This is a genomic window from Mucilaginibacter sp. UYNi724 (assembly GCF_054057495.1).
Map to the genome: position 1 here is coordinate 1 of NZ_JBSRZI010000022.1, position 43505 is coordinate 43505.

Here is a 43505-nt window from a genome sequence, read left to right on the forward strand (position 1 = left end):
GCTTCACTTGGCGATTACTATCATACCGTTACACTGGGTATTAAGGCTTATTTAAAAGCGGAAAAAATACAAACGGTAATTGAAAATCCGGGAGCTGGAAAAGATGAAGATCAAACAGTTTGTGTTATTGTCTTCGGATCGGATCTTGGGCTGGTAGGCCATTTCAATGACCTGCTGTCCGGTTTCGTGCAACAATCTTTTAATGTTATTACCGGTAAAAAGGAAATTTGGGTAATCGGCGAACGTATCCAGGCGCTTTTAGCAGACGCAGGGCTTAATATTACGAAGTCTTACGCTGTTCCTGTTTCTATTGATGCGGTTACGCCGTTAATTCAAAGTCTTTTGATCGAAATTGAAGAAATTCGTGAAATCAGGAATATAAAGCAGTTTTATGTATTTCATAATCAGCCCAAAACCGGGTCGAGCTATGAGCCGGTTTTGCAAAGGTTATTGCCGCTTGACGAAAAATGGATGCAGGATCTGATGGCTGTACAATGGCCGACAAATACCATACCCGAAGTTATTGGCAATACGGTGACCACACTAAGCGCACTTATCAATGCCTATCTATTCGTTTCGGTATTTAGGGCAAGTACAGAGTCATTGGCGGCAGAAAATGCGAGTCGATTGGAAGCGATGCAGCGGGCGGAAAAAAGCATAAGTGATATGCTGGAAAACCTGGGTAAGAAATTCCAGAGTTTGCGCCAAAGCATGATCGACGAAGAGCTTTTCGATGTCGTTTCGGGCTTTGAAGCTTTAAAGAAAAAGTCAAACAGATAAATGGTAACAAAATAACATTACAAAACATGAAAAATCAATTTGAAAAGCTAAACAAGCAAGAACGACTACTTTTATTTAGTGCTCCGGCTTTGGTGTCGGTGTTGGCAGCAAGCGAAGGAAATAAAATTTCAAAGCCAGATAAAGCAGACGCGATTTATCTGGCACATTTAAAGACGTTCACCGCAGCGTTTCTACTTTTGCCATATTATGATGAAGTATACAAAAACTTTAAACTCAATTTCAACAATATAGTCGATAAATATTCGCCGCTCAATAATCTCAGCCGGGAAAAATTGAGGGAGGAGATAAATACCGCAAATATTGTAATTGACAAGCTTGATAAAACATTTGCACTTGCACTCCATAAAAGTCTGCAAGATTATGAACAACATGTAAAGCACGCTGATATGGGATTAGTTGATTTTATAATTCCGGTACCTGTACCAGGAATAACGGATTAAAAAGTCAAAAAATCAATTCGAAACCCGTCCGGTTAGTAGGAGTATGATCATCAATCATTAGTTCCGGGCAGGGTGTCTGGAATTTCCATTTTGGCTACACCGATCCGGTCATCCGCCATCCCATAGTAAACATCGATACGGTTGGGTTGACCAATGTCGTCGCGTCGGTCTATACCTGTCGGGAACACAACATTGCCGATAGTTCCGATGGTTTCCTCCGGTAATTCCGGAACTAATATTGGATTAGGTGAACGATAAAGTATTTTCTGCGGATTTTTTTCTGAAAGTATCATCACCCCGGCAGAATAGCATAATTTTGGTTTAGCAGCCGTTGATCCCTTCAATTCATGTACACCGTGATACATGACGAGCCAACCATGTTTGGTTAACAAAGGTGGCGCTCCAGCACCTATTTTCAAATTCTCCCAGGGTTGTTCCGGAAGAGCTAAGCGATGGTTGGACGTGAATTTGGCATATTGGATGGTAGTGTCTTCTCCTAAATTATAATAGGAGATCCAAATACTCTCCTTATGTGAATCTATTTCCCGGTTTTTATGTTTAACAGTTTCCTCGGGAGTTGTGCCTGGAAAAAGCGGGCGGTGCAACATACCGATAGAAGGGTGTCCGTGAGGGCTTGGAATAACTAAAGGGAAGACGCTGCCATCTTTATTATTAATGCCATTAAAGTCCACGTGCTTATATGAAAGGTACTTTACCAGCCCTAAGCGTTCCCAATTAAAAAGGTCTTTTGACCTGGCCACAGCAATGCGCGGCCCATCCGGCCCGAAGGCGGTATAGGTCATGATATAATGCGCTAAAGGTTCTACATAAGTTACCCTTGCATCTTCACAGCCACCTCCACCGTTGGGGCGTTTTTCGTATTTGACTTCAGGCTGTAACGCTATACCCAAACGTTCTACGCCAATAGGCTCCCCGGATTTATTAAATTTCACTCTCGCTATACCTATACGGGAATAATTGTTTTTTGCCACCAAACGCGGGAAAAGGTATAGGGCACCATCCGGTCCACGGGTTGCTGCCGGGTTAAGTACCCCTTCGGTCTCCAATTCATTGCCCGGTTCGGGCTCCATTATGGTGCCGATGCGTTGTAGCTGGAATGGGATCATGATTTTTTGCTTTTATCTTTGCCGGGAATGGCTATTTGCAACAAAGTAATTTGGCCGTCGGGTTGAATCTCGCATTCTCCTAATTCAGCAGGTAAGAGCATCACGTCACCTTTACCGATCTCGTGATTTTTTGCATTAAATACCACATTTCCGGTTCCCTCTATACCAACTAAAATAGTAGGCTCGTTATTGACGCCCACTTTAAACAGCGACTTGTATTTCATGCGCCATAATATGAAATGCTCGTTATCAAATAATTTTTCGGTATTTGACTGTTTAGCATCAACAACCGGCTTTGCCGGCCCAATATTAACCTGTTCAAAATCAATACAGGCAAGCGCCTCATCCACCTGAAGGTCACGTGGTTTACCAGTTTTAGGATCAGTTCGATCCCAATCGTAAAGCCGGAAAGTAACGTCACTATTTTCCTGTACCTCGAACACTACCGTTCCCCCAAGTGTGTGTACCGTACCAGAATGAATAAACACAGCATCTCCCGCTTTAGGTACAAAACTATGCAGCCTATCAGCTACACAATTGTTTTGAATAGCGGCACGTAAATTTTGCTGGTCAGTGCCTTCTTTTAGCCCGGCATATATGCGGCTATCGTTACCTGTTTCTAAAACCACCCAGGCTTCCGTTTTTCCAGTGTCACCTTTAGGTATATAGCTTTTTTGATCGTCTGAAGGATGAACCTGTACTGACAAAACTTCCTTACAATCTAAGAATTTTAACAAAAGAGGAAAATAATCAAAACGGTCAACAAGTATTCCCATTAGTTCTTTGGGAAATTCTTTCATCAATTGAGTGATGGTATAACCCTTTAAGTTTCCATTAGTAACCTTACTGGCATGGTCTTTTCTGTCGCTCAAAATCCATGCTTCGCCAATTGGTTCCTCCTTTGGCAGTGGTTTAGACAATAAATGCGCTAATTTTCTGCCACCCCATAATCTATATTGATAGATGGGCTCGAATTTTAAGGGGTACAATGCTTTATCCATGTTTTGTAGTAAGCTTACTTATTGAAATAAGTTTCGATTTATTGTAAGATAAGAGAATGATCGAACGGAACTAACCATAAATTAATGAAATGTTAGTATCCACAGTTATAGTAACAGCCGTGTCGGGATTAAGTAAAACTGCTATAATGTGCACGCCTGAACCGCAAGATTATTAATTTACAAACGAAACATTTGTTTAAATGGACTTTATATAAATAAAGTTAACCTTTTAATAACAGCGGATTGGGGACGAACCCTAATAAATAGACCAATAATTGTTTCTATCAATAGCTGATCTATAAAAAAGATACCGATAAAACAATCTTCCATTTTTTTGCTTCTACCAAAGAGAAATCATCCCGTTCTGCTGTCATCAAAGTTGATGGATTCAAGGACAGCACTCGTACTGAAGAATTCCATAGGAAGCCTAAAAAAGAAAAATGTTGCCTTAAAGCATCAAATCAAGCAATTAAAAATCTTCGATCAGGTATAGGTCAACCTGGCCAGTAACGCAGTTAATTAAGCAGCAGGCTCCTTCGAGATCATTATTGACACCTTACATAAGAATGGCAATACAAATATTGTAAGTGATTTTGGCAAAGGCATCGCGCCCAAAAGACCGCTTTATTCAAACAAATAAATTACAAAGTGATGAGTATAGACAAAGAAAATACTGATAAGAATAAAGACTTGAAAGTAAAACGGAAAAGAACGACCAACCCACCTATCAACGATGGCATGAATACTCCGGTTCCGGATAGTACAGTGATTCCCATTATTTCTAAAAGTGAAGAAGCATTATATAAACAAGCTGAAAATCCCTTGGGTGATCCGCATAAAATTTAATTATTTGTAATGCTGCCTTATTTTCTATGTTGCTTTTTGACGGCATTGAACGCGTCTCCAACTTCAGCGACGGCGGCCAGCAATTTACTTTTAGTGGTTTTCAATTCCAGTGTCCAAAAGTCAATAGCATAGTCGTCGGAAATATCGACACTTCGGTTGTCTTTGATACCAGAAGCACCACTTCCTTTAGCCTAGGCAATCGCAAGTGAAATTTTTAATGTATCAGTTATTGCCTGTAAGGCACACATAACCATCAACCTAAAGGTAAAAAGTTAAACTATTAAATTCACGGGTTTGATTGAATTTTAAAAAAGTTTCTGGAAAATTCTAATCTATACCACTGATTTAAATTTTTTAGATAAATTAGAGTCAGTAACACAAGATTAATTTTATTGATACTTTCTTTGAGGAAATTTTATTTACGTCGATTGCACTGCAAATTTTCTTGAAAAATCAGTATCCAGCTTTTCTACAAGTTCCCTACTAATTTTTCACAGATTCCTATCGTATACTTGGAATAAAAATGAAAAAGATCGCAATGTTATTCCTATTGTTAATAATGGTAGGTTTTGTAAAAGCGCAGGACTTAAAATCGAAAAATGTACCTGCCATCATTAAAACTGCTTTGTCAAAAAAGTATCCTGAAGCAGCCAAAGTCAGTTGGGAAAAAGAGAAGGGGAATTATGAAGCTAATTGGGGAGGTAAGTCCGGCGAGGATAATTCGGTGACATTCACCCCGGCAGGAACATTTGTAGAGATCGTAAAAGCTATTCCAATAACTGAATTACCTGAGGCAGTGGCTTCTTATGTTGCTGCACATTTTAAGGGTGCCAAAATTAAAGAAGCTGGGAAAGTGACCGATGCCGAAGGCAAAACCAGCTACGAAGCCGAGGTAAAAGGCGGCGACCTGATCTTTGATGAGAATGGCAGGTTTGTAAAAAAGGATTAAGCATTGAAAAAAAACTTTGTTTGGTATCTTTCAGGGGCAATTACTACTGGCTTCCTATTACTTACTGCATTGGTCTTTGTTGACCCATTACCCATGATCGACCGTGAATTTTCAGAGGAAGTGCAGGAACACCATAACCTCCTTCTTGACCATGCCATGAAGTTCATTAGCTGGTTTGGGGACATACCGGGTTTAGCCATACTCATTGGAGGTACAGCTTTGCTGTTCTTAATATATAGCTATAAAAAAGAAGCTTTATTCATCGTGCTAACTGGCCTTTCGGGGCTGGTTAGCACCTTGGTCAAGCTGCTGGTTAACCGTCCACGCCCTCTTCCTTCTTTGGTGAGGGTCATCGAAAAAACACAACAGCAAAGTTTCCCTAGTGGCCACGTATTGTTTTACACGGTATTTTTCGGCTTTCTTCTCCTGCTCATGCACAGGTTGGATGATTTAAACAAAAAATTACGCATCCTTATTTCCTTCGTTTCTATTTTTCTCCTTTTCACCGTTCCGGTTTCCCGCGTCTATTTGGGAGCTCATTGGTTCACAGACGTTTTGGCAGGATTGTTTCTGGGCCTGCTTAGCCTGGCCGGGCTCAGCTTTTTTTATTTAAGGGTCAAGGACTATAAAACACAAATCCGGGAATAATCTAAATAATAGTTTGGGGCGGATATATTAGATGTTTATTTAGATATATCCAGAGCCATTTCGCTTTTTTATGGTAGGATTATAATGTTTAAATTTGAGTTTATAAATCTGCCCGCCTATGCAGCACTTAAAAGAGTTTTTAACCCGCATCCAAATTTTCGACTTACGGATTATTGAAGACGAAATTTATATGGATTGGGGAACAGATGAAAAGAAGCATGTCAAAACCTACGACCTGACCCACCAAACACCGTATTACGATTCCTTTTCTTACAGGAGCGAATTAAGGGTATTGAAAGACATGGCCTTTATTGACCTGTTGACCTTAGACAAAGAACGTATCCAACTACAATTAACCGAACTGGATAAAGTCCGTAACCGCTTCAAAGAGTTTTGGAATTACTACCATGATCACTATTCCGAGATGGTACGGGTTTATAACCGTTCTTTTATTATTTCCGTCCGGCTGGAATATTTATTTATTGTCAACGGTCTGCAATCCACCAACGCGAATATTGAGGTAAGCGGTAAATTCGGTGAAGACTTGGGCGAATCGGTCAAGCTTCGGGAAAAGTTCTTAATGGAACTAATTAATGCAACTGCAACAGCCATTAAGCCCAAAAGATCAGAAGCTGAATTTAAAGAATGGCTGGATGCTGAAAGAAAAAAAAAGGAAGCAGAATCGGAAAAGTCTGAAACCACTGACGTAACAGTAATCACTCCTAAATCCGAAACACCATCCGTGCCGGAAACAGCCGTCGATCCTGGACTAAACGTAGAACAGTTAACTACTGCTAAAATAGTGGGTTACTATCCGACTTTTAAGGAGGGGGTAGCCGGCCAACTATTTAATTTATTAAAAACCTATTTTGCTCCGGAAGATCATGCCGTGCTGGAAGAATTATTGTTACACGACGAAGCCCCTGTAACGCCTTTGTTATTCAGGGGTTCCGCTACTCAACTGGCCGATGCCTTTAAACAACTCAAAGAAGCCAATCTGATTGTAGGCTGCCGTATGAGCGACCTCGAAAGATGGATAGCACCGAAATTTTTATACCTGTCCCCACAATCCGAACCCAGGGAATTACCCGAGGGTTACCTCAATGGGCTGATGTCCACTAAAGGCCGTCCCTGCAAATCCCCCATCCTTAAAATCGAACGAAAGGAAGACACGTTTTTTATTCTGCCCGCTCCCAGCAACAAAAAATAGCAAAAAAATGAGGGGGTAGGTGCAGGGTTACCGCTTACCTACTTGTAACCCTGCAAACCAAGCCCCTACCATTGCAGCATTAAACAAAATTAATGCGCAATGAAAGATACACTCACCTTTGACCAGTTACCCGAGGCGGTAACTAAGATGCAAGAAAAGCTGGAGACCATAGAACAGCTTTTACTTCAACGACAAGAACAGTCGCCGGAGCAGGACGAAATTATGCCTGTTATCCGGACTGCAAAATTTTTAGACCTTGCTGTTCCGACTGTTTACAGCAAAGTATGCCGTAAAGAACTCCCTGCTCATAAGCGCGGTAAGCGTCTGTATTTCTACCGCTCGGAACTCAACGAGTGGATCAAGTCAGGCCGGAAGAAGACCGCAGACGAAATCAGGGAAGAAGCCCTGCAGCATCTGACAACCAGCAGTAAAAAAGCTAAGCATTTTAAAGCCGATGGAGCGCATTAAGCCCGCTTGGTTCATCAATGGCAAGGCCATTGAATCAATCCCTTTAAAGGCGATCTTAAGCCTGTCAAAAAGCCAACGGCTTTTTGAACGCAGACCGATACACCCGCCTTGATGGTGGCGTATCGATAAGGCACCAATGGTGCCCATTGGAAAAAAAGAAGCGAGCAGATAGCAATACCGTGAACGGTATGCTGAAAGCCCGACACCCGCAGGCGGGTGTAAAACAAACCGGCGACAGGTCGCCGGAGATAACAGCGGCACCTCTGGTGCCACTATTTATACAGCCCGAGAATCGCTACAGCGATTCTCGGAGAACCGCGAAAGCGGCAGGCCGCTTTTGGCGGGGGCAGCACCTTTGGTGCTGCATCAACAGTTCCCGGCTGTATCGCGTAGCGATACAGCCGGGAGCGGAAAAGGCCCTTGGCCTGTAAGCGGAGCCAGCTATGTTTCGGCCCTGCCGAAACTCGCTGGCCCCCGCTCATGCTATCGCATTCGGGGGGATTTTTTTGAGGATTTTTTAACGAATTGAAGCTTATGAAAAGTGCAGTTGAAAAGACAATAGGTACCAAAGCTCAGGCTCCGGCGGGCCGGGCGAACCGGGGCGGCCGTCCAAGCGTACCGCATAAACGGCGCAGTAGTGTGAGCGTCATGTGTACGCTCATTGAGAAAAAAATCATCGAAGCCAACGCGAAGCGCGTAGGCATGAACGCATCCGTTTTCCTGCGGAACCTGGGATTGAATACGCGGATAGAGTTCAGGGTCAAGACCCTGCCTAAGCCGGTTTTGGAAATGCGTGGTACGCTCAATCATATCGCCGCCAACCTCAACCAGATCGCGAAGCGTCGCAATCGAGGCGATGACTTAAACGCAATGGAAAGAGCGTTGCTGGATCAGGATGTACGAAGCCTGCGGGGATTAGTAAAGAACATTAACACGTACGTATCATGATCGGTAAAGTCGGCACAGGTAAGAGTTTCCGGGGTGTGCTGCACTATCTTTTTGAGGGCAGGCGGCAGGAAAGCAAGGAATTGCAAATGCAGGAACTGGAGAAGAAGCAGGTCGAAGTCTTCGCTTATAACCAATGCTTCGGCACCCGTTTGGAACTGGTGCGGGAAATGATCGAAGTGGCAAAGCTAAACCCTGATCAATCAAAGCCGGTGTTTCACTTTTCGTTAAGCTTCGCCCATAGCGATGCAGGGAAGTTAGGCTTGCAGGATAAGATCGACATCGTGGAAAAGCTGGCCGAAAAATTTGATTTTAAAGATCACCAGTATGTGGTGGTAGCGCACAAAGATACCGATCATGAGCATTTGCATATCGTTGCCAACCGCATCGGATTTGACGGCAAAACAGCCAGTGACAGCAACAGCTATAAGCATGTCGCCGAGTTTGCCCGGAAAATGGAACTGGAATACAACATAGAAAAAGTGTTAAGTCCGAATAAGTTTTTAAAGCCGGAGCAAAGAGTTGCACGAGGCCAGCGGTTTGACAACCGCAAGGAAGCTTTAAAAAAGCACCTGCAAGTAGCGGTCAAACAAAGTAACAATGTGCAACAGGTCAAGCAATACATGGAGCAACGAGGCTACAAAGTAGAATTAGGCCGGGGTATCGCTTTTACCGACGCGCAGCACGTTCGCTTTAAGGGGAGCCAGGTCGGCTACGCCATGATGGATATTGAGAAGAAGATACAACAGGAACAGCTTTTACGTCAGCAGCAGGAACAAAACAGGCAGGCCCAGTTATTACAAAAGCAGCAGGAGGAATTAAAGAAACCACAACAGAAGGAAAAGGAAAAGCAGCAAGTACATCAACATACCTCAAGCATAGGCCGGTAACGATGTAAAATTAACAGTAAACAAATTTTATGAACGAATTAATCATGTCACCATGAAACCAAACGACGAAACTCCAATAGATGAGATAACTTTAACATCCGTGTTGAATGAGCACGCAACTGATTTAAAGGAGATCAAAAATTTTATCAAAGAACAACAGCAGCAGATCGATCAAAAAAATGCACTTATTGCAGAAAAGGATGATCATACTAAAAAACTGATCAGCAGCTTTGAACAGAAATACCAGAAGATTGAGGTCACCGTACCCGCACCAAGTATTTTACCCATTTCCAAAATTGCCAGTGAGGGAATGACGACCACGAGAATAGCCGTCATTCAGGTATTGAATGAGCTATTTTCTAAAAACAGGATTTTGGTATTGCCAGAGGACGCCGGGCATGGCTTTTTAAAGATCATGGCTAAGCGCAGCATGTACTTAATAGCTTTGGCTATCGTAGTCGGCCTCGTTAGTTGGTTCGGCTTCCGTAGCTGGTATAAGGACAGCTTAAATACCCGCTATCGTACAGCCTGGTACTGGAACTACTTAATAGCAGATAGCACTAAAAAGCAGAAATTACAGAACCAACTGGACAGTCTGAATATATCAGCGATCAACGGCTACCGTACAGACAGCATCGCCCGGTATTTGGAAATACAGACAACGGAATTACGGATTAAGCAACTGGAAAGGGAAGCGGACAGTCTAAAGAAAATGAGGGGCAAGCCATGAATTGATAACTTGAAAAATCGAAAGGAAGTGAAAAGCATACCAAGCAATTTATCGGCTACACGACTAATACAATTTACTATTTTTGAAAACTGATTATTTCTTGACTGTAATGCCATGAATTTAGAACGTTATCCATATAATAAAAGTAATGACTTTCAAGACTATGAATTTTATAGTGACGGGCCAAAAGGACGGATTAAAAAAATCGTCATGTTTACAAAAATCCCCAATTCCGAACCGCCAATTTATAATTTAGGATTTGGCGATCAAGACCTTAATTCAGGGGAAACAGATGATGTTGTAGTAAGTAATAACGAAGACAGGGATATAGTTTTGGCAACAGTGGCGAACACTATTGTCGAGTTTTGCAATCATTATGGCAATCATTATATTTATGCAAAGGGAAGCACCTTTGCACGTACGAGGCTATATCAGATTGGAATAGCGGGTTTGTGGGATGAAATTAGCAAGGATTTTGATGTATATGGCTTGAAAGATGATGCCTGGCATGTGTTTAAGCCCAACACGATCAATTACGAAGCGTTTTTGGTGAAACAGAAGTTAATTAATTATATTTGAATATTACGATATGAAAGGAGTAAGTATGCCTACTGTAGAAAAAAAAATAAAAACTATAAAAGGTTTTGGGCCCGGGATCGTTAGCGATAATGTTAAAAGCCACGCCAACGACCCATTCTTTATCAAAAAATTAGAGGAAGCCACGCAAACCCTTAAACGGGTGGGATTACCTGGTCAAAAAAAGAAATAACACCTAATACATAAAACGAAATGCCGGTTTTAAATCTGGCATTTTTGTTTAGTATATTTAATAAAGCTATTTCTTGTCTTTTAAAAGCTCAATTTTTTCTTTTTCACTGGCCAATAAACGTTCATAAAGTTTTTTATTTTCTTCAACTAACTCCATAATCTTATCAATTGGATTGAATGTTGGATAAAAGAAAACAGATGCCGACTGATCGTGATTATTAACAGTACTTGCGATTATATTGATTACAGCGTCTTCGCTGAAATTTTTTATAGCTTCCGCAGGAACGCCAAGTACCTTGGCAACTTTTTCTAAAACCTCATCCTCTATAGTTTCGCTTTGCTCCATACGTGAAACAGTCTGTTGGCTTACGCCTAATTCAACAGCAAGCGCTTCCTGTTTGATGCCCCGCATTTCGCGAATACGACCGATTTTCCTACCTATATGATTGTTTGATGGTTTAGCAGATGTTTCCATGACCAAATATACAAAGATTTTATATTGGTAAAGATAACACGCTTATGAGTAAAAAACGCACCGTTTAAGTTCGGTACACAGCTAAGACCGGTGAATTTTGATTAAATCTTTAATCAAAATTCAAAAATATGAACGTCATTAATTTTTCAGGTGGAAGACTGGTATTAAATATTTCCGGTATGGATACCGACGGTTTGACCGTCTCCAACATAAGTGTGGGTTCAGATAACCTAACTGAATCGTTATATAAACGACTACTGCAAGCAGAACGTGAGAGAGTACAAATGCTTAAAGAAGTCATAGATCAAAAATTTCCGTTAGAGGAAATTGTCTCCGACTACTATATGTCGGAAGAACAATCTAAAGAAATGTCTGCTTTATTTGAATTACTCGCTCAAAAATTTCATCTAACGCATGTTTTTTGTTTTGCCCATAAAGGGATAATATCTAACAACTTCAGCAAGTTCGGCGAGTTTCCCTCTTATATTGACCTACATTTCTTTTTTCTATTTATTACCAAAGGCAGCGAAAGAGTAGAACATGAAATACAAGATTACATCAACACACATTATAAGAGCTTTAAGGTGACGGCTATATCGCATGGCATCGAAAGTGTTCGTAGCGCCGTGACGCAAGGCAGTAGATTTTTTATCGCAGCATGTTTAGGCGGCCTGGAAATGTACCATGATAAGATCAACCACCTTGATGTGGTGTTTCCAACGCTAACCCCGGCTGATACTCTTCAGAAAGCAGAAAAGCGTTTTCATGATCATATAAAAATGTCCACCGGCTTTTTATATAGTGCGACTAATTGTATTCGTATTGAGGAATACCCTGAAAACGGTGTTTTCATGCTTCATCAGGCTGTCGAACAAGCTTGTATCGCACTTATTAAAGTTCACATGGGGTACCGGATCGATTTGCATAACCTGACCCGGCTTTTAAACCTCTGTAAATGTTTCTCTGATGAACCCGCAGAGCTGTTTTTAGCGAATGATAATGAATCCGTTAAATTATTCAAGATACTTCGCGAAAGCTATGGAGACACCCGGTATGCGGAAGATTTTAGAGTTGATAAAGATATTGCTATCAAAATATTGGAACGGGTTGATGCCTTCGTGAATTTAGCTGAAAACCTTTGTCTTGATTGGATTAATGCCTTGCGCACAAAGGTCGGCGAAGATGTAATTGAAAATTTCTACACCGTAAATGAAGAAAAGGACTGACTATGACTGGCAAAAAAATAAAAAAAGAGGCTGCCATTATTCCAGCCGACTTATTCTTTTACCCAATACCCTTAACACAGCCCGGTCAGCTATTGACCCGCGATGAGTTATATAGGCATTTTGAGCAGCCCAAAGGGCGCAAAGTTTACATGGGTAACCAAGATGAGTTTCTAAGTTTTGAGAGAGGTATAGCTACGGTAAAACTGAAGTTAAACGATGGTTCAATATACTACTTGTACCTACATGTTGAAAAAAAGGAATTGCATATTGCCTGTACATGCGGGATGCCGGAAGAAAAACTCTGTTTTCACGCGTTTATCGGCCTGTTTAATCTAACCTGGCTAAGCCAGACATTTGATTGTCAGAAATTGTATTGGCCGAATTTTTACAACGAGGAAACAAGCCGAAAATTTCTTAACATACATGTATCGGGCCAAAATATTAACGTAGAGGCTAAACCGGCGTATGGTAGTTTTTATCGGAGCCTGATCGGGTTCGGCAAATCAAGCTTCCCTAAATTACAAGAGCAAATCGATAATACACTCTCAATAAAAGCCGGAGAGAGTTTCGTATATGCTTATGCTTTATGTTTTGCACCTGACATTTACCGTGATCGCCACTACCCATTACTTATTCCATTTCATGGCAAGACCGACAGGAGCGGTTTGAAATTAGTTGCCTTTTCAAATTTTTGTCTTCCCGATAAAGAACCAAACCCAAGCGGCGATCACCCATCCCAACAACAATTAAATTCGATAAGTAAAACCATGTATGAGACTATGCGGCCCCTTACTTATAAAAATGAATCTCGGGACTGGCAGGTTTGGAACGAGGCGAAAGCAACCATATTTAAACTATGGCAAAAAGCGTTGCCGTTGCTTGTTGATTTCCCTTACAACCAAACCTATCTTTTATACTGGCTTAGATATTTAAGAGAAAAACCAACTAAATATTTCATGCAAGCATCAAGATACAGTTTAGAACAACCTTCGCTGTCATTCATGTTAACCTTTCACAAAGACCGCTTTAGTCTTTCGGTAGACGTGATTGTTGGTAGCCAAGTGATTTCGGTAGAACATAAACCGCATTTTTTTATTCATGATGGACAGACAGGCAATTGTTATATGATGAACAGCCTTCAGGATGATCGTTTGCTTAATTGGATGCTTGATAACAAAAATAAGATCACAGTATTAAAGGAGGATTTTGCAGAATTTAACGAGGACCTTTTGAAGGGGCTTGCTGAATTCTATCCTGTATTTTTTGCAGATAAACCTGGGAATAGGACAGGCTATGATTATGATGTTCTAAAATCAGGGTTAGCCTGGTGAAAAAAAGAAGTAGCTGCGGCAAGCGGTTTTTTTCAGTGTTAAAGTAATTAATGGCAACTGCCTATTATCTCATGTGCTCTGTACAGACAATCCCCCGGCTGCGGCCAGCGGCTACAGGACACCCGCGATAGAGCGGGTGACCTGATACCGCCCGCCTCACCTTGCACGGCAACACGGAAATTCGCTGCGCTCATAACCGACTGTGCCCTTTCCCCTTGCTCGTGAATAAATACCCAATTACACCACGGTCGCGAAGATAGCCCACGCCGGGATAAACCGTCAAGGCTATACAGAGCGGGCGGGAGTTGTTCGCTTTCAGCGGCCCCGCCCAGCCTTGACACTTTACCCGGCTACGCGCTGTTGGTTGCTTAAGCGGTGAAAATGGGATGGTGTGCGTCATTGGCTTGCAATGCGGGAATGTCCGCCTGTACAGCCGTTCAGGTTGGTCTGGTTTGCCGGTAAATCCGTTATTTTTATATTTGCAGTTGTTGGCCTTTTAAATGGATAGCCATACCTCAATACATGCAAGATATGACTAAAGCAGAAGTGATCGAAGCGATAGCCGCTAAAACAGGAATAGACAAGGAGCAAACGAAAGCCATTGTAGGGGGCTTTTTTAAGGTAATTAATACATCTCTGGAAAACCACGAGGATGTGTTTGTCCGTGGCTTTGGCACTTTCCTTAGTGAAGAAGAGAGCGGCTAAGATCGGCAGGAATATCACGAAGAACACGGCTGTACAAATACCGGAAAGCTACATTCCGGCATTCAGGCCAGGGGATGAATTTAACAACAAGGTCAAAACCGCCCTAAGAAGCCGCACGTTAATAGAAACATAAAGCATTGCTTGCCATCAAGAGGCTTCCTGAATGGCCTCTTGATCTGCTGTCGTTTTAATTGTTGTAAACTCCATAAGCTTTTCCGCCATGCTCTTTTTGGCATCCTTTTCAAAGCCTTTCCAGTAATTTTGTGTCGTGTTCATTGTGGTGTGTCCCAAAGCTTCCTGTGCAAATTCCAGCCCCATCGTACGGGTGGCCTGTGTAGTGAACGAGTGACGTGCTACCATCGTGCCTAATTTAAATGATAGGCCTAACTGATCAACCAGCTTTTGCATGTGCTGGTTAACGAAGCGGATAAAATTTTGGTTGACCTTGTGCCGCTCTTTGGCTGACATGCTTGTTTGGAATATAGGAAACACATAGTCATTGGGCTTGCCTTTTTCATTAGCGTACTTTTTAATAAACGCTTTGATATGGCTGGTTAAAGGGACAACGATAGGCGTTGGGTCTTCCTTAGTGGTGTTTTTTGTCTTATGCCTTAAAAATGAAAAGTACGTATCATGGATATCTTTAAACTTTAATTCAGCAATATCCCTGAAATTCATGCCGTTGCACTGGTAGCTGAAAAACCAAAAGTCCCGGGCCTTTTCCATAAAGCTATCGTTAGTGACATCCGCAGTGTAAAGAGCGTTAAGATCATGAGTTTCTAATGCCTTTTTTACATTTTTGCCGTTAGGGATTTTATATGCTTTAAAAGGATAAAGTTCGGGTGAGATATCCCCGGCGGTAATCGCCTTATTAAAGATCGCCCTTAAATTCCGCATATAAATACCAACGGTAGTTTTGGAATTGTTTTTGGAAACCATCCATTGCTCATATTTATTTAAAACGTCTGCTGAAAGGGCGGTAAAAGGAATATGTGTAACCGGATTTTTTTTACCCTCACTTAAGTAAGCCGTAATAGATTTAATGCTGCAATCATAACTCGACGCTGTTCCGATCTGCTCGTTTTTGTCCAACACTTTCACATAGGCCGCGAAATGCTCGATTACATTATTGGCACTGGCTTTTGTACGGAACATCTTACGCTCAAACTTTTCAAAAGTAAAGCTGTCGCCTAAATCTTTAGCCAGGTCAGCGGCTTTTTGTATAATGGCATCCAGTTCAATTTTGAGGTCTTTGTTTTCCCCTCTTGGCTTGGTAGCCAAATAAGACTGTTCAAAAGCTTCTTTGCTTAACTTGTAATCTGTGCCATACCATCGCTCCATTTTGGCGGTAAAGTAAACATGTAGTTTTAATGGAAATGTGCCATTTTTTAGTGCCCGCCTTGTGTCGAGATATAGTGAAACTTCAGCTTTCATAATAAATACGATTAAAATGAATAAATTTGCAGAATAAAACAATCAATTAAATCTGGCATACTAAAATAAGTAGTTGATTATTAATTAATTGCTTAATACAAATATAATGATAATCACTCGATTATTTGCAGAAAATTTGCAGAAAAATGGGCAAAAAATTACAAAAAAGCACTAAATTACAAGATTGGATTATTTCATAAAATATTGATAATCAATATATAACAAAGAACTGCAAAGCATCAATAATTGCCTATAATTGACTGTTAATCAGAGGGTCCCTGGTTCGAGTCCAGGCTCAGGAGCTTGATTATCAATAACTTAACCCCACTCCGGCGAGTGGGGTTTTTTGTTTCTCACACATTTCTCACACAATTTTGAAGGTTTTTAAATCAAGCGTGATTTTTTGTGCAAGAATTAAATAAGGATTTCGGGTAATGAAATCGTTAAGAATAGTGTATTTTAGACCTGATTTGATTCCCGATAGCAATTAGTAGGCTGAATTTTGGTAACCTAATAAAATGACATCCTGATCCGAACTAAAATATCTTCCGCCATTTGAATATCCGGTCTGTCGGGTAAGGAAGATTTCTCATACGTCGCTTTTATCTGTTCCATTTTTTCTTCAACCATCTGCATAAGCTCTTCGAACTCAAATTCACCATTGCGGATCTTTAGCAGGAAATCACGATCATCACGTTTAACGATCACTTGTCGGTATAATGCAATTTCTTCAGCCATGTTCAAGAGCCGAAACGTGTGCATCATGTTTTTAGCATCATAACTTTTCCCATGCGACAGTGTGCTTTGATAACGCTGTTCATTCCGCTTTGCTTCCCATTCCTGGTACTCTTTATATTCCCGGCAATAAATTGAGTAGCTATCCTTATTAAAATTCATTACAGCAATGTTCTCTATTCCTTTTGGGACAGAACTTAACTGCACATCATCAGCTTCAGCACCTGAAGCGATCCCTTTGAATTGTCCCCCGGTCAACTGGCTTTGATGGTATAGTAAATACACATTTCTGAAATGGTCCAGATTAACCAAGCCATATTCTTCCTGGCTGAAACCAAATTCTTTCAGCCATTCCTTCAATGGGATGCTATCATTATTATGGATCACAAAACAGAAATCCAATACCGATTTACGTTCAGCGTCTAATGGTTTATTGATCTTTTTATTTAGGCCTCTGGCTTTTTTGATTTGGGTTTGCGCATAACCTGCAAAAGTATCCAGACAAAGTTTCGATAGGAAGTCTTCCGGTTTGATCAGAACCATTAACGGGTGACGAAATAATACATGCTCGTTAGGCGTGCTTAAAAGCTCCAATATATTAGGGTTATTCTTCGTCAATAATTCCAGGAAACGGCCAATCTCAAAGTAAACTTCATCGTTGGTTGCATTAGCAATCTGATCTTGGCGATCAAAACCATATAGCTGCTTTTGAGGCATGATGAATATCCCTTTCTTATCAACGTCAGAACCGGCAACATTCAGGTTATAAGCTGTGCTGCCGCTGATACAATCCAACAAGATCAATTCCCTTTTTCGTTTCAGTTGCTCGTAGGTCATGGTTGCAAGTACTTTCTAAAGATGTTATTCAATTCATCCGGGTGTTTCTTTTCCGACAGTAGCATAGGTATACGTTCTTTGCAATAGTCAAGTGTAGAGCTTAGCCATAGGTTAAGTACCGGAACAGGTGCTATTAAAGCTTTTTCAACGGCATCCTTTTTCCTTTCCAGCAGTTCATCTATGACGTTTTGAACTTCATTGTCTGTTATCATAATCCGCAGTGGTTCAAATTCCATTGGCGGTACTGTTTGCTTTTCTATTATCCACAGACAAGCCAATGCCGGGCGAAGTGCATAGAAGTAGCGTTTCATTTTAACTTGTTCGGTTTGCAAATCGTCCCTGAGCGTATTGTAGGCCATTGATAAATAATGATTAGCGCCCGAGCGTAACGAAAAGTATTCTAGCATTAGCTTACGCAGATCATCAGCAAAAGTTGAATATTCCTGGTACACTATTGGCGATTGCAGCCACTCGTAAAGTGTGCTATTCGACTTCAGGAACAGCTTTAATGCTTTTTTGATATCCCACCCACCTATATCCAACACCTCGTTAACAGGCAGCCCAACGTTATCCGGCAATTCTGTTATACCCAGGTAATCATTTATCGGTCTGGCGTATATAAAGCGCACATCAAAATCACTATCCGGCGAGGCAAAACCCCACGCCCGGCTACCTGATTCGCAGGCGTACAATATTTTTATATTTTCACTCTGCTCCAGTTCGAGCAGTTTTTGAAGGATAGTTTCTGTCATGATTTTAATAATATAAGGTTACAAAATATAAATGAAAGAGCAACAACCGGCGGGTGGCTTATGGGAGTCGAACCCTACCGCTTACGCGGTTTCACCAGGCGAAGTATCACCCGCCTACGGCATCTTTCATTATGTTTTTAAAAAGGGCAAAAAGCAACTGATGCATTTTTACTGAGCTACTATGCGAAATAAATCGCCGGGTGGATTTGAACCACCGGCCTTCCCTTCCGGGACACTCTAACCGAAGTATCACCAGTTTACGGCACCTTTTAGGTTTAGGTATTTTAAAAAAAGAAGAGCGACAATCTGGCAAGCGTGTTGCTAACGTGACAGGTTGAAGTAACGCTTACCTACGGCATCTTCTTTATTTTTAAGGGCGATGGGCAATATGCGCTCGCACTGCTCTACCAACTGAGCTACAATGGGATTTACTTCCAAAGGCCGGAGTCGAACCGACGACACGAAGTAGCGCATATTTACGGCACCTTAATATTTTATAAAGGAGTAACGGGCGATCAGGGATGAGGAAATTGCTCGGGATTCGAACCCACCCTGTGGTATGTACCAAAATGCCATTTCCTCCTAACCAGTGACGCGAAGTAACCCTTTTCTACGACATCCTTTATTTTATTTTTAGTCTCTTTAAAAAGAAGGGTAAAAAGCAATAAGCCAATCTGCACTGTGCTCTATCCAGTTGAGCTACCCTTGCGGGGACGGATTCGAACCGCCAACCCCAGCGTCCAATCGAAGTAAGACTTATTTACGACACCTTCTTTTATATTTTATAAGGAGCAACAGGCGAACGCGGGACGGGGGCTCGCTTGTGAGGACTCGAACCTCCAGCATAGCTTGCACCACACTGCCCACCCCCTTCATGAGCGAAGTAACCCGTTTCTACGGCATCCTTATTTTTTAATTTCTTTTTAAAAGTATGGGGTGTTAGCTTCCCCATACTTAGTTTATAGTTCTATGTTATTGATCGCATCCAATGCCGAGCCTCCGTTTTCTAAGGCAGCTAACACTTCAAAAACTTTATCGCTCCAGCCGGCTACCAGGTAAACATCATTTCGCAATACCTCCAATGGCGCTTGCCCGTAACCTTTCAGGTCGAACAGGTAGAGTTTTGCGTTTGGCGCTACCTCTGCCTTGTAGCGTACCCACAGAGTTTGGATATGGTCGGCAGTATTATTGCTGTTCCATAACTGGGCATCGGTGAATAAAAACACCTTGTCCATTTGTACTTTACGGGATAATATATCCTTGATAACCAGGTAGCCATTGGTGCTGTAACCCACCTCGCCCTCGCGGCGATAAAACTCCTGTACGTTACCCAATATGTTATTACGTGGTACAGTTATGGTTTTCCATTTATCGCCAAACATACCTACCTCTACGTTTTTACAACGACTCTGCAACAGCATAGCCAGCATTAAACCCACATCGTACAGCAAGATCTTGCTCTTTGCCGATACAGGCACCTGCATCGATCCCGAAACGTCGCAGGCTAACAGCACGCGGGTTTCCGCATCAAAACCTTTGATGTTGGCAGCACTTGCCTGAACTGCTTTTTCCAAAGCATCCAGCAATTCGCCGGTGTAGCCTTTGTTGCTGCCTTTCATCAAGGCAGTTAGTTTTTCTAACACGCCCTGCGCAGGCACCTTGTTTACCACTGCGTTTATCAACTCGCGGTAAGCTGCCAAATAACGAAACGGAAACTGTTTTGCCTTCGCAACTTCGTTGGCATCACCTAACCGTGCACATAGTTTTTCAAAGTGTGCATAGCTTACGCCTGCTTCCTGTATGTTACGCAGGTTACGCAGCAGTGCCATGTAGCCCAGCTTGCCGCTGTCTATCAGCTCTTCCCATTTAGTGCGGAACGCTACGGCTTTAGCCTCGTTACTATCGAAACCTATCTGGCCTAAGGCCGATAATTCGGTCTCCCAAGTATAAGGTGTTTGCAACTCGCCGTTCACTATTTTGTTGAACAGCACTTGCTGCAATTCGTCCTTCGCTTTAGGGTGAACCAAAAACAAGGCATCACGCAGTTTGATAGCGCCATCGCGGTTGTATTTACCAAACTGGTACTCGTCAAAGCGGTTGAACGCGGTCGATAAACCCTTTTGCAATTGCTTGCTCAGGCGGTTTAGCTTTTTGGTGCCTTTGCGCTCGTTCAGCAATTCGTAGCAGGCCAATAGCTCTGTTATCTCATCGGCACGGCCAATTACTCCATCGGTAACCCGGGCGACCAAATTGTCGCCCGAGTGCAGCTTAGCCAACTCGGTTACCAGCACCAGCGGTACCGAACGCATATACATTTTGGTGCGGGCATAAACAGCCAGCTTACCCACAAACACAGGGTCGCACGCAGCGATCAGTTTTTGCAGGCGCACTAAACGCGCCTGGTCTTTCTCGTAAAAAGAGTCGTTTAAGCTCCAGGTAACCACGGCGGTGTACAGTTCCATTTCTGGCGACAGCGTAAACGCTTTGGCACCCGCGTGGTTAACGGTCTGGTTTTTTGTTTTGCTTAACAGGTTGAATTTCATTGTGAACCTCCTTTATTTCTTAATGTTGATACAAAGAAACACGGGTACTGCGCAGTGTATTTGCGCAGTAGAATTATTTTTTATTTTTTTTGATAGAGGTTTCAGGTGTTCATGTTCACGGCGGTGAACGCTCGTGAATATTTATAAATAATTGATTATTAACAATTTAAAGAAAAACGTATTTTAGTTTTTATTTAAATGCCTGGAATACAGTTTAATAGGTTAAATAGAGGTTTTCAACTTCAGCCAACCGCTACAAAACGTCTTTTTTCGACCCTGAAACGCCGGTTTTTACAGATGGTAATTTTGTCTCGTTTGAGTGTGGATTTAAAAACTTGAGCTATTAAAAGAATTGAATTAGCTGGAGGGGATTTTGGATATTAGGGTGCACAGGCGACACGCGCGCGCCAGCCAGGCGATGTTGAATAGCAAATCCGGCATGCGCGCTAGCAAGAGGAGACTATAAGTCAATATGTGTTTGATATTAATGTATATATTTACCAGTAAAATCAATTTAACAGTCTAAATGACTAATATTAGTTATCACGGAACCAATAAGAAGAATGCATTAATAATTGTAGGGCCACCTTCTATAGTGAGTGTAAATATTGGTAAAGGTGAATTAGGGAAAGGATTTTATACAGGGTCATCTATTGCTTTAGCTGCAATTTGGGCGCAAGTTAGATATGGTACCGAAGCGGTGGTAATTGAATTTGATATCCCAAAGCCCCGATTCGTTCAGCTAAAAGGTAAAATAATCAAAACACAATCGGAAGTTGTAAGTACTTGGGCAAATTTAAAACTTAACGGTGAAACCAATACCTATTTATCGGGATACGATTATATTGTTGCGCCTTTTGCCATAATTGAAGACATCGGATATCAGTTCAAATTTGAAAGCCAAAAAGCAGAAGACGAATTAAATGCCTGTTATAAATCGGTATACCAATGCGTATCTTAACAAAATCGCCTTTTGAGAAGAAAGGATTAATAGCTATAGTTGAAGCAAGCGACAATGTCGCCCAAACGGTCGTCTTTTGTATTCCAATTGACGTGCATGACTCTGACCGAATAAGAGATTTGAATGATTTTAAAACATATTTCTCCGAAGGCGTTTATACAAAGATTAAAGACCGTGATCATACAACCGTAATAAATTTGAAATATGTAGCTCCTCGGTTCGAACATGCTCAAGATCCATCTCGCTCTAAATTTGTAGCAAACGTCAAGGGACACAATATTGATTTTTATTTATCAACTTCAAATTGCTTATCAACTAACACGCGTCGTTTTAATATCGAGTATTTTTATAGCGGTAAGTATCTTAGTGAAGATTTTTTCCATAAAAGATTTATTATTGTTGAGCCAGATTGGCAACAGTTAGATAGGTTATTTTTAGAACAGAGTATTTTATTTGTGGACTGGAAGTAGCATTATCAAATTACAGAATTAAAACAATATAAGATACAGTAAAGTGCAAGATATCTATCAATGCATGCTTAACTGCTAAAGCCTTAATATATTAGCAGCCTAAGCTCAATGTGAACGGTGTAGTTGCAAGCAGCACTTATGACAACAGGTACTAAAAAGCTTTATCTAATTTCCTATGTACAAGTGAAATGGTACTCATTATATCAAGTGCATCAAACTCATCAATGTTAAATTGGATTTTAGGCAAATGAGCAGTAGGATTACGTATTAGTCCAAATAAGCCTTTAATTAAATTCGCCAATCCCAGGTGTTCGCTTTTGTGCGTTTCATTTTGCAAAGCATTGATTTTAATAAGAGGGTTGGTTGAAGAGAAAGCAACTTCTATCAATTTTGCACCGTCGGCGTAAACGCCAGTCATGGTGCGTATCCGATCCGCAAGACCTTTAACAGCCTCAAATACTGAATGGAAATAATTCTCGTCAGATATTTCCTCTGTACAGTACTTGGTGATATTTTGATGCACATTTCTTAATTCCAATTTGTAATTGTAACGGCTTGCCCTTTGTTGCGCCTCAGTCAGTGTAGTTGCTTTATCAATTTTTGTAAATTTAGCTTGCTCAGTTATTGCTAAACCTATAAAGGATAATGATTTATTTAATGCGTTTAATCGCGAGTGAAATAAGTCATCCTTACCAAGATACCTCGAGGGTTGCATGGCCGTAGTTAAAAAATTTAGTATCTTATTAGAACATTGATTCTCATTTTGATAATTGGCAAAAGCATTATATAAACGTTTGCTTTTTTTGTTTAATGGGTCGATATCTGTGATTCTACAATCACCTAAAATTTCTAATATTTCAGTTCCAGTTAGACCTTCATTGGTATTAGCTATTACACTACAAATGCTTTCAAGATGATAAGATTGAATGTTGGGATATTTTATTCCTGTTGCCATATTATTTAACTTTCCTTTTTGTTATCGCTTTAAGTTTTTCTTCAGCTAAGTCTGCTAAATAAGGTGCACTATAAACGTATTCTAAAATTGCATTACATAACGTACTTAAGATTGGGATTTCTTTTTCAGTTAATTCGCCAATACCCGCGTGTGCACCAATATTACCAAAGTCTTTAAGACCTGTAGCAACTTTTACAAGCTTTTCGGGGATTTCGTTTTTTATATGTAAATCTTTAAGCATAGCGGCTAAAGTTCCGCCTGTTGCTTTCCTATCAATACACACCATTTCTAAGACTCGCCTCATCAATGTCGCATACGCATTTACATCTATAGATTTAACTTTATCAGCTGCCATAAATGCTTTAAGTATCGGATCTGGTAAACCAATTGGATAACTATTTTTTTGCGGATATAAAAATTCGTATCTTATATCTTCTCTTTCCATTCCTTCATCCCAATCATATTTTACAATATTTACCTTATTGCAAGCAGGAGATGGGCATTGCAATACATTATAACTTGTACCGTAATATCCCGAAAAACCATATTGAGGATCATTCATTTCATGGGTATCATTTACGTTTCCGATAATTTCCATTTTCGAAACATTACCACAATGCCTGCAAGTAATTATTTGCGATAAGTCTTTCTTTTTTTTCGTTTCCATTACAGTTTAAATTTAATAAAGAATTCAACATTAATATTTTACCTATTCTTTTCATTAGTTTACTTTTGACATCCAACTGAAAATGAAATTTCATTATAGCTGAGTGTTTCCATCGTTCCAATTAGATTAGTGTTCCGCTAATCTAATTGGAACACTCTGAATATTTGGCTAATCCTCCGGCCTCTCCCTCGCATCCGCCATCCTCACTATCCTCGGCTCAAACTGGGCCAATACCTCCACCAAATCATGCTGCGCAGCCATTACCGTATGGATATCTTTGTAGGCCATTGGCGCTTCATCCACATCACTGCCCATCAGGGTGATTCGTTTATCAACCAGGTTAGCGGCAATGGCTATCGGGTCCAGCGTTTTAAAGGCCGCGCTACGGCTCATAGCCCTGCCCGCACCGTGACTGGCCGAGTTGATGCTGGCGGCATCGCCTTTACCGCGGACCAAAAAACCGGGCGTACTCATTGAGCCAGGGATGATGCCTAATACGCCTTCACCGGCCGGGGTCGCGCCTTTACGGTGTACCATTACTTCGGCACCATCGGCAAGGTGCTCTTTCCAGGCAAAGTTGTGGTGGTTCTCTATCATAGCAAGAGGTTTAATGCCTAAGGCACGGGCTATTTTATTATGGATCTCGTGGTGGTTAGCGCTGGCATATTCGCCTGCAAGGTTCATAGCTATCCAGTATTCCTGCCCTTCGTCTTTATCCAGGTCTAACCATGCCAAGTGTTTGGCTTCAGTCGGGAGCTTGGTTTTGGTCATGGCTATACGGCTGTAGTGGTCGGCAATGGTACCGCCAAACCCACGTGAGCCGGAGTGCGAAAGTAAAGCCAAATATTTACCCGCCGGGATCTCGTTTAAAGCGCCGTCAGCAATAGTCAATTCACCCCATTCTACAAAGTGGTTACCGGTTCCGCTGGTTCCTAATTGCGCATAGGCTTTGTCCTTTAAACTACGGATGATCTTGGTTTCGCCCCAGGTTTTACTATCAAACAAAGAACTATCAAAATATGACCTAGTAGTACAACCTATACCGAAGTAGGTGTTATCAACCAATATATTCTTCAGCTTGTCGGTTTCGGTATCAATAGCTTCGGCAGGCAAAGCGAAAATGCTTAAACACATTCTGCAGGCAATATCAACCCCAACAGCAAACGGTATAATGGTATTGGCCGTGGTGGCTAATACACCGCCAATAGGCAATCCGTAACCTTGATGTGCATCTGGCATTAAAGCGCCGGCAACCGCAATAGGTAATTGTATCGCGGTACGCATTTGCGTTAAGGCACCCACCTCAATATGCTCCAAACCCCATACCGGGAACTCGACTATTTCTTCTTTTAATTTAAAGTTGCTGCGTTCTTGCTTTATAAATTTGCCTTCTTTACGCATAGCAATAACGTCTTCGGCCAGGTTTTTAAATTTGCCGCCTTTTTTTAAGGCGTAAGGCATAGGGTCGTCGATTAATTCTTCAAGGTTGGCAAGGATATTGGCTTTGTCCATTACACCATGTTTTAGCAAACCATTAGCTACGCGGCTAAAGTTTACCAATACTTCCACATCGTTAATACCTAATGCTTTCAACTCGTTGTTGCCTATTTTTTCCTTTTCCATATCTGTAATGATAAATGAATTTACAATTAAAAGTCTCCGGGCCAAAACCCCGCTCTCCGGATTGAGAGCGGGGGCGTTCGTGAACGCGTTCAGCCTTTCGACAATACAAAGAGAAACACCAAGTGCGCAGCGTATTTGCGTAGTGAAAAATAATTTATAAATTCATCAAAATATTTTCAAAACGATGCCTGTTAACCGCAACGCCCTCATCCGCTACCGTACTATTGATCAATGCTTGCAAAACCGTTTTAAGAAATGGACACTGGATGATCTGATAGATGCTTGTAGTAATGCCATTTACGAATACCAAGGTATTGATACAGGTGTAAGCCGCCGTACTGTACAGGCCGATATGGAAATGATGCGCAGCAATAAGTTGGGTTACGAAGCGCCAATTGTGGTAGTTGACAAGAAGTATTACACTTATAGTGATAAGAATTACAGCATAACTAACAGCCCGCTCAACCAACAGGATATGCAGGTGCTTAGCGAAGTATCGGGCCTGTTAAAGCAGTTTAAGGGCTTTAACCATTTACCGATCTGAACGAAATGGTGAGCAAGCTTGAGGACAAGATCTACTCGCAAAAAACGCAAAGTACACCGGTAATTGATTTTGAGAAGAACGATAACCTGAAAGGACTGGAATGGATAGAAGTGATTCGCAAGTATATTGTGGCCAAAAAAACCATGTGCTTAACCTATCAATCATTTAAAGCGCGCGAGGCCAGTACTTTTTGCTTTAGCGGCTACCTACTGAAAGAATACCGCAACCGTTGGTTTGTGTTGGGAGTATCCCATCAGCGCTATAAACCGTTGCTTAACTTGGCACTGGATAGGATCCAGACCATTACTGCGCATGATGAAAATTATATGGAGAATACCACCATAGACCTGGCTACCTATTATAACGACGTAATAGGTGTAACTAAATCGCCCAGTCAGCGCGATGTAGAAGTAGTGTTTTGGATTGATTCTAAAAACGCACCCTATGTAGTAACCAAACCTTTACATCATACGCAAAAGCTGTTGAGCGAAGATCAAACAGGGAAAATATTTAGCATACGCGTAATCATGAATTTTGAATTGGAGCGAGAGTTATTGGGTTTTGGATCGAAGCTTCGTGTGCTTGGCCCAAGGATATTGGTTAAACAGATCAAGAAACAATTGTATGAAACGTTGGAGAGCTATAAGGTGCCAGAGAGAGAATCTTTAGACGCCATTTCCGAGTAATATTTTACTTCGTAACCATTATTGATAGCAAGGGAGCTGGCTTTAGTCTTGACAGCCACTTAACTTAATGCGCATGTGTATCATGAAGTTAAATACTGATAGGCAATTTTTAAACTAAATGCCCCAAATTTGTTATTGTTATATATTCATCTAACTAAATGGTATATGCAGCATCTAAAGAAATTTTTAATCCGCATACAAACATTTGACCTGCGTATTATCGAAGATGATATTGCAACGGAAACGGGCACAAATGAAAAGAAGCATGTTAAAACCTACGATTTAACCTACCAAACTCAATACTACGATTCCTTTTCTTACAGGAGTGAATTAAGGGTTTTAAGGGATATGGCTTTTATTGATCTAATTGCGTTAGACAAAGAGCGTATCAAACTTCAACTGGCTGAATTGTCTAAGGTTCGTAGTCGATTTAAAGAGTTTTGGAGCAATTATAATCAGCACTATTCAGAAATGAAGCTCGTTTATGATCGCTCTTTTATATTTTCAGTAAGGTTGGACTATTTGTTTATCGTGAATAATCTGCAACCTGATCGTGATGTGATAGAAGTGACTCCCAAATTTGCGGAAGACCTGGGCGACTCTGTTAAGCTACGTGAAAAGTTTTTAATGGAACTCATCTATAATGCTGAAAATTCGATTAAGGATCACCTTTCATTTGAAGGTTTTCAGAAATCACTTCAAGCTAAAAAGGAGGAAGTGAAGCAGGACGAAGAACCGGAAAAAATCAGAGAGCCGGAAACGGTGTTTGAAAATGAAACCCTAATTAAACCAATAGGTCGCTATCCGACTTTCAAACCGGGTATTGCCTTGCAACTACTCGACTTATTAAGAGAGTATTTTGTTTCCGAAGATTACGCCAGCCTTGAAAAACTATTATTATCAGATGAGGCACCAGACAGACCGTTGGTGTTCCGTGGTTTTGGTAATCAGCTGGCCGATGCATTCAAACAGTTATTTGATGCCCGGTTGATCGTAGGTTGCCAGATGGCAGATCTGGAGCGATGGATCGCTCCAAAATTTAACTATCTTTCTAATCAAGCCGAAGCAAGGGAATTAACAGAGGGCTATCTTAACGGTCTAATGTCTACCAAAACCCGGCCTTGCAAATCCCCCATCTTGAAGATTGAACAGAAGGAGGACAAATTCTATATCCTACCAACGCCCCGTAACAAAAGATAACAAAGAAATGAGTGGGTTACAGTGAGGTTACAGCTTACCCTCTTGTAACCCAGCAAAACAAGCCACTACCATTGCAGCATTAAACAAATAATGCGCAATGGAAACACTAACATTTGACCAATTACCGCAAGCGGTAAGCAAACTTCAGGATAAGCTTGAAAGCATTGAACAGCTTTTACTTCATCAGCATGAGCAGCCACCGGGACAAGAAGAACTCCTGACCATTTCTAGCGCTGCCAAATTTCTGAATCTATCCGTACCGACTATTTACAGTAAAGTATGCCGTAAAGAAATCCCCGTGAATAAGCGCGGCAAGCGGCTGTATTTCTATCGGTCCGAATTAACGGAATGGATTAAGTCTGGCCGGAAGAAGACAACGGACGAAATCAGAGAAGAGGCGGTACAGCAGTTGACCGCCTCTCGAAAAAGGCCGAAGACTTATTAAGCAAATAAGTATTTCGGGCTATAGCCTGAAATTAAAATCAAACCAAAAAGAGAAAGGCAGATCACCGGATACGAAGTATCCGGGCAACACGAGGGGCATTAGCCCCGATGTGGGAGCCAGCTATGTTTCGGCCCTGCCGAAACTTGCTGGCCCCCGCTCATGCTATCGCATTCGGGGGGATTTTTTAAAAGAATTTAAGCTCATGAAAGACTTGCTCAAAAAGATAAGTAATAAGGCTGGCGAGGAGAAAAAAGGAAGAATTAACAAAGGCGGACGCCCAAAAGTATCGCACAAAAAAAGCGAAGCTTTAAGTGTGATGTGCAACCTTTTGGAAAAAAAGATTATTCAGGCCAATGCCCGGAATGCAGGAAAAACGGTATCCGTTTTTCTCCGTGATCTCGGTCTACAGAGTCGGGCCGTTGTCAGGGTGCGAACCTTACCGAGATCGGTGCTGCAATTAACCGGAACATTGAACCACATTGCTGCTAATATTAATCAGCTGGCTAAGAAGCGCAACCAGGGCAGTGATTTTAACGGAATGGAAAGAGCCTTACTTAACCAGGAGATCAGGAGCCTGCAAGCTATTGTTAAGGAAATCAAAAATTTTGTATCATGATTGGTAAAGCAGGAACGGGTAAGAGTTTCAGGGGCTGCCTGAACTATCTTTTTGAAGGCCGTTTGCAACAAACCAAGGCGATGCAGTTAGATGAGATGGAAAAGAAGCAGGCAGAAGTTATTGCCTATAATCAATGTTTTGGCGACAAACTGCAATTGATTCGTGATTTTATTGAAGTCAGCAAGCTTAATCCAAATGTAAGTAAGCCGGTATTCCATTTCGCGATCAGCTTTGCCCACCGTGATGCGGGTAAATTAAACCCGCAAGACAAGATTGATATGGCTGAAAAGTTAGCAGGGGAATTTAAGTTTCATGACAATCAGTACGTGGTGATCGAACATAGCGACAGGCAACACCAGCATCTCCATATTGTTGCCAACCGCATAGGTTATGATGGGAAAACAGCCAGCGATAGCAATAGCTATAAACGTATCGCGGAATACTGCCGCAAGATGGAACTGGAATACAAACTGACTAAAGTATTAAGCCCTAATAGGTTCTTAAAGCCCGAACAAAGAGTATCTCAGGAAAAGCGAATCGACCATCGTAAGGAGACTTTAAAGCAACATTTATCCCAGGCCATTAAACAATGTAAGGATGCATCAGCATTAAAAAAGTACATGGAAAAGCGAGGCTATGCGGTAGAGCTTGGGCGTGGCATTGCATTTACCGATCAACAGCAAGTTCGTTTCAAGGGCAGCCAGGTGGGTTACGCCCTGATGGATATTGAAAAGAAGCTTAGACAGGAGCAATTATTAAAACAACAGCAAATGCAGCAGCAACGGCTACAGGAACAAAAACAACAACAAGAATTAATTAAAGAACAGGAACAAAAACTTAACTATTCGAAAGGAATTTCAATATGAAAACACAAGAAGAAACACCAATGGATGAAATAACGCTAACAGAAATACTTAAGGAGGTTTTTTTGCACAATAAGCAGATGCAGGACTTTATGAGTATGCAAAATGAAAAGCTTGATGAAAAAGATCGGTTTATTGAAGCCGGTAAAAAGCAAACTGAAAGAATGATCAATAGTTTTGAAACTAAATTTAGCAATATACAGGTGCAGGCACCAAAGCCAGATCTTTCATTGGTTAACCAGACGTTAGCCAGTAGTTTATTGGCGATCAATCAAACTATTGAGAAAGGCCCGAAACCCGTTACCAAACAAATAAGGTTTCAAATATTCCCGGAACAAATGAGAAGCCCCGAGTATTACAAAATAATGGTATTGGGTATGTTGGGGTTTGTTTTTTTGATTATGGTTTATTTATTGTTGAACAAACTCATCAAATAGATAAGTGTATAACCAAGCAGCCAAAAAACGGCTGCTTGGTTATCAAAACAATAACTTACCAATTATCATCATTCATTACTTTTTGTGTAACGATAAGACCCATTTATTAAGTCTTATCGTTACATGAATGGTAATGATACATTAACCGAACGTCTGCGGCAAGCGGCTCTATTACACCACGCGCTATCGCGCCGGGTTTCATTACACCGCCAGCCTCGCTGCCTTTGCAGGAATGAAATTCGCTCTCGCTCATAACATACCTGCTTCTATAGTTGCGGGGCCATTGACATTTATCCGAAAAACAAGGTATCTAATAGCTAAATGATAATTTATCTTACAATTTATTTAACTGTTACCTGCCCATTCATTAGCATCGGTAGTAACCAATCTCGTAATGCAGATAGTCCTTGATTTTGTTTTTTGATAACAAGTGCCTTCTTGAAAATTGGGCTAAGCAGTTCATCCAATTTACTAATAACGGTCAAGTTTGGAACTACTATTTTACTATCTCTAAGGTGCTCTTGTGTGATATGCCCCATAGTTGTTTTTCTTAATTCAGCCATCATTTTAAAATGTTGTAAGTAATTAAGAAGTTCGAAGTAATAGTATGTTTTTGGATACGTTGAAGAGGTAACTTTGAAAATATGTTGATTTAATGCCCCAGTCCCTTCCGTCCATATTTTGACATCTAAAGATGCTGACCAGGAGAACAAAACATCTCCATCATTTACAATATATTTTGGTGGAATATCTTTTCTGACTTTTTCTGTATTCTGGGATATGCCGTCATTCATTTCTCTGATTTTTATAACAGGAAGAGAATTTTCATCAATGGGTCTGTATTTCTGACAGGCCAAACCGTTTATGAAATTCGCAATATCCAATAAACTTTCAACTTTCCAACCTTTCGGTATTTGTCTTTTCAAAACATCATCATAAACCATTATGCCGCCAGATGATTTGTAAGGTTTATTAGCTTCATTTGGAAAATCAAACTGCACAAACCAGTAGTCATAAATGGCCTTAGCCATCTGTTCTAAATTATCATTTAACGCTCCTAATTGTATATTTTCGGACTTGCCAACTTTAGTACAACTTGTTTCTTTGTGGTTTAATCTTAAAAACACAGTAATGAGAGAAACGACTAAACAAGAAATTATCGAAGCAATGTCTCCAATTTTAAATTTTAAGCAACTTCAATATTTAAGCAACGTGCTGCACAACAGTTCGTTAAATATCGAAATACAAAAAGAATTAGCTAAACCTGAACGCGTGGAAATAAGCGACAATGATACTTTAGTAAGTTTGTTCATTGCGTCGAAAAAAATCGAGGGTTGTTCGGAAAAGTCGTTAATTTACTATGTAAATACTATAAACGCTGTGTTAAAGGATCTTAAAAAAAGTATTTACCAAATTTCGACTAATGATTTGAGAACTTACCTCGCGAGCTATCAAGAACGAAAAAAATCAAGCAAAGTAACTTTGGATAATATTAGAAGAATATTATCCAGCTTTTTCACATGGTTAGAAAATGAAGATTATGTTCTTAAAAGCCCGGTAAGAAGAATAAACAAGGTAAAAGCACCTCAAATTATTAAGGAAATTTTAAATGATGAAGAAATTGAAATATTACGAGATAATTGCCACAAAATTAGAGATTTAGCGCTTCTAGAAATGCTTTACTCTACAGGGATGCGTGTTGGTGAAATGGTTAATATTAATGTAGATGATATAGATTTTCACGAGCGCTCTTGCATTGTTACTGGAAAAGGTAATAAACAGCGTGAGGTTTATTTTGATGCTCGTACTAAACTACACTTAAAGCAATACTTAGTCGCCCGGAAAGACGATAACCCAGCGCTTTTTGTGTCATTAGCGAAGCCGAATCATCGCTTAGGAATCGGTGGAGTTGAAAACTTATTGCGAAAAATGGGCCAAAAATCGAATGTGTTTCGCGTACATCCACATAAATTTAGGCGAACACTTGCCACCATGGCTATCGATAAAGGAATGCCTATTGAGCAAGTTCAAAAACTTTTAGGTCACGTTAAAATAGATACAACCTTACACTATGCAATGGTAAGCCAAGCGAACGTAAAAATTGCTCATCGAAAATTTATTGGATAAAACATGGTTAAAGTTGTTCTTGCAGATATTATTGACATTATTAGTGGTGGTACACCCAAAACATCTATAAGCGAATATTGGAACGGAAACATTGGATGGCTATCAATTAACGATTTCAATAATAGCTTCCGGCGAGTTTATTCTTCTGAAAAAACTATAACTGAGCGAGGCTTGAAAGAAAGCAACACAAAGCTTTTATCAATAGACGATATAATTATTTCAGCTCGTGGAACTGTAGGCGTATTAGCTCAGATCGGTAAACCTATGGCTTTTAATCAATCCTGTTTTGGTTTGCGCGGAAAAAAAGGAATATTAGATAACACGTATCTGTATTATTCCTTAAAGAATTATGTTTCTAACATTCAAAAGAAGGGGCAAGGGTCTGTTTTTAACACTATCAATCTAGATAGTTTTAAAAATATGGAAATTGATATTGAGAATGCCTATAAAGAACAAAAACGGATCGCTGGTATTTTAAGAATTTTAGACGATAAAATAGAATTGAACAATCAAATAAATGATAATTTATCTTACAATTTATTTAACTGTTACTTGCCCATTCATTAACATAGGTATTAACCAGTCTCTTAATTTTGTGAGCTCCTGGTTTTGCTTAAGGTTTTCTTGTCGTTTCTTTTCAAAAACTGAAATCTTTTTATTAAACTCTCTTAAAAGAGTTTCTGAGGGCTTGGCTATTGAATAAGCTGTTACAAAGTCTTCGAAAAGCAAATTTTTGATTCCGCTAGTTTTACCTTCATAACTAAATAAAACAGCATTCTCATAAGCCCTATTCCAGGTATAAAGAAAGAAGAAAACTTCGTCTAAGACTTTTAATGAAACAGCTTTACAAAAATTTGAACATATTAAGGGGTTAGAAAATCTTTTAAGAACTTCATTTGTAATACAAGCAATTCTACCTGTTGATTGAACAGGACTACCACCAGAAATTTCTACAATGAATTCATTTTCTAATAAAATCTTGTGATTGTTTTTTTCTAGGATATATCGAACTGGTGCTTTTATTTCTCCTTTACCGTTTATTCCATTAATGTCTGCTCCGCGTATACATTCCACTTTTTGGATATAATTTCCCTCTTGGATTTCCTTACCCCAATCGCCGCTTTTATCTTTGCCTATAAATGAAGAAAGATTTTTCACCGCCCAACCTTTTGGTATTTTCCTCTTCAATTCTTCATTATAAACCATTTCGCCACCAGATGATTTATAGGGTTTATCAACCTCATTTGGAAAATCAAATTGCACAAACCAGTAGTCATAAATGGCTTTTGCAATCTGTTCTAAATTATCATTTATCCTATTATTGAGTTCAATTTTAGCATCTAAATTAGAGAGAACTAACGCAATTTTTTTATCGTTATCATCTAATCTTATTTCTATTTTTTCAACAGCTTCCTTAGTTAGAGCATTTCTTGTTCCTCCGACCCTACTAATTGTAAGTAAGTAGTCCTTTCTAAAAATTAAATAATAAAGTAGATAATCAGCATCTATTTTGGTGTTCGCACGAATTATGGAGACGTGTTGATTAACTCTTGCAGGAAGTATATTAATTGGTACTTTACAAACTCTGGCAATTGAGTCACCAGTAATATTTAATAAAACGTCATTTTTCTTAACAGCCACATTATTAAGCTTGGATGCTTGTTCATCATTAATGAATGCTAGACCGTCCTTTGAAAAATGCATATCCAATACATTTTGACTTCTTATTAAGGATGTTCCGCAATCCTGATATGAAGATTTACCTCCGTTGGGTGTTGCGCCACTTCCAATTTTCAATGTAAGGTTTTTGAGATTTTCAAATTTTTGATTATTCATATATCAACCCCTTTAGTTGGTTTTTGATCTCAGTATCTAATAAATTTCCTTCTGCAAACAATGAAGTTAAATTACTTTCAAAACCTTGCATTTTAGTTTTAAACTCATCAGCAGTAATATCTACGTAATCAATTTTCACATCAAAATATTGCCCGGCAGAAAAGGAAAAATTTTTGTCTTTAATTTCAGCATGACTTACCTGAACAGCAAAATCATCTTCTGTTTTTAAAAGGTTAAATGCGTCAATGATTTTTTGTTCTTCAATTGGCGTTAGTACGGTGCGTTGATTTTTCCCCTCTTTAACTATTTCGCCAAGCTTACTTGCATCTACCAGCATTACTTTATCATCCGGATGAGCTCTGTCTAAAAATAGCACAGAAACATTGGTGCCAGTACTTGCAAAAATATTACTAGGCATACTTACAACACCTCGCAACATATTTCGGCTAACCATCGCTTCCCTTATCTTCTTTTCTATACCACTTTGCGCGGTAATGAACCCCGTGGGTACAACGATAGCAGCCTTACCCTTTGCGCTTAGGCTATACATAATGTGCTGTATAAAAAGCAGGTAAATGGCCATGCTTTCTTTTTTTGCTTTGGGGACATTGGGTAGGCCGGCAAAAAAGCGCACTTTATTGATATCCTTTTCAAGATCTTCTCGAAAGTCGGAAAAATCTAGTTTGAATGGAGGATTACTAACAATATAATCGAACTTTTCCTCTCGGTAGTAGGGTTCAAGAATCGTATTACTCTTAATGATATGTGGTATACTATGGCTCAGGTTGTTTAACACCAAATTTAACCTAAGCATGTTGCTTGATTTTTGAGAAATATCTTCACTATATATACTGCATCTATCTTCGCCTATGGCGTGGGCAATATTCATGAGTAAGGTTCCCGACCCCGCACTTGGGTCATACACTTTAACACCTTGTGGCTCATCGTTTACCATTATTGCCGCCATAATCCTTGCTACAGCGTGGGGGGTGTAATATTCCGCGTATTTACCACCACTATCGGTATTATAGTCTTTGATTAGATACTCAAATATAGTGGCAAAGAAATCGTATTTCTCACCAAACATACTTTCAAAACTAAATTCAAACAGTTTATTAATAAGGGCTTTACAAAAAGCATCTCTCTGGGACGCGTCGCTAATGAATTGACTAAGCTCATCAAACATTTTGTCTTTGGCACCGGATGCTGACTTAACCGAATAAATCTCTTGATTATTAATGCTAATTTGCCTTAACGTATCATCAAAAAGCTTGGCGAAGTCATCTTCGTTTTGTTTGTTAAATAGATAAGTAATCGTATGATGCGGTTGGAGTTGTGGGGTATTGGGATCAATATACGCCAATAGGAAATTGTACTGCTCCTCAGGTATTATTTCTAATGCCTCCTGAAAATTGGTTGCCTCACCAAGCTTGTATTGTTCGACCTTTTTTGCTTCAAAGGCGAACTTGTCATTCATGTATTTATATAAAAATACCTGGGTGATGATTTTAAATTCATTACCATCATTACCTAGGCCGTAATTAGCACAAACGCTTTTAAGGGTATCTATTAGTTGTTTAGTCTTAGTTATAAATAGTAGATCGGTCATCGTATATAATTGTTGTATTGAGCCATGTATTCACCGGCTATCAGAGTATTAATAGTCTTAGTGGTATTAAAGTCGAGATTAATCTTTTGCTTTTGAACAAATTCTCCTGCAACCAAATTCAGCAAATAGCGATTAAAAAAGGGTTCGTTATCTAAGATGTTTTTGTTGTTTTGCAATTGCTCGTCGGTTTGTCTTTTAACTACCATTAATGCTTCATGGAGCTGCAATTCTCTGGCAGAAATGCCTTTGTTTTCCTGTAACCTTTTATGAATACGCGCATATTTTTCATCCTGTTCGTATTTGGCTTTAAGTAGGTTATTTTGCCGATTTAATTCGGTAACCCGGTCGTAAATTGACTTTAGCAAAAATATGTTGTCGCGCATATCCTCCTGACTCACTTGGTCAAGGTTTTTCTTTTTGAAGATACGTTCCAGTTCTTCTCGAAGGGAAATAAATTCAGGATCTTTTTGATCAAAGTTGAATAACAAAGCCTCGCGTGTGCGTTTCAACTGACCCCTTAATTGGTCGGCAAGTATAAGTTCCTCTTCCGATATTTTGGTGAACAGAAAAATAACATCTTCTAAAGCTGCGTTTAATAAATTGGATGTGTCGGCTTCACTATTTAAAGTTTCGACCAGGTTTAATTTATCCAATTGTGCTTGAGCCACACGCAGCAATTGATTGAGTTTGAAGAAGTCTAATTTGCTTAATAACTCCTCATGCCCCTGTAAGCGAATCCGATTTTTTAGTTCCTTAGCATTCTGAAGTGCTTTTATCAGTACAAGTAAATCCTTTTTATCTTTTATTTCACTTACCTGGTTATGAAATAGCTCACTATTAATAGTGTCAAATCGGAATAATATTTCTTTGATTTCCTGTATTTCTACTTCAATTTCTTTTGGTGATTTAAAGAGGTCGCTATAATTAGCCATTTCATCACCAAGTTCGCCCTGTAATTCTTTGAAGTAATTATCATTCGTTTCCCTGAACGCGGAACTGATGTCGGCAAAATCAACTACATAACCATATTTATATTTTTTATAAGGCCGATTAACACGTGTTAATGTTTGCAGTAAATTGTGATCTCTTACTACACGGGCCAGATAAAGTTTTTTAAGTCGTTTTGCATCAAAGCCGGTGAGCAGCATGTTGAAAACAAATAAAATATCAATATTGCCTGCCTTGAATTGTTTAACCTGCTCTTTACGTTCATCTTTTGAGTTGATGTCATGTAATATCAACGCCGCTTTGAATTGTGATTTTATTTGAGTTCCATATGGAACAGATGGCTCGGCGGCCATGAATTGCTGTTGTACTTCCTGAGTTCCATAAAGTTCTTCAAAATAAGTAAACAATTCTTTCGCCTGATCAGATGTGTCGCACACTACCATAGCTCCCAATGAACGATCATTTTCGATCGTTCGGAAATTTTCTAAATCTTTTAAGACATAATCAAGCATAGGCTTGACAAATTTCGGATGTGCGAACACCTGGCTTTTGGGAATATCTCCCTGTAGCACTTTAATTTGTTCCAGCACGTCCTGCATTTGCATTTTGTAGGTTGTGTCTATCCCCTCCCGGATTAGACGCAAAGTATAACCGTCCATAATGGATTGGTTATAATAATATTTGTGAATATAATCACCAAATAGAGCTTTGCTGTCAAAGTCTTTAGCAACCTCCCGCAAAAGGGGAGTGCCCGTCAGCGCGATTTTTATGGCTTGTTTGTCTGAATTGATCAGGTTAGCCAAGTTGTTGCTTTTAGGATTATAGCTTCGATGCGCTTCATCAAGAAAATAGATCCGCTGTATATTGATGTTGTATCCTAAATCTTTAACTACAACTGTTTCTTCAGTAAACTTTTGAATATTGACCACTGATATTTCACGGTCGCCAGAACTGTTAAGCACCGTACTTACCTTTTGAATATCCCTTAAAAACTCGCTACGCGAATTAACTCGGTTTACGACTAATCCTCGATTTGAAAACTCAGTAGTAGCTTGGTTAGCGAGATCAATCCTATCAACGATAAAATAGAATTTGGCAATCGTATTTTTTTTCTGGAAATAGTCCGTCAAAAACTTTACGTTGTAAAATGCCAAAGCGGTTTTGCCACTGCCTTGTGTATGCCATATAATACCTTTATCTATGCCCTCATTAAGTTTTGATTCAATCGCTTTTGTCGCAAAAAGCTGCGGGTAACGCATAATATGTTTATGTGTTATGATTTTCCCGTCAATTTCATCGTCAACATATGCAATAGCATACCTTAACACAAACGCTAACCTATCTCTACTAAGCAGCGAGGTTAATATTTTGTTGGTATGCGAATCGTAATGCTTGTTCGTAATAAATTCAGGGGAATGCTTGATCGCGATAATGTTGTTATCTTTTAATACCAAATTCTCCAACATATCATCCTCAGCAGCTAATAATTTTGCCAGGTTGAGGCTTTCTTCCTCGCGAAAATAATTGAATTGCAAATCTGCATAAGCAGATGTTGCATAATATGCCCCCTGTAATGGTTCCACAACACCATCTTCGTAGGGCATGTTGTTCGAGAAAATCATCAGTTGACTAATATTGGCAAACCGTCTAAATTTTTTATTTTTGAAACGGTCATTAATGCGCTTTCGTTCTGCAAGTACACCATCCTTGTTGTTTGGCTTTTTAACCTCTATAAAAACAAGTGGTATTCCATTGATCAGGATAGTGATGTCCGGCCTAAACTCATCTTCGCCATTTTTACAAGTTAATTCAGTAGTAACGTGGAAACTGTTATTATTGAAATTATTAAAGTCGATAAGCTTTATACCTGACGTAGATGTGATTGCTTTATAAAAATCACATCCCAAATCTTCGTAATCAAGCTTCAAAGAAATTTCATCAAGCTGACGATCTATATCTTCTTTAGCGGCGCTGGGGTTAATGCGAGCTATACTTTCCTTGAAAATATCGGGGAAAATATTGGTTTCTTCGATCCGCCCTTGTTTATTTCGCGGGATATAAGAATAACCTAAACGTGCAAGGTGCAGTATAGCAGGTATTTTAACCCGTGAATCTTCGTTGAACGCCATATAAAGTTATAGGTCTTAAAGATAGAAAATATGGCGGTAAGCAATAAAGTAAAATATCTGTGAGCTTTGGCATTCGATTAGCGAAAAAAAACGCGAGGCTTAATGTAAATCAACTATGTATTTAAAACAGCAAATACCTTATACCCACACCACCGTGGTTACCATAACATTCCATATTCACCGCACCCGCGAATATAGCCCACCGCCGGGATAAAGAGTAAAGGCTATGCAGAGCGGGCCATTTTTGTTTTGTTTTTTAGCGGCCCGGCCTTGACTATTTACCCGGCTCGCGCTGTTGGTTGCTTAAGCGGTAAATATGGGATGGTGCGTTCAATAGGACTGCCGCTTCAATATCAAAGGCGGCATTGCCTGTCAGAATATAAAGAGTTAAAGTTGCTTTTGATAGCTTAACTTTCCTAAAGCTGGTTCCTCAAACGCTTCACATTGCTTCAAATATAATTCCATCGTGTCCATATCTTCCTGATGTACGGTAGCACTAAATTCATAGGCACGTAACAACATCCTGATGTAGGCGCCAGATTCGCCTTGTTTGGTCAACTTTTTTAAAGCACCCATATAGTCCTCCCGGTAAACAGTAGGGATGATAATTTTGGATAACCCTTTTGATGTCAGTTCGGCATTCATCATCACCCTGGCTATTCTTCCATTACCGTCTAAAAACGGGTGGACTTCACTAATCAGGAACATCATATAGGCAGCTTTTGCAAACGGATTTCTTAGTATAGAATACAATTCAAATCCTTTTTTAAGCGTTCCCTGCACCAATTGCCAATCTACAAATTCGGTGCTGCCTGCCCGGTTATTCTTATCTTTAAAATGCCCCGGCGTTTTAGAAGGCCTGGCACTTAATAAAATGGAATGCCGATGGCGTATTATGCTGATTAACTGTTCTGCCGTATCCGGGCAACGGCTCATTTCTTTTCTGTCGGAAACAATTTGGTAAGTCCCTAATATATCGTGCGAATCTTCATCCCTCGACGGCATAGGAGTAGCGGTTAAAACGATCTCTTTGGCTTCTTCGATTTCAAAAATGGTGCCTTCAATGTAATTGGAAAAGTAGCTTTCGTAAAAGGCAAAATTTTGATAAGCGTGGATTGTGCTGTTTTGATCTTTATAAACGGGATATTCATTTACCGCAAGTTGTTCATACAGATGATTAAACAAATCGATCCGGGATGGATCATAAGGAAAGCCTGAAAGCCTTGCTTTGGTTAATGGTGATGATAGTAGTTTATTGCTATTGCTCGAAAGTAAAGCGCCAATGAGCTTATTAAGCCGCTCAAACTCCCTTTTCATATCAAGCTCGTCCGCAACAAGCCTTGCCTGGTCGCGCAAGCTATTTAGCCCCTCTTCGCCCCTTATGCGAACAATGGCATCCAGCTTATCTTCTATCGCTTCTTTAGGAATAATTTTTGAACTATCCTCTTTTTGTGTGGAAGATTGCATATTTTCCAAATATGCCCTCGCTTCCTGCGAAACATACAAGTCTTTAAAAAACGAAGCATCGCCATCAACCGGCCCTCTGCCTTTTAACGACCGGATGTTAATGCCGGGTAATACAATGTTTTTGGTGTACTTATACGTTATAAAAATTTCGCCAGATAGCGAAGGCTTAAATTCCAAAGCACTGCGGTGGCTTAATAATGCTCCCGGATATTGATGGGCCAATATTTTATACCAGTTCCTTTTTACCAGTAATTCGGGTTGTTCTGTTAGGTTTGAAGTATAAATGCGTGGTGCTATCTTTTTGATTTTACCGGCTTTTTCCAACCGGCTAATTTGTTGGGAAAGCGTCTTATCAGAGCTTCCAAATAGAATTTCATCTATGGATGATTGTAGATTTTTTTCTATTGGTTGCTTTGCCATATGCTAATTTGTAGAATATTTTCTATTAAAATAAATTATGTGTAGAATATTTTCTATTAAAACCCTAATATCGAGCTTGTAAATTGGAAAAATCTTTGGAAGGCTGTTCTAAATAATCTGTTTTATAGGTGGCAAACTAACCATATCCGACGAACTTGCCTTTTAATGTTTAACAAATTGCAGCTGTTTAGTTGTATTCATAACACTCGCATTGCGCAGGTGTGCGTTTACGGGTGAAACAAGTTTGTACGGGCGATTAAAAGCCTCCTGTCTTACTTTGAAGTAGTCAGCCAGCTTTCTTATTACTTCTTTAGACAACCCTTTTTTATAATTTAAAATATCAGATACGTAGCTTTTGCCAATTCCTAATATTTCAGTCATATCTTGGGGCTTCAAATTAAGGTCTTGCATAAAAGAGCGTAATAACGCTATAGGGTCAATTTCCTTAAACGTATTATGCTCTTCATCATACTTTTCGATTAATAGCGTTAGAAGGTCGATTTCATCTTGTACAGATTCACTGTTTTCTTGAGTAAGCAAGGTCTCCAATTGGTTACAATATTGTTGGTATTGATCTTTGCTCCTGATAATCGTATATTTTAGTGTCGCTGTTTCCATGTTAATAAAGATTAATTGTGTACTGGTCGCCCTGTTTACAAATTTTATCGTATTCCGCATGAGTTCCCATCCAACAAACGAATAAATGCGCCTGTTTTTCGCCGAACACAAATTTGCAGATCATTCGGTAGTTATTGCCGGCAATATCAAAAACAACCCGGTTGCTGCTTTTACCTAAGATATCAGCAGTATTATATGTTTGTTTCATATTACCTGGTTGCTCCCAGTCTGCAAGCTTTAGTTTTTCTGTCCAGTCTTCCAGCGAAGTTTTACTCCTTGGGTGCCTGTGTGCAAAATCTTCTAAAGTTTGTTTTTTAATCAAATGGACTTTCATATATCCTAATAACAAATATAATCATAAGTTCACGAAAAGTGAACTTTAATTTTAGCTAAAGTCCATTAGTTTATCGGCTATTTCCTGCTTTACATTATCCTCGAAACCAGCCCAATAGTTTTGCGTAGTGTTCAAACTACGATGGCCTAAACTTTCCTGTATCAGTTCCATTTTAGCACCATTACGAATAGCAGCAGTTGTGAATGAGTGCCGGGCGTAATAGGTAGATATATCGGCATCCAATTCGAGATCCTTGGCTAAGTTTTGAATATGCTGATTAACAAAGCGAATAAAGTTTTGGTTTACCCTTAGCTTCTCTGCTTCATCCATCTTTTTAGTTAAGATTGGAAATACGTAATTATCAGGCAGAAAAGGACGAGTGCCATAGCGTTCTATAATCGCCTTTATCGTTTCTGTTAAAGGGATAATGATCGGCCTGGGTTTGTCTTTAGTGGTATGAAGCGTTTTATGTCGCAAAAATGAAATAGATTTTTTGTTGATATTTTTATACTTCAATTCTGCGATGTCGCGGAAATTCATCCCGTTGCACTGGTAACTGAAAAACCAAAAGTCCCTTGCTTTTTCTTTGGGACTTCCTGGCTCTACCGGCGCAGTATATAACTTTTTTAACTCTTCTTTACTGAGGGCCTTCTTAATGTTTTGACCAGTAGGTATTTTGTATTTTTTGAAAGGGTAGAGTTCAGCAGCTATGCTTCCTTCCTCAATAGCTTTATTGAATATAGCCCTTAAAGGCCTTAAGTAGATACCTACCGTTGTCTTGGATTTACAGGCGGCTACCATCCAGTTTTCATACCTGTTTAAAAAATCAACCGTAACACGAGAGAATGCAAGGCTCGATGCCGGTCTATTATCCTTTCCGGCAAACTCCAGGATGGATTTTAAACTCAAACGGTAGTTGGAAGCCGTACCGGCGCGACCATATCTGGTCAGCTCATCTATGTAATCCTGGTAGTAGGCACATACATCCGTTGTACTGGCTTGAGAACGAAACATTTCGCGCTCAAATTTATCGAGGATAAATAGGCCATCCATTTTGGTAATGATCTTATTTGCGCGAGCCTCTATCGCACTTAACGATATTTTAATTTCCTGAAATGCCTTTTTAGGTTTTTCGGTTAAATAAGATTGTTGGAATTGTTGAGCCGTCAGGTGGATGTCTGTAGGGTAGTGCCTGATATCGGTACGGGAGATGTATAACCTGATTTTTACCGGTGCCTTTTTACCAGTTTCAACCTTCCGTTCATCTAAATATAAGTTAACTTTTACTGCCATTTTCATCAAAATTAGGAAAAATGCCTATTTCTCTCACACAAATTTTTTAGAACATGCGAAATTACGTAAATTTCCCACAAAATAACCTGTTTTACTCTCACACATTTCTCACACAAATAGGCAAAAAATGGCAAAAAACAGCAAAATATCACAAAATTGATTTTTGATAAATATCTGATATATAAGTATTTATAAAAAAGACAAAGCATCAAAAAGTGCCTCCCATAGACTGTTAATCAGAGGGTCCCTGGTTCGAGTCCAGGCTCAGGAGCAAAGCCCCGCACGTCCGCGGGGTTTTTTGTTTTTGTCTCGTCCTGAAAAAAGTTGACTAATAAATGGTCAACAAAATGAGTTACAAGGTAGTTAAAGTAAAAGGTGAAGCCTCGCATTTAAAGT

General features: G+C 39.9%; 49 protein-coding genes. 29 read left to right on the plus strand and 20 right to left on the minus strand.

All coding sequences use genetic code 11. From position 1 onward, the window contains the following. A partial coding sequence (locus tag ACVW0P_RS21020) for a F0F1 ATP synthase subunit gamma (protein WP_457133814.1) occupies window positions 1-780 on the plus strand: 780 nt, incomplete at its 5' end. Window positions 781-806: 26 nt separating this feature from the next. After that, entirely contained in the window at window positions 807-1241 is a 435-nt protein-coding gene (locus ACVW0P_RS21025; RefSeq protein WP_128532098.1) for a hypothetical protein, read from the plus strand. Between the two features lie 50 nt (window positions 1242-1291). On the opposite strand, the gene ACVW0P_RS21030 is transcribed toward ACVW0P_RS21025, so the two are convergent. Together ACVW0P_RS21030 and ACVW0P_RS21035 are read right to left on the minus strand one after the other, a co-directional pair. Continuing rightward, window positions 1292-2368 carry a glycoside hydrolase family 130 protein gene (locus ACVW0P_RS21030; RefSeq protein ID WP_128532097.1) on the minus strand — a complete coding sequence of 359 codons (1077 nt, stop codon included), beginning with the start codon at window positions 2366-2368 and terminating at the stop codon, window positions 1292-1294. Further along, window positions 2365-3369, minus strand: a complete 1005-nt coding sequence (locus ACVW0P_RS21035) for a type I phosphomannose isomerase catalytic subunit (RefSeq protein WP_128532096.1) — start codon at window positions 3367-3369, stop codon at window positions 2365-2367. The genes ACVW0P_RS21030 and ACVW0P_RS21035 overlap by 4 nt, the downstream gene beginning before the upstream one ends. Window positions 3370-4020: 651 nt before the next feature. On the opposite strand from ACVW0P_RS21035, the gene ACVW0P_RS21040 reads away from it, so the two are divergent. After that, window positions 4021-4215 (plus strand): hypothetical protein, encoded by a 195-nt coding sequence (locus ACVW0P_RS21040; protein WP_457133815.1) that lies wholly within the window; start codon window positions 4021-4023, stop codon window positions 4213-4215. Between the two features lie 17 nt (window positions 4216-4232). Here the strand turns inward: ACVW0P_RS21040 and ACVW0P_RS21045 are convergent, their stop codons facing one another. Next, window positions 4233-4382: a DUF3606 domain-containing protein gene (locus tag ACVW0P_RS21045; RefSeq protein WP_128533046.1), complete on the minus strand. Its 150-nt coding sequence runs from the start codon at window positions 4380-4382 to the stop codon at window positions 4233-4235. A 356-nt stretch (window positions 4383-4738) separates the two neighbouring features. On the opposite strand from ACVW0P_RS21045, the gene ACVW0P_RS21050 reads away from it, so the two are divergent. From ACVW0P_RS21050 to ACVW0P_RS21095, 10 genes are all read left to right on the plus strand, one after another. Beyond that, window positions 4739-5164 (plus strand): PepSY-like domain-containing protein, encoded by a 426-nt coding sequence (locus ACVW0P_RS21050; protein WP_128532094.1) that lies wholly within the window; start codon window positions 4739-4741, stop codon window positions 5162-5164. Between the two features lie 3 nt (window positions 5165-5167). Next, window positions 5168-5812, plus strand: a complete 645-nt coding sequence (locus tag ACVW0P_RS21055; RefSeq protein ID WP_128532093.1) for a phosphatase PAP2 family protein — start codon at window positions 5168-5170, stop codon at window positions 5810-5812. Between the two features lie 118 nt (window positions 5813-5930). Further along, window positions 5931-7022 (plus strand): hypothetical protein, encoded by a 1092-nt coding sequence (locus ACVW0P_RS21060; protein WP_128532092.1) that lies wholly within the window; start codon window positions 5931-5933, stop codon window positions 7020-7022. A 99-nt stretch (window positions 7023-7121) separates the two neighbouring features. Continuing rightward, window positions 7122-7490 carry a helix-turn-helix domain-containing protein gene (locus ACVW0P_RS21065; RefSeq protein WP_128532091.1) on the plus strand — a complete coding sequence of 123 codons (369 nt, stop codon included), beginning with the start codon at window positions 7122-7124 and terminating at the stop codon, window positions 7488-7490. Between the two features lie 83 nt (window positions 7491-7573). After that, entirely contained in the window at window positions 7574-7921 is a 348-nt protein-coding gene (locus ACVW0P_RS21070; protein WP_128532090.1) for a hypothetical protein, read from the plus strand. A 103-nt stretch (window positions 7922-8024) separates the two neighbouring features. Then, window positions 8025-8438 carry a plasmid mobilization protein gene (locus tag ACVW0P_RS21075; RefSeq protein ID WP_128532089.1) on the plus strand — a complete coding sequence of 138 codons (414 nt, stop codon included), beginning with the start codon at window positions 8025-8027 and terminating at the stop codon, window positions 8436-8438. After that, window positions 8435-9325: a relaxase/mobilization nuclease domain-containing protein gene (locus ACVW0P_RS21080; RefSeq protein ID WP_128532088.1), complete on the plus strand. Its 891-nt coding sequence runs from the start codon at window positions 8435-8437 to the stop codon at window positions 9323-9325. Before ACVW0P_RS21075 ends, ACVW0P_RS21080 begins: the two co-directional genes overlap by 4 nt. Before the next feature lie 52 nt (window positions 9326-9377). Beyond that, complete coding sequence (locus ACVW0P_RS21085) at window positions 9378-10055, plus strand: hypothetical protein (protein WP_128532087.1); 678 nt, start codon at window positions 9378-9380, stop codon at window positions 10053-10055. A 114-nt stretch (window positions 10056-10169) separates the two neighbouring features. Beyond that, the gene (locus ACVW0P_RS21090; RefSeq protein WP_128532086.1) at window positions 10170-10634 is read left to right on the plus strand and encodes a DUF6934 family protein; all 465 of its coding nucleotides are present in this window, start codon (window positions 10170-10172) and stop codon (window positions 10632-10634) included. A gap of 10 nt (window positions 10635-10644) precedes the next feature. Beyond that, complete coding sequence (locus tag ACVW0P_RS21095; RefSeq protein ID WP_128532085.1) at window positions 10645-10824, plus strand: hypothetical protein; 180 nt, start codon at window positions 10645-10647, stop codon at window positions 10822-10824. 66 nt (window positions 10825-10890) lie between these two features. Here ACVW0P_RS21095 and ACVW0P_RS21100 read toward each other — a convergent pair whose 3' ends face one another. Further along, on the minus strand, window positions 10891-11298 hold the full coding sequence (locus tag ACVW0P_RS21100) for a helix-turn-helix domain-containing protein (protein ID WP_128532084.1): 408 nt from the start codon (window positions 11296-11298) through the stop codon (window positions 10891-10893). A gap of 128 nt (window positions 11299-11426) precedes the next feature. On the opposite strand from ACVW0P_RS21100, the gene ACVW0P_RS21105 reads away from it, so the two are divergent. The 4 genes from ACVW0P_RS21105 to ACVW0P_RS21120 all read left to right on the plus strand — a co-directional run bounded on the left by ACVW0P_RS21105 (window position 11427) and on the right by ACVW0P_RS21120 (window position 14693). Next, window positions 11427-12524, plus strand: a complete 1098-nt coding sequence (locus ACVW0P_RS21105; protein ID WP_128532083.1) for a HEPN domain-containing protein — start codon at window positions 11427-11429, stop codon at window positions 12522-12524. Window positions 12525-12673: 149 nt separating this feature from the next. Beyond that, a complete protein-coding gene (locus tag ACVW0P_RS21110; protein ID WP_457133816.1) occupies window positions 12674-13855 on the plus strand; it encodes a hypothetical protein in 1182 nt (393 codons plus the stop codon). Window positions 13856-14386: 531 nt separating this feature from the next. Further along, window positions 14387-14560 carry an HU family DNA-binding protein gene (locus ACVW0P_RS21115; RefSeq protein ID WP_317127880.1) on the plus strand — a complete coding sequence of 58 codons (174 nt, stop codon included), beginning with the start codon at window positions 14387-14389 and terminating at the stop codon, window positions 14558-14560. Next, window positions 14508-14693: an HU family DNA-binding protein gene (locus ACVW0P_RS21120; protein ID WP_394342714.1), complete on the plus strand. Its 186-nt coding sequence runs from the start codon at window positions 14508-14510 to the stop codon at window positions 14691-14693. The genes ACVW0P_RS21115 and ACVW0P_RS21120 overlap by 53 nt, the downstream gene beginning before the upstream one ends. Window positions 14694-14707: 14 nt before the next feature. Here ACVW0P_RS21120 and ACVW0P_RS21125 read toward each other — a convergent pair whose 3' ends face one another. The 3 genes from ACVW0P_RS21125 to ACVW0P_RS21135 all read right to left on the minus strand — a co-directional run bounded on the left by ACVW0P_RS21125 (window position 14708) and on the right by ACVW0P_RS21135 (window position 18318). Continuing rightward, complete coding sequence (locus ACVW0P_RS21125) at window positions 14708-15994, minus strand: tyrosine-type recombinase/integrase (protein WP_128532081.1); 1287 nt, start codon at window positions 15992-15994, stop codon at window positions 14708-14710. 510 nt (window positions 15995-16504) lie between these two features. Further along, a complete protein-coding gene (locus ACVW0P_RS21130; RefSeq protein ID WP_457133817.1) occupies window positions 16505-17566 on the minus strand; it encodes a DNA polymerase beta superfamily protein in 1062 nt (353 codons plus the stop codon). Next, a complete protein-coding gene (locus ACVW0P_RS21135) occupies window positions 17563-18318 on the minus strand; it encodes a nucleotidyltransferase domain-containing protein (RefSeq protein ID WP_457133818.1) in 756 nt (251 codons plus the stop codon). The genes ACVW0P_RS21130 and ACVW0P_RS21135 overlap by 4 nt, the downstream gene beginning before the upstream one ends. 31 nt (window positions 18319-18349) lie before the next feature. Here ACVW0P_RS21135 and ACVW0P_RS21140 point away from each other — a divergent pair, with 31 nt between their 5' ends. Then, window positions 18350-18493 carry a hypothetical protein gene (locus ACVW0P_RS21140; protein ID WP_457133819.1) on the plus strand — a complete coding sequence of 48 codons (144 nt, stop codon included), beginning with the start codon at window positions 18350-18352 and terminating at the stop codon, window positions 18491-18493. A 784-nt stretch (window positions 18494-19277) separates the two neighbouring features. Here ACVW0P_RS21140 and ACVW0P_RS21145 read toward each other — a convergent pair. Next, window positions 19278-20861, minus strand: coding sequence for a TROVE domain-containing protein (locus ACVW0P_RS21145; RefSeq protein WP_457133820.1), 1584 nt, complete (start codon window positions 20859-20861; stop codon window positions 19278-19280). 526 nt (window positions 20862-21387) lie between these two features. Between ACVW0P_RS21145 and ACVW0P_RS21150 the strand changes: the two genes are divergently transcribed. After that, window positions 21388-21822 (plus strand): hypothetical protein, encoded by a 435-nt coding sequence (locus ACVW0P_RS21150; protein ID WP_457133821.1) that lies wholly within the window; start codon window positions 21388-21390, stop codon window positions 21820-21822. Further along, entirely contained in the window at window positions 21810-22292 is a 483-nt protein-coding gene (locus ACVW0P_RS21155; protein ID WP_457133822.1) for a hypothetical protein, read from the plus strand. The genes ACVW0P_RS21150 and ACVW0P_RS21155 overlap by 13 nt, the downstream gene beginning before the upstream one ends. Window positions 22293-22443: 151 nt before the next feature. Here ACVW0P_RS21155 and ACVW0P_RS21160 read toward each other — a convergent pair whose 3' ends face one another. The 3 genes from ACVW0P_RS21160 to ACVW0P_RS21170 form a co-directional block, all read right to left on the minus strand. Continuing rightward, entirely contained in the window at window positions 22444-23247 is an 804-nt protein-coding gene (locus tag ACVW0P_RS21160; protein WP_457133823.1) for a TIGR02391 family protein, read from the minus strand. Between the two features lies 1 nt (window position 23248). Beyond that, window positions 23249-23914, minus strand: a complete 666-nt coding sequence (locus tag ACVW0P_RS21165; RefSeq protein ID WP_457133824.1) for a DUF4145 domain-containing protein — start codon at window positions 23912-23914, stop codon at window positions 23249-23251. Between the two features lie 168 nt (window positions 23915-24082). After that, on the minus strand, window positions 24083-25537 hold the full coding sequence (locus ACVW0P_RS21170; protein WP_457133825.1) for an RtcB family protein: 1455 nt from the start codon (window positions 25535-25537) through the stop codon (window positions 24083-24085). A gap of 184 nt (window positions 25538-25721) precedes the next feature. Between ACVW0P_RS21170 and ACVW0P_RS21175 the strand changes: the two genes are divergently transcribed. From ACVW0P_RS21175 to ACVW0P_RS21205, 7 genes are all read left to right on the plus strand, one after another. After that, window positions 25722-26081, plus strand: coding sequence for a hypothetical protein (locus tag ACVW0P_RS21175; protein ID WP_457133826.1), 360 nt, complete (start codon window positions 25722-25724; stop codon window positions 26079-26081). A gap of 5 nt (window positions 26082-26086) precedes the next feature. Continuing rightward, window positions 26087-26767, plus strand: coding sequence for a helix-turn-helix transcriptional regulator (locus ACVW0P_RS21180; protein ID WP_457133827.1), 681 nt, complete (start codon window positions 26087-26089; stop codon window positions 26765-26767). A gap of 165 nt (window positions 26768-26932) precedes the next feature. Further along, entirely contained in the window at window positions 26933-27967 is a 1035-nt protein-coding gene (locus tag ACVW0P_RS21185) for a hypothetical protein (RefSeq protein ID WP_457133828.1), read from the plus strand. A gap of 97 nt (window positions 27968-28064) precedes the next feature. Beyond that, window positions 28065-28412, plus strand: a complete 348-nt coding sequence (locus tag ACVW0P_RS21190) for a helix-turn-helix domain-containing protein (protein ID WP_457133829.1) — start codon at window positions 28065-28067, stop codon at window positions 28410-28412. 202 nt (window positions 28413-28614) lie between these two features. Further along, a complete protein-coding gene (locus tag ACVW0P_RS21195; protein WP_457133830.1) occupies window positions 28615-29028 on the plus strand; it encodes a plasmid mobilization protein in 414 nt (137 codons plus the stop codon). After that, the gene (locus ACVW0P_RS21200) at window positions 29025-29894 is read left to right on the plus strand and encodes a relaxase/mobilization nuclease domain-containing protein (RefSeq protein WP_457133831.1); all 870 of its coding nucleotides are present in this window, start codon (window positions 29025-29027) and stop codon (window positions 29892-29894) included. The genes ACVW0P_RS21195 and ACVW0P_RS21200 overlap by 4 nt, the downstream gene beginning before the upstream one ends. Further along, complete coding sequence (locus ACVW0P_RS21205; protein ID WP_457133832.1) at window positions 29891-30328, plus strand: hypothetical protein; 438 nt, start codon at window positions 29891-29893, stop codon at window positions 30326-30328. Before ACVW0P_RS21200 ends, ACVW0P_RS21205 begins: the two co-directional genes overlap by 4 nt. Before the next feature lie 106 nt (window positions 30329-30434). On the opposite strand, the gene ACVW0P_RS21210 is transcribed toward ACVW0P_RS21205, so the two are convergent. Both ACVW0P_RS21210 and ACVW0P_RS21215 read right to left on the minus strand, forming a co-directional pair. Continuing rightward, window positions 30435-30581: a hypothetical protein gene (locus tag ACVW0P_RS21210; RefSeq protein ID WP_457133833.1), complete on the minus strand. Its 147-nt coding sequence runs from the start codon at window positions 30579-30581 to the stop codon at window positions 30435-30437. A gap of 88 nt (window positions 30582-30669) precedes the next feature. Beyond that, entirely contained in the window at window positions 30670-31359 is a 690-nt protein-coding gene (locus tag ACVW0P_RS21215; RefSeq protein WP_457133834.1) for a restriction endonuclease subunit S, read from the minus strand. Here ACVW0P_RS21215 and xerA point away from each other — a divergent pair. Both xerA and ACVW0P_RS21225 read left to right on the plus strand, forming a co-directional pair. Further along, window positions 31346-32455, plus strand: a complete 1110-nt coding sequence (gene xerA / locus ACVW0P_RS21220; RefSeq protein WP_457133835.1) for a site-specific tyrosine recombinase/integron integrase — start codon at window positions 31346-31348, stop codon at window positions 32453-32455. The genes ACVW0P_RS21215 and xerA overlap by 14 nt on opposite strands. Before the next feature lie 3 nt (window positions 32456-32458). Then, window positions 32459-33022 carry a restriction endonuclease subunit S gene (locus ACVW0P_RS21225; protein ID WP_457133836.1) on the plus strand — a complete coding sequence of 188 codons (564 nt, stop codon included), beginning with the start codon at window positions 32459-32461 and terminating at the stop codon, window positions 33020-33022. On the opposite strand, the gene ACVW0P_RS21230 is transcribed toward ACVW0P_RS21225, so the two are convergent. From ACVW0P_RS21230 to ACVW0P_RS21260, 7 genes are all read right to left on the minus strand, one after another. After that, on the minus strand, window positions 32993-34291 hold the full coding sequence (locus tag ACVW0P_RS21230; RefSeq protein WP_457133837.1) for a restriction endonuclease subunit S: 1299 nt from the start codon (window positions 34289-34291) through the stop codon (window positions 32993-32995). The genes ACVW0P_RS21225 and ACVW0P_RS21230 overlap by 30 nt on opposite strands. Further along, entirely contained in the window at window positions 34284-35900 is a 1617-nt protein-coding gene (locus ACVW0P_RS21235; protein ID WP_457133838.1) for an HsdM family class I SAM-dependent methyltransferase, read from the minus strand. Before ACVW0P_RS21235 ends, ACVW0P_RS21230 begins: the two co-directional genes overlap by 8 nt. Beyond that, window positions 35897-38977 (minus strand): type I restriction endonuclease, encoded by a 3081-nt coding sequence (locus ACVW0P_RS21240; RefSeq protein WP_457133839.1) that lies wholly within the window; start codon window positions 38975-38977, stop codon window positions 35897-35899. The genes ACVW0P_RS21235 and ACVW0P_RS21240 overlap by 4 nt, the downstream gene beginning before the upstream one ends. A 387-nt stretch (window positions 38978-39364) precedes the next feature. Then, window positions 39365-40864 carry a Fic family protein gene (locus ACVW0P_RS21245; RefSeq protein ID WP_457133840.1) on the minus strand — a complete coding sequence of 500 codons (1500 nt, stop codon included), beginning with the start codon at window positions 40862-40864 and terminating at the stop codon, window positions 39365-39367. Between the two features lie 162 nt (window positions 40865-41026). Further along, a complete protein-coding gene (locus ACVW0P_RS21250) occupies window positions 41027-41482 on the minus strand; it encodes a helix-turn-helix domain-containing protein (protein ID WP_457133841.1) in 456 nt (151 codons plus the stop codon). Between the two features lies 1 nt (window position 41483). Continuing rightward, window positions 41484-41816 (minus strand): type II toxin-antitoxin system HigB family toxin, encoded by a 333-nt coding sequence (locus tag ACVW0P_RS21255; RefSeq protein ID WP_457133842.1) that lies wholly within the window; start codon window positions 41814-41816, stop codon window positions 41484-41486. Window positions 41817-41867: 51 nt separating this feature from the next. Further along, complete coding sequence (locus tag ACVW0P_RS21260; RefSeq protein WP_457133843.1) at window positions 41868-43109, minus strand: tyrosine-type recombinase/integrase; 1242 nt, start codon at window positions 43107-43109, stop codon at window positions 41868-41870. Window positions 43110-43505 lie beyond the last annotated feature (396 nt).

Bases quoted from the DNA above. Each gene is read 5' to 3' on its own strand.
- ACVW0P_RS21160 (WP_457133823.1), bottom strand. From the start codon at position 23,247: ATGGCAACAGGAATAAAATATCCCAACATTCAATCTTATCATCTTGAA.
- ACVW0P_RS21105 (WP_128532083.1), top strand. From the start codon at position 11,427: ATGAACGTCATTAATTTTTCAGGTGGAAGACTGGTATTAAATATTTCC.
- ACVW0P_RS21235 (WP_457133838.1), bottom strand. From the start codon at position 35,900: ATGACCGATCTACTATTTATAACTAAGACTAAACAACTAATAGATACC.
- xerA (WP_457133835.1), top strand. From the start codon at position 31,346: ATGGCCTTAGCCATCTGTTCTAAATTATCATTTAACGCTCCTAATTGT.
- ACVW0P_RS21185 (WP_457133828.1), top strand. From the start codon at position 26,933: ATGCAGCATCTAAAGAAATTTTTAATCCGCATACAAACATTTGACCTG.
- ACVW0P_RS21180 (WP_457133827.1), top strand. From the start codon at position 26,087: ATGGTGAGCAAGCTTGAGGACAAGATCTACTCGCAAAAAACGCAAAGT.
- ACVW0P_RS21215 (WP_457133834.1), bottom strand. From the start codon at position 31,359: ATGGCTAAGGCCATTTATGACTACTGGTTTGTGCAGTTTGATTTTCCA.
- ACVW0P_RS21155 (WP_457133822.1), top strand. From the start codon at position 21,810: ATGCGTATCTTAACAAAATCGCCTTTTGAGAAGAAAGGATTAATAGCT.
- ACVW0P_RS21075 (WP_128532089.1), top strand. From the start codon at position 8,025: ATGAAAAGTGCAGTTGAAAAGACAATAGGTACCAAAGCTCAGGCTCCG.
- ACVW0P_RS21240 (WP_457133839.1), bottom strand. From the start codon at position 38,977: ATGGCGTTCAACGAAGATTCACGGGTTAAAATACCTGCTATACTGCAC.
- ACVW0P_RS21165 (WP_457133824.1), bottom strand. From the start codon at position 23,914: ATGGAAACGAAAAAAAAGAAAGACTTATCGCAAATAATTACTTGCAGG.
- ACVW0P_RS21065 (WP_128532091.1), top strand. From the start codon at position 7,122: ATGAAAGATACACTCACCTTTGACCAGTTACCCGAGGCGGTAACTAAG.
- ACVW0P_RS21125 (WP_128532081.1), bottom strand. From the start codon at position 15,994: ATGAAAGCTGAAGTTTCACTATATCTCGACACAAGGCGGGCACTAAAA.
- ACVW0P_RS21050 (WP_128532094.1), top strand. From the start codon at position 4,739: ATGAAAAAGATCGCAATGTTATTCCTATTGTTAATAATGGTAGGTTTT.
- ACVW0P_RS21205 (WP_457133832.1), top strand. From the start codon at position 29,891: ATGAAAACACAAGAAGAAACACCAATGGATGAAATAACGCTAACAGAA.
- ACVW0P_RS21100 (WP_128532084.1), bottom strand. From the start codon at position 11,298: ATGGAAACATCTGCTAAACCATCAAACAATCATATAGGTAGGAAAATC.
- ACVW0P_RS21260 (WP_457133843.1), bottom strand. From the start codon at position 43,109: ATGGCAGTAAAAGTTAACTTATATTTAGATGAACGGAAGGTTGAAACT.
- ACVW0P_RS21035 (WP_128532096.1), bottom strand. From the start codon at position 3,369: ATGGATAAAGCATTGTACCCCTTAAAATTCGAGCCCATCTATCAATAT.
- ACVW0P_RS21040 (WP_457133815.1), top strand. From the start codon at position 4,021: ATGAGTATAGACAAAGAAAATACTGATAAGAATAAAGACTTGAAAGTA.
- ACVW0P_RS21025 (WP_128532098.1), top strand. From the start codon at position 807: ATGAAAAATCAATTTGAAAAGCTAAACAAGCAAGAACGACTACTTTTA.
- ACVW0P_RS21115 (WP_317127880.1), top strand. From the start codon at position 14,387: ATGACTAAAGCAGAAGTGATCGAAGCGATAGCCGCTAAAACAGGAATA.
- ACVW0P_RS21080 (WP_128532088.1), top strand. From the start codon at position 8,435: ATGATCGGTAAAGTCGGCACAGGTAAGAGTTTCCGGGGTGTGCTGCAC.
- ACVW0P_RS21230 (WP_457133837.1), bottom strand. From the start codon at position 34,291: ATGAATAATCAAAAATTTGAAAATCTCAAAAACCTTACATTGAAAATT.
- ACVW0P_RS21110 (WP_457133816.1), top strand. From the start codon at position 12,674: ATGGGTAACCAAGATGAGTTTCTAAGTTTTGAGAGAGGTATAGCTACG.
- ACVW0P_RS21200 (WP_457133831.1), top strand. From the start codon at position 29,025: ATGATTGGTAAAGCAGGAACGGGTAAGAGTTTCAGGGGCTGCCTGAAC.
- ACVW0P_RS21145 (WP_457133820.1), bottom strand. From the start codon at position 20,861: ATGAAATTCAACCTGTTAAGCAAAACAAAAAACCAGACCGTTAACCAC.
- ACVW0P_RS21255 (WP_457133842.1), bottom strand. From the start codon at position 41,816: ATGAAAGTCCATTTGATTAAAAAACAAACTTTAGAAGATTTTGCACAC.
- ACVW0P_RS21175 (WP_457133826.1), top strand. From the start codon at position 25,722: ATGCCTGTTAACCGCAACGCCCTCATCCGCTACCGTACTATTGATCAA.
- ACVW0P_RS21150 (WP_457133821.1), top strand. From the start codon at position 21,388: ATGACTAATATTAGTTATCACGGAACCAATAAGAAGAATGCATTAATA.
- ACVW0P_RS21060 (WP_128532092.1), top strand. From the start codon at position 5,931: ATGCAGCACTTAAAAGAGTTTTTAACCCGCATCCAAATTTTCGACTTA.
- ACVW0P_RS21090 (WP_128532086.1), top strand. From the start codon at position 10,170: ATGAATTTAGAACGTTATCCATATAATAAAAGTAATGACTTTCAAGAC.
- ACVW0P_RS21085 (WP_128532087.1), top strand. From the start codon at position 9,378: ATGAAACCAAACGACGAAACTCCAATAGATGAGATAACTTTAACATCC.
- ACVW0P_RS21095 (WP_128532085.1), top strand. From the start codon at position 10,645: ATGAAAGGAGTAAGTATGCCTACTGTAGAAAAAAAAATAAAAACTATA.
- ACVW0P_RS21130 (WP_457133817.1), bottom strand. From the start codon at position 17,566: ATGACCTACGAGCAACTGAAACGAAAAAGGGAATTGATCTTGTTGGAT.
- ACVW0P_RS21210 (WP_457133833.1), bottom strand. From the start codon at position 30,581: ATGAGCGAGAGCGAATTTCATTCCTGCAAAGGCAGCGAGGCTGGCGGT.
- ACVW0P_RS21250 (WP_457133841.1), bottom strand. From the start codon at position 41,482: ATGGAAACAGCGACACTAAAATATACGATTATCAGGAGCAAAGATCAA.
- ACVW0P_RS21190 (WP_457133829.1), top strand. From the start codon at position 28,065: ATGGAAACACTAACATTTGACCAATTACCGCAAGCGGTAAGCAAACTT.
- ACVW0P_RS21030 (WP_128532097.1), bottom strand. From the start codon at position 2,368: ATGATCCCATTCCAGCTACAACGCATCGGCACCATAATGGAGCCCGAA.
- ACVW0P_RS21140 (WP_457133819.1), top strand. From the start codon at position 18,350: ATGAAAGAGCAACAACCGGCGGGTGGCTTATGGGAGTCGAACCCTACC.
- ACVW0P_RS21225 (WP_457133836.1), top strand. From the start codon at position 32,459: ATGGTTAAAGTTGTTCTTGCAGATATTATTGACATTATTAGTGGTGGT.
- ACVW0P_RS21120 (WP_394342714.1), top strand. From the start codon at position 14,508: ATGTGTTTGTCCGTGGCTTTGGCACTTTCCTTAGTGAAGAAGAGAGCG.
- ACVW0P_RS21195 (WP_457133830.1), top strand. From the start codon at position 28,615: ATGAAAGACTTGCTCAAAAAGATAAGTAATAAGGCTGGCGAGGAGAAA.
- ACVW0P_RS21170 (WP_457133825.1), bottom strand. From the start codon at position 25,537: ATGGAAAAGGAAAAAATAGGCAACAACGAGTTGAAAGCATTAGGTATT.
- ACVW0P_RS21135 (WP_457133818.1), bottom strand. From the start codon at position 18,318: ATGACAGAAACTATCCTTCAAAAACTGCTCGAACTGGAGCAGAGTGAA.
- ACVW0P_RS21245 (WP_457133840.1), bottom strand. From the start codon at position 40,864: ATGGCAAAGCAACCAATAGAAAAAAATCTACAATCATCCATAGATGAA.